The 56801-nt window shown below is 71.3% G+C and carries 51 protein-coding genes, 3 tRNA genes and 2 pseudogenes (2 of these 56 only partly in view); 32 read left to right on the forward strand and 24 right to left on the reverse strand.

The genetic code is table 11. The annotated features are described in order from the left end of the window. On the reverse strand, nt 1-984 hold the 5' portion of the coding sequence (locus QFZ58_RS24820; protein ID WP_307127100.1) for an MFS transporter. It extends 375 nt beyond the left edge of the window; the window shows 984 of its 1359 coding nt (coding positions 1-984); it begins with the start codon at nt 982-984; its stop codon lies off the left edge, out of view. A 390-nt stretch (nt 985-1374) separates the two neighbouring features. Here QFZ58_RS24820 and QFZ58_RS24825 point away from each other — a divergent pair, with 390 nt between their 5' ends. The 7 genes from QFZ58_RS24825 to era all read left to right on the forward strand — a co-directional run bounded on the left by QFZ58_RS24825 (nt 1375) and on the right by era (nt 7387). Next, nucleotides 1375-2490 (forward strand): carbohydrate kinase family protein, encoded by a 1116-nt coding sequence (locus QFZ58_RS24825; RefSeq protein WP_307127101.1) that lies wholly within the window; start codon nt 1375-1377, stop codon nt 2488-2490. 138 nt (nt 2491-2628) lie between these two features. Further along, nucleotides 2629-3651 (forward strand): PhoH family protein, encoded by a 1023-nt coding sequence (locus QFZ58_RS24830; protein ID WP_307127102.1) that lies wholly within the window; start codon nt 2629-2631, stop codon nt 3649-3651. Between the two features lie 12 nt (nt 3652-3663). Next, nucleotides 3664-4161 carry an rRNA maturation RNase YbeY gene (gene ybeY / locus QFZ58_RS24835; RefSeq protein ID WP_307127103.1) on the forward strand — a complete coding sequence of 166 codons (498 nt, stop codon included), beginning with the start codon at nt 3664-3666 and terminating at the stop codon, nt 4159-4161. Next, entirely contained in the window at nt 4158-5441 is a 1284-nt protein-coding gene (locus QFZ58_RS24840; protein ID WP_307127104.1) for a hemolysin family protein, read from the forward strand. The genes ybeY and QFZ58_RS24840 overlap by 4 nt, the downstream gene beginning before the upstream one ends. Continuing rightward, complete coding sequence (locus tag QFZ58_RS24845; protein WP_307127105.1) at nt 5438-5791, forward strand: MmcQ/YjbR family DNA-binding protein; 354 nt, start codon at nt 5438-5440, stop codon at nt 5789-5791. Before QFZ58_RS24840 ends, QFZ58_RS24845 begins: the two co-directional genes overlap by 4 nt. 114 nt (nt 5792-5905) lie before the next feature. Further along, the gene (locus QFZ58_RS24850; RefSeq protein ID WP_307127106.1) at nt 5906-6259 is read left to right on the forward strand and encodes a cytidine deaminase; all 354 of its coding nucleotides are present in this window, start codon (nt 5906-5908) and stop codon (nt 6257-6259) included. Nucleotides 6260-6412: 153 nt separating this feature from the next. Next, a complete protein-coding gene (era, locus tag QFZ58_RS24855; protein WP_307127107.1) occupies nt 6413-7387 on the forward strand; it encodes a GTPase Era in 975 nt (324 codons plus the stop codon). 79 nt (nt 7388-7466) lie between these two features. On the opposite strand, the gene QFZ58_RS24860 is transcribed toward era, so the two are convergent. After that, complete coding sequence (locus QFZ58_RS24860) at nt 7467-7733, reverse strand: protealysin inhibitor emfourin (protein WP_307127108.1); 267 nt, start codon at nt 7731-7733, stop codon at nt 7467-7469. 60 nt (nt 7734-7793) lie between these two features. Next, complete coding sequence (locus tag QFZ58_RS24865) at nt 7794-8870, reverse strand: M4 family metallopeptidase (protein ID WP_307127109.1); 1077 nt, start codon at nt 8868-8870, stop codon at nt 7794-7796. A 291-nt stretch (nt 8871-9161) separates the two neighbouring features. On the opposite strand from QFZ58_RS24865, the gene leuA reads away from it, so the two are divergent. The 5 genes from leuA to QFZ58_RS24890 all read left to right on the forward strand — a co-directional run bounded on the left by leuA (nt 9162) and on the right by QFZ58_RS24890 (nt 14312). Next, nucleotides 9162-10970, forward strand: coding sequence for a 2-isopropylmalate synthase (leuA, locus tag QFZ58_RS24870; RefSeq protein WP_307127110.1), 1809 nt, complete (start codon nt 9162-9164; stop codon nt 10968-10970). A gap of 259 nt (nt 10971-11229) precedes the next feature. Then, a complete protein-coding gene (locus QFZ58_RS24875) occupies nt 11230-11904 on the forward strand; it encodes a TerB family tellurite resistance protein (RefSeq protein WP_307127111.1) in 675 nt (224 codons plus the stop codon). 235 nt (nt 11905-12139) lie between these two features. Next, entirely contained in the window at nt 12140-12886 is a 747-nt protein-coding gene (gene recO, locus QFZ58_RS24880; protein ID WP_307127112.1) for a DNA repair protein RecO, read from the forward strand. Between the two features lie 22 nt (nt 12887-12908). Continuing rightward, nucleotides 12909-13736, forward strand: a complete 828-nt coding sequence (locus QFZ58_RS24885) for an isoprenyl transferase (RefSeq protein ID WP_307127113.1) — start codon at nt 12909-12911, stop codon at nt 13734-13736. A gap of 42 nt (nt 13737-13778) precedes the next feature. Next, nucleotides 13779-14312 carry a hypothetical protein gene (locus QFZ58_RS24890; RefSeq protein WP_307127114.1) on the forward strand — a complete coding sequence of 178 codons (534 nt, stop codon included), beginning with the start codon at nt 13779-13781 and terminating at the stop codon, nt 14310-14312. Nucleotides 14313-14333: 21 nt separating this feature from the next. Here the strand turns inward: QFZ58_RS24890 and QFZ58_RS24895 are convergent, their stop codons facing one another. The 4 genes from QFZ58_RS24895 to QFZ58_RS24910 all read right to left on the reverse strand — a co-directional run bounded on the left by QFZ58_RS24895 (nt 14334) and on the right by QFZ58_RS24910 (nt 17522). Further along, the gene (locus tag QFZ58_RS24895) at nt 14334-14783 is read right to left on the reverse strand and encodes a Fur family transcriptional regulator (protein WP_307127115.1); all 450 of its coding nucleotides are present in this window, start codon (nt 14781-14783) and stop codon (nt 14334-14336) included. A 65-nt stretch (nt 14784-14848) separates the two neighbouring features. Then, complete coding sequence (locus QFZ58_RS24900; protein ID WP_307127116.1) at nt 14849-15742, reverse strand: metal ABC transporter permease; 894 nt, start codon at nt 15740-15742, stop codon at nt 14849-14851. 2 nt (nt 15743-15744) lie between these two features. Continuing rightward, entirely contained in the window at nt 15745-16521 is a 777-nt protein-coding gene (locus QFZ58_RS24905) for a metal ABC transporter ATP-binding protein (RefSeq protein ID WP_373428585.1), read from the reverse strand. Nucleotides 16522-16556: 35 nt separating this feature from the next. Continuing rightward, nucleotides 16557-17522: a metal ABC transporter substrate-binding protein gene (locus QFZ58_RS24910; RefSeq protein ID WP_307127117.1), complete on the reverse strand. Its 966-nt coding sequence runs from the start codon at nt 17520-17522 to the stop codon at nt 16557-16559. 278 nt (nt 17523-17800) lie between these two features. On the opposite strand from QFZ58_RS24910, the gene QFZ58_RS24915 reads away from it, so the two are divergent. From QFZ58_RS24915 to QFZ58_RS24925, 3 genes are all read left to right on the forward strand, one after another. Beyond that, on the forward strand, nt 17801-19183 hold the full coding sequence (locus QFZ58_RS24915; protein ID WP_307127118.1) for a glycine--tRNA ligase: 1383 nt from the start codon (nt 17801-17803) through the stop codon (nt 19181-19183). A 90-nt stretch (nt 19184-19273) separates the two neighbouring features. Continuing rightward, nucleotides 19274-19477 carry a hypothetical protein gene (locus QFZ58_RS24920; RefSeq protein ID WP_307127119.1) on the forward strand — a complete coding sequence of 68 codons (204 nt, stop codon included), beginning with the start codon at nt 19274-19276 and terminating at the stop codon, nt 19475-19477. 197 nt (nt 19478-19674) lie between these two features. Beyond that, nucleotides 19675-19878 carry a DUF6243 family protein gene (locus QFZ58_RS24925; RefSeq protein WP_307127120.1) on the forward strand — a complete coding sequence of 68 codons (204 nt, stop codon included), beginning with the start codon at nt 19675-19677 and terminating at the stop codon, nt 19876-19878. Nucleotides 19879-19941: 63 nt separating this feature from the next. Here the strand turns inward: QFZ58_RS24925 and QFZ58_RS24930 are convergent, their stop codons facing one another. After that, the gene (locus QFZ58_RS24930; RefSeq protein ID WP_373428586.1) at nt 19942-21411 is read right to left on the reverse strand and encodes an MFS transporter; all 1470 of its coding nucleotides are present in this window, start codon (nt 21409-21411) and stop codon (nt 19942-19944) included. Between the two features lie 101 nt (nt 21412-21512). On the opposite strand from QFZ58_RS24930, the gene QFZ58_RS24935 reads away from it, so the two are divergent. The 5 genes and pseudogenes from QFZ58_RS24935 to QFZ58_RS24955 all read left to right on the forward strand — a co-directional run bounded on the left by QFZ58_RS24935 (nt 21513) and on the right by QFZ58_RS24955 (nt 28949). Further along, nucleotides 21513-22373 carry a helix-turn-helix transcriptional regulator gene (locus QFZ58_RS24935; protein ID WP_307127122.1) on the forward strand — a complete coding sequence of 287 codons (861 nt, stop codon included), beginning with the start codon at nt 21513-21515 and terminating at the stop codon, nt 22371-22373. Nucleotides 22374-22407: 34 nt separating this feature from the next. Then, a pseudogene (gene dusB / locus QFZ58_RS24940) lies at nt 22408-23557 on the forward strand (tRNA dihydrouridine synthase DusB). A gap of 554 nt (nt 23558-24111) precedes the next feature. Continuing rightward, complete coding sequence (ppdK, locus tag QFZ58_RS24945; RefSeq protein WP_307127123.1) at nt 24112-26823, forward strand: pyruvate, phosphate dikinase; 2712 nt, start codon at nt 24112-24114, stop codon at nt 26821-26823. A 482-nt stretch (nt 26824-27305) separates the two neighbouring features. Further along, entirely contained in the window at nt 27306-28322 is a 1017-nt protein-coding gene (locus QFZ58_RS24950; RefSeq protein WP_307127124.1) for a helix-turn-helix transcriptional regulator, read from the forward strand. Between the two features lie 210 nt (nt 28323-28532). Beyond that, the gene (locus QFZ58_RS24955; protein ID WP_307127125.1) at nt 28533-28949 is read left to right on the forward strand and encodes a VOC family protein; all 417 of its coding nucleotides are present in this window, start codon (nt 28533-28535) and stop codon (nt 28947-28949) included. Nucleotides 28950-29013: 64 nt separating this feature from the next. Here the strand turns inward: QFZ58_RS24955 and QFZ58_RS24960 are convergent, their stop codons facing one another. From QFZ58_RS24960 to QFZ58_RS24975, 4 genes are all read right to left on the reverse strand, one after another. Then, nucleotides 29014-30180, reverse strand: a complete 1167-nt coding sequence (locus tag QFZ58_RS24960; protein ID WP_307127126.1) for an alkaline phosphatase PhoX — start codon at nt 30178-30180, stop codon at nt 29014-29016. Nucleotides 30181-30295: 115 nt separating this feature from the next. Continuing rightward, the gene (gene nirD, locus QFZ58_RS24965) at nt 30296-30655 is read right to left on the reverse strand and encodes a nitrite reductase small subunit NirD (RefSeq protein ID WP_307127127.1); all 360 of its coding nucleotides are present in this window, start codon (nt 30653-30655) and stop codon (nt 30296-30298) included. Then, nucleotides 30655-33240 (reverse strand): nitrite reductase large subunit NirB, encoded by a 2586-nt coding sequence (gene nirB / locus QFZ58_RS24970; protein ID WP_307127128.1) that lies wholly within the window; start codon nt 33238-33240, stop codon nt 30655-30657. The genes nirD and nirB overlap by 1 nt, the downstream gene beginning before the upstream one ends. Continuing rightward, a complete protein-coding gene (locus QFZ58_RS24975; protein ID WP_307127129.1) occupies nt 33240-34478 on the reverse strand; it encodes an NAD(P)/FAD-dependent oxidoreductase in 1239 nt (412 codons plus the stop codon). Before QFZ58_RS24975 ends, nirB begins: the two co-directional genes overlap by 1 nt. 139 nt (nt 34479-34617) lie before the next feature. Here QFZ58_RS24975 and QFZ58_RS24980 point away from each other — a divergent pair, with 139 nt between their 5' ends. Beyond that, a complete protein-coding gene (locus QFZ58_RS24980; protein WP_307127130.1) occupies nt 34618-35409 on the forward strand; it encodes a TSUP family transporter in 792 nt (263 codons plus the stop codon). On the opposite strand, the gene QFZ58_RS24985 is transcribed toward QFZ58_RS24980, so the two are convergent. The 4 genes from QFZ58_RS24985 to QFZ58_RS25000 all read right to left on the reverse strand — a co-directional run bounded on the left by QFZ58_RS24985 (nt 35410) and on the right by QFZ58_RS25000 (nt 38463). Beyond that, on the reverse strand, nt 35410-36060 hold the full coding sequence (locus tag QFZ58_RS24985) for a class F sortase (RefSeq protein WP_307127131.1): 651 nt from the start codon (nt 36058-36060) through the stop codon (nt 35410-35412). A gap of 22 nt (nt 36061-36082) precedes the next feature. Then, nucleotides 36083-36841, reverse strand: a complete 759-nt coding sequence (locus QFZ58_RS24990) for a hypothetical protein (protein ID WP_307127132.1) — start codon at nt 36839-36841, stop codon at nt 36083-36085. 337 nt (nt 36842-37178) lie between these two features. Next, a complete protein-coding gene (locus QFZ58_RS24995) occupies nt 37179-37640 on the reverse strand; it encodes a DUF5990 family protein (protein WP_307127133.1) in 462 nt (153 codons plus the stop codon). Nucleotides 37641-37668: 28 nt separating this feature from the next. Then, nucleotides 37669-38463, reverse strand: a complete 795-nt coding sequence (locus tag QFZ58_RS25000) for an aminotransferase class IV (RefSeq protein ID WP_307127134.1) — start codon at nt 38461-38463, stop codon at nt 37669-37671. A gap of 82 nt (nt 38464-38545) precedes the next feature. Between QFZ58_RS25000 and QFZ58_RS25005 the strand changes: the two genes are divergently transcribed. Beyond that, nucleotides 38546-39103, forward strand: coding sequence for an NADPH-dependent FMN reductase (locus QFZ58_RS25005; protein ID WP_307127135.1), 558 nt, complete (start codon nt 38546-38548; stop codon nt 39101-39103). A 65-nt stretch (nt 39104-39168) separates the two neighbouring features. Then, nucleotides 39169-39507 carry a divalent-cation tolerance protein CutA gene (gene cutA / locus QFZ58_RS25010; protein ID WP_307127136.1) on the forward strand — a complete coding sequence of 113 codons (339 nt, stop codon included), beginning with the start codon at nt 39169-39171 and terminating at the stop codon, nt 39505-39507. Here the strand turns inward: cutA and QFZ58_RS25015 are convergent. From QFZ58_RS25015 to QFZ58_RS25025, 3 genes are all read right to left on the reverse strand, one after another. Next, a complete protein-coding gene (locus tag QFZ58_RS25015; protein WP_307127137.1) occupies nt 39480-39683 on the reverse strand; it encodes a hypothetical protein in 204 nt (67 codons plus the stop codon). The genes cutA and QFZ58_RS25015 overlap by 28 nt on opposite strands. Nucleotides 39684-39923: 240 nt before the next feature. After that, nucleotides 39924-42002 carry a molybdopterin oxidoreductase family protein gene (locus QFZ58_RS25020; protein ID WP_307127138.1) on the reverse strand — a complete coding sequence of 693 codons (2079 nt, stop codon included), beginning with the start codon at nt 42000-42002 and terminating at the stop codon, nt 39924-39926. Nucleotides 42003-42069: 67 nt separating this feature from the next. Further along, nucleotides 42070-42810 carry a vancomycin high temperature exclusion protein gene (locus tag QFZ58_RS25025; protein WP_307127139.1) on the reverse strand — a complete coding sequence of 247 codons (741 nt, stop codon included), beginning with the start codon at nt 42808-42810 and terminating at the stop codon, nt 42070-42072. Between the two features lie 181 nt (nt 42811-42991). On the opposite strand from QFZ58_RS25025, the gene QFZ58_RS25030 reads away from it, so the two are divergent. From QFZ58_RS25030 to QFZ58_RS25050, 5 genes are all read left to right on the forward strand, one after another. Beyond that, the gene (locus QFZ58_RS25030) at nt 42992-43795 is read left to right on the forward strand and encodes a sirohydrochlorin chelatase (RefSeq protein ID WP_307127140.1); all 804 of its coding nucleotides are present in this window, start codon (nt 42992-42994) and stop codon (nt 43793-43795) included. Between the two features lie 61 nt (nt 43796-43856). After that, entirely contained in the window at nt 43857-45185 is a 1329-nt protein-coding gene (locus QFZ58_RS25035) for a deoxyguanosinetriphosphate triphosphohydrolase (protein ID WP_307127141.1), read from the forward strand. A 119-nt stretch (nt 45186-45304) separates the two neighbouring features. Continuing rightward, the gene (locus tag QFZ58_RS25040; protein WP_307127142.1) at nt 45305-46564 is read left to right on the forward strand and encodes an NAD(P)/FAD-dependent oxidoreductase; all 1260 of its coding nucleotides are present in this window, start codon (nt 45305-45307) and stop codon (nt 46562-46564) included. Nucleotides 46565-46713: 149 nt separating this feature from the next. After that, nucleotides 46714-48621: a DNA primase gene (dnaG, locus tag QFZ58_RS25045; protein WP_307127143.1), complete on the forward strand. Its 1908-nt coding sequence runs from the start codon at nt 46714-46716 to the stop codon at nt 48619-48621. A 217-nt stretch (nt 48622-48838) separates the two neighbouring features. Continuing rightward, nucleotides 48839-49912: an RNA polymerase sigma factor gene (locus QFZ58_RS25050; RefSeq protein ID WP_307128983.1), complete on the forward strand. Its 1074-nt coding sequence runs from the start codon at nt 48839-48841 to the stop codon at nt 49910-49912. 45 nt (nt 49913-49957) lie between these two features. On the opposite strand, the gene QFZ58_RS25055 is transcribed toward QFZ58_RS25050, so the two are convergent. The 4 genes from QFZ58_RS25055 to QFZ58_RS25070 all read right to left on the reverse strand — a co-directional run bounded on the left by QFZ58_RS25055 (nt 49958) and on the right by QFZ58_RS25070 (nt 55584). Further along, a complete protein-coding gene (locus QFZ58_RS25055; RefSeq protein ID WP_307127144.1) occupies nt 49958-51883 on the reverse strand; it encodes an ABC transporter ATP-binding protein in 1926 nt (641 codons plus the stop codon). Then, entirely contained in the window at nt 51883-53616 is a 1734-nt protein-coding gene (locus QFZ58_RS25060; RefSeq protein ID WP_307127145.1) for an ABC transporter ATP-binding protein, read from the reverse strand. The genes QFZ58_RS25055 and QFZ58_RS25060 overlap by 1 nt, the downstream gene beginning before the upstream one ends. A 117-nt stretch (nt 53617-53733) precedes the next feature. Next, nucleotides 53734-55176 (reverse strand): FGGY family carbohydrate kinase, encoded by a 1443-nt coding sequence (locus tag QFZ58_RS25065; protein ID WP_307127146.1) that lies wholly within the window; start codon nt 55174-55176, stop codon nt 53734-53736. Nucleotides 55177-55281: 105 nt separating this feature from the next. Further along, nucleotides 55282-55584, reverse strand: a complete 303-nt coding sequence (locus QFZ58_RS25070) for a YtxH domain-containing protein (protein WP_307128984.1) — start codon at nt 55582-55584, stop codon at nt 55282-55284. Between the two features lie 181 nt (nt 55585-55765). Between QFZ58_RS25070 and QFZ58_RS25075 the strand changes: the two genes are divergently transcribed. The 4 genes and pseudogenes from QFZ58_RS25075 to QFZ58_RS25090 form a co-directional block, all read left to right on the forward strand. Next, nucleotides 55766-55838, forward strand: a tRNA-Asn gene (locus QFZ58_RS25075). A 5-nt stretch (nt 55839-55843) separates the two neighbouring features. Next, nucleotides 55844-55916 (forward strand) — tRNA-Asn (locus QFZ58_RS25080). 222 nt (nt 55917-56138) lie between these two features. After that, nucleotides 56139-56215, forward strand: a tRNA-Ile gene (locus QFZ58_RS25085). A gap of 322 nt (nt 56216-56537) precedes the next feature. Beyond that, a pseudogene (locus QFZ58_RS25090) lies at nt 56538-56728 on the forward strand (IS5/IS1182 family transposase); the annotation flags it as partial. A gap of 52 nt (nt 56729-56780) precedes the next feature. On the opposite strand, the gene QFZ58_RS25095 reads toward QFZ58_RS25090, so the two are convergent. Beyond that, nucleotides 56781-56801, reverse strand: the end of a protein-coding gene (locus tag QFZ58_RS25095) for a Dps family protein (protein WP_210992647.1). 558 nt of this gene lie beyond the right edge of the window; the window shows 21 of its 579 coding nt (coding positions 559-579); the start codon falls outside the window, past its right edge; it ends in the stop codon at nt 56781-56783.

Consider the following 56801-nt stretch of genomic DNA (forward strand, 5'->3'; position numbering starts at 1 on the left):
GACGGACGCCGCCGAGCCCGCGAGGACCGCCCAGCGGCCACGCACGTCCAGCGAGGCGGCCAGGCCGATCAGGTAGGACAGGACCACCGGGTAGAAGGTGTTCCACACGATCTCGCCGGTCGCGAACGAGTCGATGTCCTGGGCCGACGAGCTGAGCACGATGCTCGCCGCGATGATCATCGTCCCGACGCCGATCGGCACCGCCCGTCCGAGCCGCGCACCCAGCATGCCGGCGCCCATGACACCGAGCAGGCCGGCCCCGAGCGCCGCGGCGAACACCGCGCCGACCGTCACCTCGGAGAGCCCCACCTGCGCGACACCGATGCGGCTGCTCACCCCCCACAGGGCGTTCTGTGCCATGGACCAGACGAGCATCCCGCCCGCGAGCACCAGTCCCGAGCGCCGGTGCGGCAGCCGTCCCCCGCCGGACGTGGCCGCGCCCGCGGGCAGGGAGCCGCCCAGCCGTGAGGTGGCCGGCCAGACGAGGAGGGCGACCAGGGCGATCGAGGCGAAGGGCAGCCGGTGGCCGCCGCCCAGGTGAGGGACCGTCAGGTAGAGGGCGCCCGCCGTCGCCGAGACGCTCAGCAGCCCCAGCGACGAGGTCCGGTGCGGATCGCGCTGCGTGGCGATGCCGGCCGCCGCGACCGCGGTCGCCGTACCCGAGCCGAGCCCGCCGATCACCACGCCGGCGACCACCAGCGGCACCGAGCCGGTCAGCGCCGCACAGCCGTATCCCAGCACCGCCAGCACCAGCCCGGCGCGCGCGAGTCTGCGCGAGCCGTACCGCTCGACGCGTCCCGCCAGGGCGAAACCGGCCGATGCGGAACTCAGCAGGAGGGCACTGCCGACCAGGCCGGCCTGGGCGGAACTCAGCCCCAGGTGGACGCCGAGACGGCCGACGATGGTGGGGAGCAGATAGGCGGCGAGGTAACCGGCGGTGAACACGGCGACCAGGGGCCACGCGGCGCGCGGGCGCGAGGACATTGGGCGTTCCTGAGGACATGCCAGAAGAGGCGGAAGAAGGCAGGGGGGAGTGGAGCGAAAAGAAATGAGGCAGGGGAGGGTGAAGCGGGGGGAAAACGAGGCAGGGGAGGGTGAAGCGAGGAAAAGCGGGAGACGCGGCACTTGTCGTCACTGTCCCGAACGGTGCTCGCGGGCCAATTTGTATCAAGCGCGCACAGCGGACGGAAAGCTGCCCTGATGTGATCTGGGTCACTTCCGGGTTTACGCACTTTGCGTCCGGGTAACAGCGGATGTTTACGCAGGTCGGAGCGAGAATGCCCGAGGCGGTGCGGACCCGCCGAACACCCCCGGTCTTCCGGCACACTGGCCGGGTCTCGCACTGTCCAGATCGACCACGGCCGGGAGCGCACGGTGAGCACAGACGACGCACGCATCGACCAGCTGCTCGACCCCCTGCTCGGGCTGCGGGCTCCGCAGGACCCCGCCTGCGACGTCTTCCTGACGGGCACGGTCTTCCTGGACATCATCTTCACCGGTCTGGACAGCGCACCAGTCCGCGGCACCGAGTCGTGGGCCCGGGGCATGGGCTCCAGCCCCGGAGGCGTCGCCAACATGGCCACCGCGCTCGCCCGGCTCGGACTCCACACGTCGCTGGCCGCGGCGTTCGGCGAGGACCACTACGGGGAGTACTGCTGGGACGCCCTCGAACAGGGCGAGGGCATCGACCTCTCGATGTCGCGCACGGTTCCCGGATGGCACTCGCCGGTCACCGTCTCCATGGCGTACGAGGGCGAGCGCACCATGGTCTCGCACGGCCACGAGGCGCCCGCCCCCGCCGGCTCCGCCGTGCCCGGCCGGAGCTTCCCGCACTGCCCGCCGCGTGCCCGTGCCGCCATCGCCTCGCTGACCCCCGGCCGCAGGGAGCCGTGGGTGGCCGGCGCGGCCCGCAACGGCGCTCTCGTCTTCGCCGACGTCGGCTGGGACGAGACCGGCCGCTGGGACCTGGACGCGCTGCCCGACCTCGAACACTGCCAGGCCTTCCTCCCCAACGCCGAGGAGGCGATGCGTTACACCCGCACCGACTGCCCCCGCGCGGCGGCCCACGCCCTGGCCGAGCGGGTGCCGCTCGCCGTCGTCACCCTGGGTGCGCAGGGCGCGTACGCGGTGGACCGGGAGGCCGGGACCGCCGCCGAGGTGCCCGCCATCGAGGTGGAGGCCCTGGACCCCACCGGAGCGGGCGACGTCTTCGTCGCCGGGTTCGTCACCGGCACCCTGGCCGGCTGGCCGCTCGCCGACCGCCTCGCCTTCGCCGGACTCACCGCGGCCCTCTCGGTGCAGGAATTCGGCGGATCGCTGTCCGCCCCCGGCTGGGCGGAGGTCGCCGCCTGGTGGCAGCGCGTGCGCACCTGCGCCGGCCAGGACCCGGCGGCACTGGAGCGGTACGCGTTCCTCGACGAACTGCTGCCGGCCGCGAGCCGGGGGTGGCCGCTGCGCCGGGCCGTACCCACGATCGGCTTCCGGCAGTGACGCGGGGACGACCGGCGGACGATCACTCGGTAAAACCCCTCGGTGTTGTCGGTGGGGAGTCGTACGCTTGTAGTCCAGAGGCCGTCGACCGGCGACTGCCCTGCATAGGGAGGTATGCGCAGGCCTGAGGGCCGGCCCATGACTCAGTCACCCACACAGCCGCAGGCGCGTGCCCAGATCACGATCCCGGCCGCACACCCCATGGTGATGCTCCTGGGATCGGGCGACTCCCTGCTTCGCGTGATCGAAACGGCGTTCCCGGCCGTCGATATCCATGTCCGGGGCAATGAGATCAGTGCGACTGGAAGCGCGGCGGACGTCGCTCTCATCCAGCGCCTGTTCGACGAGATGGTGCTGGTGCTCCGCACGGGGCTGCCGATGACGGAGGACGCTGTGGAACGCTCGATCGCCATGCTCAGGGCGAGCGGCAATGGCGACGGGGACGGCGACGAGACCCCCGCGGAGGTGCTGACCCAGAACATCCTCTCCAACCGCGGCCGCACGATCCGCCCCAAGACGCTCAACCAGAAGCGCTACGTCGACGCCATCGACAAGCACACCATTGTCTTCGGTATCGGCCCCGCGGGCACCGGCAAGACCTACCTCGCGATGGCCAAGGCGGTCCAGGCCCTGCAGTCCAAGCAGGTCAGCCGGATCATCCTGACCAGGCCCGCCGTCGAGGCGGGGGAGCGGCTCGGCTTTCTGCCCGGCACGCTCTTCGACAAGATCGACCCGTATCTGCGCCCGCTCTACGACGCGCTGCACGACATGCTCGACCCCGACTCCATCCCCCGGCTCATGGCCGCGGGCACGATAGAGGTCGCGCCACTGGCGTACATGCGGGGCCGCACGCTGAACGACGCCTTCATCATCCTCGACGAGGCGCAGAACACCAGCGCCGAGCAGATGAAGATGTTCCTCACCCGGCTCGGCTTCGACTCGAAGATCGTCATCACCGGTGACGTCACCCAGGTCGACCTGCCGAGCGGCACGAAGAGCGGCCTGCGCCAGGTCCAGGAGATCCTGGAAGGCCTGGACGACGTGCACTTCTCCCGGCTCACCTCCCAGGATGTCGTCCGGCACAAGCTGGTCGGCCGTATCGTCGACGCGTACGAGAAGTACGACAACGCAGAGGGCCGTGACGGCCGCAACGGGAAGTAGTCGCAGCGCACCATGTCGATCGACGTCAACAACGAATCCGGGACCGAGGTCGACGAGCAGGCGATCCTCGACATCGCCCGCTACGCCCTCGCCCGGATGCGGATCCACCCGCTGTCCGAACTCTCGGTGATCGTGGTGGACACCGCGGCCATGGAGCAGCTCCACATCCAGTGGATGGACCTCCCTGGCCCGACGGACGTCATGTCCTTCCCGATGGACGAGCTGCGCCCGCCGTCCAAGGACGACGAGGAGCCCCCGCAGGGGCTCCTCGGCGACATCGTGCTCTGCCCGGAGGTCGCGAAGAAGCAGGGCGAGGAGGCGGAGACCCGGCACTCGATGGACGAGGAGCTCCAGCTGCTCACCGTGCACGGTGTGCTGCACCTTCTCGGATACGACCACGAGGAGCCGGACGAGAAGGCCGAGATGTTCGGGCTCCAGGCGGCGATCGTCGACGGCTGGCGCGGTGAGCACGGGCTGACCGGGCCGTCCCCGGCCCCCACCGTCTCGTGAGCGTTCCCCTCGTCACGGGCGCCGTACTGCTGATCGTCGTCGGCTGGCTGGCGGCGTGCGCCGAGGCCGGTATCGCCCGCACGTCCAGTTTCCGGGCGGCGGAGGCGGTCCGCGTCGGGCGGCGGGGCAGCGCCAAGCTGGAGCAGGTGGCCGCCGACCCCACCCGCTACCTCAACGTGGCGCTGCTCGTCCGGGTCGCCTGCGAGATGTCGGCCGGAGTGCTCGTCGCCTACGCCTGCCTGCAGGAGTTCGCCCAGACGTGGGAGGCGCTGGCCGTCGCCATGGGAGTGATGGTCCTCGTCAGCTACGTCGCCATCGGGGTCTCGCCGCGCACCATCGGCCGTCAGCACCCGCTGAACACGGCGACGGCGGCGGCGTACGTCCTGCTGCCGCTGGCAAGGATCATGGGCCCCGTCCCGCAGCTCCTGATCCTCCTGGGCAACGCCCTGACCCCCGGCAAGGGCTTCCGCAAGGGCCCCTTCGCCAGTGAGGCCGAACTGCGGGCGATGGTCGACCTCGCGGAGCAGGAGTCGCTCATCGAGGACGAGGAACGCCGCATGGTGCACTCCGTCTTCGAGCTGGGTGACACGCTCGTGCGCGAGGTGATGGTGCCCCGCACCGACCTGGTCGCCATCGAGCGCTACAAGACGGTCCGCCAGGCGCTCACCCTCGCCCTGCGCTCCGGCTTCTCCCGGATCCCCGTCACCGGGGAGAACGAGGACGACATCGTCGGGATCGTGTACCTCAAGGACCTGGTCCGCAAGACGCACATCAACAGGGAGGCGGAGGCCGACCTGGTCTCCACGGCGATGCGCCCCGCGGCGTTCGTGCCCGACACGAAGAACGCCGGTGACCTGCTGCGCGAGATGCAGCAGGAGCGCAGCCACGTCGCCGTCGTCATCGACGAGTACGGCGGCACCGCGGGAATCGTCACCATCGAGGACATCCTCGAGGAGATCGTCGGGGAGATCACCGACGAGTACGACCGTGAACTACCGCCGGTCCAGGAGCTGGAGAACGGCTGCTACCGAGTGACGGCGCGACTCGACATCGGCGACCTCGGTGAGCTGTTCGGTCTCGACGAGTACGACGACGAGGACGTGGAGACGGTCGGCGGCCTGCTGGCCAAGGCGCTCGGGCGGGTCCCGATCGCCGGCGCCTCGTCGGTGGTCGACCTTCCCGACGGGCGGAAGATCCGCCTGACCGCCGAGTCCCCGGCCGGGCGCAGGAACAAGATCGTGACGGTGCTCGTGGAACCGGACGGGACGGAAGCGGAATGACACCACAGGAACTGCGCGCGTTCTGCCTGGACTTCGACGCGGGTACGGAGGAGTTCCCGTTCGGGCCCGAGACCTCGGTGTTCAAGGTGCTCGGGAAGATGTTCGCCCTCAGTGCCCTGGACGCGAGACCGCTCACGGTCAACCTCAAGTGCGACCCGGACGAGGCGCTGCGACTCCGCGAGGAGCACGACGCGATCGTGCCCGGCTGGCACATGAACAAGCGGCACTGGAACACGGTGACGGTCTCCGGACTCCCGGACCGGATGGTCCGGGAACTGGTGGAGGACAGCTACGACCTGGTGGTGGCCGGCCTTCCGAAAGCGGAACGGCTGCGCCTGGACCGGCCGTAGGGCCTCCCGCCCGGATCACGCCCCGGCGGAGCCCCGCGCGGAGCGAGGGACCCGGGCCCGGCATGGGCGACCCCGTTGCCGGGAGGGGGAGCGCCGCCTTCGTATGCTCAGCACATGACCGACAGCATCGACCTCGGCCCCGAGGACCTCAAGATCGTCACGCTGGCACGCAGCGTCCGTGCCCGCAACGGAGTGCCGGAGGGCGCGGCGGTCCGGGACGAGACAGGACGTACGTACGCCGCGGGCACCGTGGAGCTGGAGTCGCTGAAGCTCAGCGCACTGCAGACCGCCGTCGCCATGGCGGTGGCCGGCGGTGCCACGTCCCTGGAGGCGGCGGCCGTCGTCTCCCAGGCCACGACCCCCTCGGACGCGGACCGCGCGGCCGTGCGGGACCTCGGCGGCCCGGAGACGCCCGTGCTGCTCGCCGGGCCCGACGGGACGCCTCGCGTGCAGGTGACCGCGGGCTGAGACGGGGTGTCCGTCCCTCCGCGCGGGAGCCGTCCGGGAGTCCTCGGGGGGAGCCTTCCCGGGGCCCTCGGGGAGTCCTGCGGGAGATTTCCGGGAGATCTCCGGGAGGACGAAGCGCCCTGCTGTGCATCGGCGCCGCCGGGATCGGGGAGAATGGGCGCCATGAGCGCTCGACCGAACACAGAAGCTGCTGCGGAGCAGGCGGAGAACAACGCCCCCCACCGGGCCGGCTTCGCCTGCTTCGTGGGCCGCCCCAACGCGGGCAAGTCCACCCTCACGAACGCTCTGGTCGGTCAGAAGGTGGCGATCACCTCCAACCGCCCCCAGACCACCAGGCACACCGTTCGGGGCATCGTGCACCGTCCGGACGCACAGCTGATCCTGGTGGACACACCTGGTCTCCACAAGCCGCGCACGCTGCTCGGAGAGCGGCTGAACGACGTCGTGCGGACCACCTGGGCCGAGGTCGACGTCATCGGCTTCTGCCTGCCCGCCGACCAGAAGCTCGGCCCCGGCGACACGTTCATCATCAAGGAACTCGCCGGGATCAAGAAGACCCCGAAGATCGCGATCGTCACCAAGACCGACCTGGTCGACTCCAAGGCGCTCGCCGAGCAGTTGCTGGCCGTCTCCCGCCTCGGCGAGGAGCTCGGCTTCGAGTGGGCGGAGATCGTCCCGGTCTCGGCGGTCAAGGATCAGCAGGTCGGTCTCCTGGCCGATCTGATCGCCCCGCTGCTCCCCGAGAGCCCGCCGCTCTACCCGGAGGGCGACCTCACCGACGAGCCCGAGATGGTCATGGTCGCGGAGCTGATCCGCGAGGCCGCCCTGGAAGGCGTACGGGACGAGCTGCCGCACTCCATCGCGGTCGTCGTCGAGGAGATGCTGCCCCGCGAGGACCGCCCGGCGGACAAGCCGCTGCTGGACATCCACGCGAACGTCTACATCGAGCGGCCGAGCCAGAAGGGCATCATCATCGGCCCGAAGGGCAAGCGGCTGAAGGACGTGGGCACGAAGTCGCGCAAGCACATCGAGGCGCTGCTGGGCACGCCCGTCTTCCTGGACCTGCACGTGAAGGTCGCCAAGGACTGGCAACGCGACCCGAAGCAGCTGCGCAAGCTGGGGTTCTAGGGATACGGAATCCCGGGCGCGGGCCGGGATTCCGTGCACGTCCCCCATGCGGCGGCCTGTGCGTCCGGGCGCCCGGACGCTAGGCACCCTCTTTCAGGACCCGTGAGATCAGCGTCCGCTGGGCGTCCGTCAGGCGGGGGTCCGCGCAGTGCACCGTCCGGTCACCCACCGTGATCCGGTAGCGGAAGCCGTCCGGCACCCCCGCGGGCGGGCCGTCCCGGCCGGCGGCGAGCGCCGCATCGGCCAGGGACTCCCACTCCGCGGCGTCGGGCCGTTCCGAGGTGTCGACCTCGCCGTGTCGTGCGATGCCCGCGAATCCACCGGTCCGGCTCACCTGAATGCGCATGCGTAGCGGCTCCTGCCCTACCTGTCCGGACGATCCCGGTCCGTATCCGTATCTACCCGTTCACCTCGTCGGCACGCCCACCTCCGACCAGGCCTTCAGGACCGCCTCCGCCTCGTCACCCTCCCCGAACCGGCTCCGGGCCGCGGCGACGGTGCGCTTGGCGAAGTCCGCGAACGACGCGTCCTGGGCCAGTTCGCCCCCCGTCAGCACGTCGAACCAGATCCGGCCGGCCCGCTCCCAGGCGTTGCCGCCGAGGGCGGTGGCGAGCAGGTAGAAGGCGCGGTTGGGGATGCCGGAGTTGAGGTGCACCCCGCCGTTGTCCTCCTCCGTCTCGATGTAGTCGTCCATCGAGGCGGGCTGCGGGTCCTTGCCGAGCACGTCGTCGTCGTACGCGGTGCCCGGGGCCTTCATCGAGCGCAGCGCGACCCCGCTGACCCGCGGCGCCAGCAGCCCCGCGCCGATCAGCCAGTCGCCCTGTTCCGCGCTCTGGCCGAGCGAGTACTGCTTGACCAGGGAGCCGAAGACGTCGGACATCGATTCGTTGAGCGCGCCCGGCTGGCCCTGGTAGGTCAGGTTGGCCGTGTACTGGGTCAGTCCGTGCGTCAGTTCGTGGGCGATGACGTCGATGGCGACGGTGAAGTCGAGGAAGATCTCCCCGTCCCCGTCCCCGAAGACCATCTGCTCGCCGTCGAAGAACGCGTTGTTGTACTTCTCGTCATAGTGCACGGAGCCGATGAGCGGCAGCCCCCTGCCGTCGATCGAACTGCGGCCGTACTCCGAGAGCAGCAGTTCGAAGGTGGCGCCGAGTCCGGCGTACGCGCGGTTGACGCCGGCGTCCTGGGTGGGCTCGTCGCCCTCGTCGCGGACCTTGCGGCCGGGCAGGTCCGTGCCGTGGCGGCAGTCGTACAGGGTGCGGTGGGGCTTCGTCGGGACCGGATCGGCGGTGCGTGGGGCGAAGGGCGTCCGGGCCAGGGCGGTCACACGCCGGTGGTGGCGCCGGGCCCCGTCGGCCTCCAGGGTGCGGCGTGCGGGACCGGCCAGGGCCGGGTCGTCGGCCTGCGACAGTTTGTCGAGGAGATGGGGCGGCACGATGGTGCAGAAGACGGGCCTGAACCCGTTGTTCGGTCGAGGCTGCATGCATGCGACTGTGGCACTCCGTCACCGCACTGTCACCGCTTGCGACCGTGATTGACGAAATAGAGTGATGAGTCACCGTTTTGCCCCCATGAGTACCCGATCCCGCATACTGATACGGGCCGACGCGGCAGGAACCTCTCGGTTAGTCTCGTCGCATCATGCGTTTCGGGCTGCTCCTCCTTAGCTGCCGCGGCGAGGGCCTGTAGTCGTAGGCCGACTCCCTCCCCGCGGAGTTCGCTGGTGCAGCGACCCAGTCGGCCGCCCTGCTGGACCTCAGAGGAGCCGTACGCCATGACTGCCGTAAACCCCGCCCCGAACGCCGTGGACGCCGAGAGCGCCGCCCCCGTCGGCGGACCCACCCCGGTCACCAACGCGACGCAGCTCCAGAAGCCGTCGGGGATGCCCGTCCACAAGTACCGCGGGTACGAGGCCGTGGACATCGCCGACCGCACGTGGCCGGACAACCGCATCACCCGGGCGCCCCGCTGGCTCTCCACGGATCTGCGTGACGGCAATCAGGCGCTGATCGACCCGATGTCCCCCGCCCGTAAGCGCGAGATGTTCGACCTGCTCGTACGCATGGGCTACAAGGAGATCGAGGTCGGCTTCCCGTCCTCCGGCGAGACCGACTTCGCGTTCGTGCGCTCCATCATCGAAGAGGGCGCGATCCCCGAGGACGTGACGATCTCCGTCCTGACGCAGGCGCGTGAGGAGCTGATCGAGCGCACTGTCGAATCGCTGGTCGGCGCCCGGCGCGCCACCGTCCACCTGTACAACGCCACCGCACCCACCTTCCGCCGCGTGGTCTTCCGCGGATCGAAGGAGGAGGTCAAGCAGATCGCCGTGGACGGCACCCGGCTGGTCATGGAGTACGCGGACAAGATCCTGGGTGACGAGACGATCTTCGGCTACCAGTACAGCCCGGAGATCTTCACCGACACCGAACTGGACTTCGCCCTGGAGGTCTGCGAAGCCGTCTGCGACGTATGGCAGCCCGAGGAGGGCCGCGAGATCATCCTGAACCTGCCCGCCACCGTGGAGCGTTCGACGCCGTCCACGCACGCGGACCGGTTCGAGTGGATGTCCCGTCACCTGACCCGCCGCGAGCACGTCTGCCTGTCGGTGCACCCGCACAACGACCGCGGCACCGCCGTCGCCGCCGCCGAGCTGGCCATCATGGCGGGGGCCGACCGCATCGAGGGCTGCCTGTTCGGGCAGGGCGAGCGCACCGGCAACGTCGACCTGGTCACCCTGGGCATGAACCTCTTCTCGCAGGGCGTCGACCCGCAGATCGACTTCTCCCAGATCGACGAGATCCGCCGCACCAGCGAGTACTGCAACCAGATGGAGATCCACCCCCGCCACCCCTACGCGGGCGACCTGGTCTACACCGCCTTCTCCGGCTCCCACCAGGACGCCATCAAGAAGGGCTTCGACGCCATGGAGGCCGACGCCGCCTCCCAGGGGAAGACCGTCGACGAGATCGAGTGGGCGGTCCCGTACCTGCCGATCGACCCGAAGGACGTCGGCCGCTCCTACGAGGCCGTCATCCGGGTCAACTCGCAGTCCGGGAAGGGCGGAATCGCCTACGTCCTCAAGAACGACCACAAGCTGGACCTGCCGCGCCGGATGCAGATCGAGTTCTCCCGGATCATTCAGGCCAAGACCGACGCCGAGGGCGGCGAGGTCACGCCGTCGCAGATCTGGTCGACCTTCCGGGACGAGTACCTGCCCAGCCCGGAGAACACCGCGGGTCGATGGGGACGCGTGCAGATCCGCTCGGGCCAGACGACGACCGGCTCCGACGGCCAGGACACGATCACCGTCGAGGCGACCGTCGACGGCGCGGACACGGTACTGACCGGCACGGGCAACGGCCCGATCTCCGCGTTCTTCGAAGCGCTGCAGGCCATCGGCATCGACGCCCGTCTGCTGGATTACACCGAGCACACGATGAGCGAGGGAGCGAGCGCCCAGGCGGCCTCCTACATCGAGTGCGCCATCGACGGCAAGGTGCTGTGGGGCATCGGCATCGACGCCAACACCACGCGCGCCTCGCTCAAGGCCGTGGTCTCCGCGGTCAACCGCGCGACCCGCTGACGTCCTCCGCCCGCCGGGGGACAAACGTCCGACAGGGCGCGGATCCCTCCGGTCCACGAGCCCCGGCCACCCGTCATGGGGGGCCGGGGTTCGGCCATGTCCGGGTGTTGTGACATCCGGGATGCTGACGTCGCCACACACATGTGGCTAACATCACGTCCAACGCGGCAATGTTGCCTGTGGGTACCTCCCGTGCCCGAAGGGCTACGGGGGAGTTACGGAGGTGTACGACGTGCGGTCGGCCAAAGGACAACGCGCCATGAGACTGCGCGTGTACGGCATCCGTACCGTGTGGGACACCGTCGGTGACGGGGAATTCTTCTGCCCGGGCTGCGGTGGCGACCGCAACTACCGGCGGCTCAGCGGGCGCCGGCGCTTCACCGTGCTCGGTCTTCCGCTCCGTGCGCGCGGGAGCGCGGGGCCCGTCGTCGAATGCGCCGCCTGCCGGGCGCACTTCCCGGTCGGCACCCTCGACCACCCCACCACCACACGCTTCTCCACCATGCTGCGCGAGGCTGTGCACACCGTCACCCTCGCCGTGCTCGCGGCGGGCGGCACCACCTCCCGTACGGTCCTGGAGGCGGCGGCGGCCACCGTCCGCGACGCCGGACTCGACGAGTGCACCCAGGAGCAGCTCTTCACGATCGTCGAGGTGCTCGCCGCGGACACCGGACCGGAGGGCGCAGACTCCGCGGCCGAGGCCTGCGGCGCCGCCTTCGCCATCGAGCTGCACGAGGTGCTGGGCCCGCTCGCCCCGCATCTGGCCGCGGCCGGCCGGGAGTCGGTGCTGCTGCAGGGCGCCAGGATCGCGCTCGCCGACGGCCCGTACGGCCAGGCGGAGCTCGAGGTGCTGAGCACGGTGGGCAGCGCCCTGCAGATCGGTCCCGACGACACGGCGAGGCTGCTCGCCGCCGCGGCGCGTACGCCCTCGTAGGACCACCCGCCCACCGCGCCCGGCCGGCGCGGGCGGCTCAGCAGGGCGGCTGCGGGCCCGCGACGCGGACCCGGGGCCCGGGGGGCGCGCCGGTGGTCCGGGCGGGCACACCGGCCGTGGGGCCCCTTCCCGGGCCGGTTTCCGAGGCCGCGCGCGGTCCTTAGACCCTGTCCGGACGCCAGGTGGTCGTGGGGACCGACGACGGGCGGCCCTCCCGGTGGGCGACAATGGGCGCATGAGCTTGTTCCGGGACGACGGCGTCGTGCTGCGTACGCAGAAGCTGGGCGAGGCCGACCGGATCATCACGATCCTGACCCGCGGCCACGGCCGGGTGCGCGCCGTCGCGCGCGGTGTGCGCCGTACCAAGTCCAAGTTCGGGGCGCGACTCGAGCCCTTCTCCCACGTGGACGTGCAGTTCTTCGCACGCGGCAGCGAACTGATCGGCCGCGGGCTGCCCCTGTGCACGCAGAGCGAGACGATCGCCCCGTACGGCGGCGGCATCGTCTCCGACTACGGGCGCTACACCGCGGGCACGGCGATGCTCGAGACCGCCGAACGGTTCACCGACCACGAGGGCGAGCCCGCGGTCCAGCAGTACCTGCTGCTCGTCGGCGGCCTGCGCACCCTCGCACGCGCCGAGCACGCGCCGAACCTCATCCTGGACGCGTTCCTGCTGCGTTCCCTCGCCGTCAACGGTTACGCCCCGAGCTTCGACGACTGCGCCAGGTGCGGAATGCCCGGACCGAACCGGTTCTTCTCCGTCGCCGCGGGCGGCGTCATATGCGGGGACTGCCGGGTGCCCGGCAGCGTCGTACCCTCGGCGGAGGCCGTCGAGCTGCTGAGCGCACTGCTCACCGGTGACTGGGAGACGGCGGACGCGTCCGAGGCGCGTCATGTCAGGGAGGGGAGCGGGCTCGTGTCCGCCTATCTGCACTGGCATCTGGAGCGCGGCCTGCGCTCGCTGCGGTACGTAGAGAAGTGACACAGGGAGACGAGAGAAGCTCATGGCAGTACGCGGGATGCTCGGCGGCCGTAGCCGGCGTGAGTACAAGACCCCCGAGCCGCACCCCTCCGGCGCCACCCCGCCGAGGATCCCCGGCGAGCTCGTGCCCAAGCACGTCGCCGTCGTGATGGACGGCAACGGTCGCTGGGCCAAGGAGCGGGGCCTCCCGCGCACCGAGGGCCACAAGGTCGGCGAGGGCGTCGTCATGGACGTCCTCAAGGGCTGCATCGAGATGGGCGTCAAGAACCTCTCGCTGTACGCGTTCTCCACCGAGAACTGGAAGCGTTCGCCGGACGAGGTGAAGTTCCTGATGAACTTCAACCGGGACGTCATCCGCCGCCGGCGTGACGAGATGGACGAGCTCGGCATCCGCATCCGCTGGGTCGGCCGCATGCCGAAGCTGTGGAAGTCCGTCGTCCAGGAGCTCCAGGTCGCCCAGGAGCAGACCAAGGACAACGACAGGATGACGCTGTACTTCTGCGTCAACTACGGCGGCCGGGCCGAGATCGCCGACGCGGCGCAGCGCATCGCGCAGGACGTGGCGGCCGGGAAGCTCGACCCCGCGAAGGTCAACGAGAAGACCTTCGCGAAGTACATCTACTACCCGGACATGCCGGACGTGGACCTCTTCGTGCGCCCCAGCGGTGAGCAGCGCACGTCCAACTACCTGATCTGGCAGAGCGCGTACGCCGAGATGGTCTTCCAGGACGTCCTGTGGCCGGACTTCGACCGCCGCGACCTGTGGAGCGCCTGCCTGGAATTCGCCCGGCGCGACCGGCGCTTCGGCGGTGCCGAGGAAGCGGCACTGGGGCAGGGCCCGGCTGTCTGACCCCACCGGTACGATCATGGTCCGTCAGCCAGGGGAGGGGCCGTGTCACAGGAACCGGACGTGCACGAACGGGAGGCGGTCGAGCTCAAATTCCGGCCGACCTCCCAGGACTGTACGGGCGCGCTGCGGGCGCGCGCCCGGGTCAGCGCGGAGAGCAGGCGCCATCGGCTTCTCGGCTGTCTCCTGCTGGCGGCGGAGGCGGCGCTTGCGGGTGCTGAGCTGGGGCTCGACGTCGACTTCCCGGTGATCCTGTACGCGCTGGGGTGCGTCGTAGGCCCGCTGATGTTCCTGACCCCGTGGCTCACGGGCCGCCAGATGTGGGGATACGTCAAGCGGCAGGGCGAGTTCCGGGTGCGGGTGGACGAGGACGGCCTGACCGTCGCCATGGACCACTCCAGCGGGACGGTCACCTGGGCCGCGCAGCCCCGTTACGTCGAGACCGGCGAGCTGTTCGTCCTGCTCAGTGACGACCGCAACGCCACCGGGATCACCGTGCTGGCCAAGCGCGGCGCCGCCGGCCCGGCCGATGTCGATCGCCTGCGCGCGATGTTCGACCGCCACCTGACACGGGTCTGAGCGCCCCGGAGGCCACCCGGACTACTTCCGGGTGGCCTCCGGAGCGCCGGACGCGCAGTCCGCGCACGTCCCGAAGATCTCCACCGTGTGGGCCACGTTCACGTAGCCGTGCTGCGAGGCGATGGTCTCGGCCCACTGCTCCACGGCCGGGCCCTCGACCTCGACCGCCTTGCCGCAGACCCGGCAGACCAGGTGGTGGTGGTGCTCACCCGTCGAGCAGCGCCGGTAGACCGCCTCGCCGTCCGTGGTGCGCAGCACGTCGACCTCGCCCGCGTCGGCGAGGGACTGGAGCGTGCGGTAGACGGTGGTCAGCCCGACCGAGTCCCCCCGGTGCTTGAGCACGTCGTGGAGGTCCTGGGCGCTGCGGAACTCGTCCACCTCGTCGAGCGCCGCCGCGACCGCCGCCCGCTGCCGCGTGGACCGGCCGCGCACCGGAGCCGCGTTCGTGCCACTGATGGGCGCCGTCGCCACAGCTGCCTCCTCGTGTCGCCCGTACGTGTGTCGGGCCATTGTGCCAGCCCGGCCCGGTGACACGGTCACACCCGCACGTCGTCCGCGGGCGGGCGCGCCGCCGGTACCTCCAGGGTGCACTGCCCCGGGTCCTCCTCGTGCGCACGGGCCCGCCTGCGGGCCAGCGGCGTGGCGAGCGCGGTCAGCGCGATGAACGTGGCGATGGCGAGCAGCACGATCGTCGCGCCGGGGGGCACGTCCCGGTAGTACGAGGTCACGGTGCCGGCCAGGGTCACGGCCGTGCCGATGACGACGGACAGGACGAACGTCACCTTGAAGGACTTCGCGATCTGCTGGGCGGCGGCGACCGGGACCACCATCAGCGCGCTGACCAGCAGCAGGCCGACGACCCGCATCGCCACGGTGACCGTGACCGCCGCCGTCACGGCGACGAGCAGGTTGAGCGCGCGCACCGGCAGCCCGGTGACCCGGGCGAACTCCTCGTCCTGGCTGACCGCGAACAGTTGCCGCCGCAGCCCCACGGTCACCAGCACCACGAGGGCGGCCAGCACGACGATCGCGGTGACGTCCTCCTCGGAGACCGTCGACAGGGAGCCGAAGAGGAACGAGGTGAGGTTGGCGTTGGAGCCGGTGTCGGAGAGGTTGATCAGCATCACACCGCCCGCCATGCCGCCGTAGAAGAGCATGGCCAGGGCGATGTCGCCGCGGGTGCGTCCGTACCAGCGGATCAGTTCCATGACGACGGAGCCCGCCACGGCGACGAGGGTGGCCATCCAGACGGGGTTGGTGGAGAGCAGGAAGCCGAGACCGACACCGGTCATGGCGATGTGCCCGATGCCGTCGCCCATGAGGGCCTGGCGGCGCTGGACCAGGTAGACGCCGATGGCGGGGGCGGTGATCCCGACCAGGACGGCCGCGATCAGGGCCCGCTGCATGAAGGGGGGTGTGAGGAATTCCATGATCAGGTCAGCAGTCCCGTCCGGAGCGGCTCGGAGTCCGCGTGGGGATGTACGTGGTCGTGGCCGGGCAGGGCGTGCTGACCCACGGCCTCGGGGGGTGGTCCGTCGTGCGTCACGCAGCCGTCGCGCAGCACGATCGCCCGGTCGATGAGAGGTTCCAGCGGACCGAGCTCGTGCAGGACGAGCAGCACCGTCGTACCGGCGGCGACCTGCTCGCGCAGGGTCGCCGCGAGGATCTCCTGGCTGGCCAGGTCGACGCCGGCCATCGGCTCGTCCATGATCAGGAGCTCGGGCTCGGCGGCGAGGGCCCGCGCGATCAGCACGCGCTGGTGCTGACCGCCGGAGAGGGCGTTCACGGAGTCCCCGGCCCGGTCGGTGAGGCCGACGAGATCGATGGCGCGGTCGACGGCCGCCCGGTCCGCCCTGCCCGGGATCCTGAGCTTCGTACGGGACAGCCGGCCGGAGGCGACGATCTCGCGGATCGTGGCGGGGACGCCGCCGGCGGCGGTGGTGCGCTGCGGGACGTACCCGACGCGGGCCCACTGGCGAAAACGCCGCAGCGGGGTGCCGAAGAGCTCGACGGTGCCGCCGGTGAGGGGCACCTGGCCGATGACGGAGCGGACGGCGGTGGACTTGCCGGATCCGTTGGCGCCGAGCAGCGCCGCGACCTCACCGGCGTGGACGGTGAGGTCGACGCCGCGCAGCACGGGGCGCGCGCCGAGCGCCGCCGTGGCTCCGCGCATGCTGATCACGGGTTCGGGCGTACAGGGCTCGGGCACGATCGCCTCCGGTGCGGGTACGGGTGATGCGTGGGTCACTTCGCGCCGAGGGCCTTCTGCAGCGCGGCCAGGTTGGACGTCATGACCTCGATGTAGTCATCGCCCTTGGACGTGTCCGTGATTCCCTCCAGGGGATCCAGGACGCCGGTCTTCAGGCCGAGGTCCTTCGCCAGCGTCTTGGCGGTCCTGTCGCTGGCGAGCGTCTCGAAGAACACGGTGGTGGCCTTGTTCTTCTCGGCGACCGCGTGGATCTCGCTGATCCGGGCGGGGCTGGGCTCGGTCTCGGGGTCGAGGCCGGCGATGCCCTCCTGGGTGAGACCGTAGCGCTCGGCGAGGTACCCGAAGGCGGAGTGCGTCGTGACGAAGGTCCGGGTCGCCGTGCTCTTCAGTCCGCTCTCGTACGCCGTGTCCAGCGCGTCGAGCCTGCCGACCAGGGTGTCGGTGTTCTTGCGGTAGTCCGCGGCGTGCTCGGGGTCGGCCTTCGCCAAGGACTTCCCGACGCCCTCGGCGACCTCGGCGTACTTGACCGGGTCCAGCCAGATGTGGGGGTCGAGCCCGGCCTCCTCGCCCTCGTGCTCCGCGCCCTCCTCGTGGCCGTGGTCGTGGCTGTCGACCTCGGTGCCGTGGTTCTCGAGCGTGGTGAGCTTCGCGGCGTCCACGGTGTTCTTCACCCCGGCCTGGCCCACGGCGTCGTCGACGGCGGGCTGGATGCCCTTGAGGAAGAGGATGTAGTCGGCGTCGCCCAGTCCGCCGATCTGCCTCGGCGTGAGCTCCAGGTCGTGCGGTTCCACACCGGGCTTCGTCAGCGTGGTGACGGAGACGTGCGATCCGCCGATCTCCTCGGCGAGGAACTGCATCGGATAGAAGGACGCCACCACATCCAGCTTGTCGCCGCTCGCGGGGCCGCCCGTGTCGGAGGAGGAACAGGCGGAGAGCGCGGTGAGGCCGAGGGCGACTGCTCCGGCGACGGCGGCGGTGGGTATGAGGCGACGTACGTTCATGACAGTCATTTTCAACAAAAGTGGAAACGATTGTCAACAAGGCGTATGAGATGCCTGGGTCACAGACCCGGGAGCGCGATAGCGCCCCACCGATTTGATCCAGGGGGTGCGCCCGCCGGTAATCTGAGGCCTTCGCGCGCCCGTCCCCCGACCGCAACCCCCCACCGAGGCGCTCCGCACCACCCTTGCCGATATCGCCGTCTCCTGATCACCACCCCCCACCGAGGCGCTCCGCGCCGTCCCCTGTCCCATTTCGCCGTCGTAATGAAGAGAGCACCGTGGCCGCCGACAAGATCGACACCATCGTCAGCCTGAGCAAGCGCCGTGGCTTCGTCTATCCCTGCAGTGAGATCTACGGTGGCCAGAAGGCCGCCTGGGACTACGGGCCGCTGGGCGTCGAGCTGAAGGAGAACCTCAAGCGCCAGTGGTGGCGCTACATGGTCACCTCGCGCGAGGACGTGGTCGGTCTCGACTCGTCGGTCATCCTTGCCCCCGAGGTCTGGGTCGCCTCCGGCCACGTGGCCACGTTCTCCGACCCGCTCACCGAGTGCACCTCCTGTCACAAGCGCTACCGCGCCGACCACCTGGAGGAGGCGTACGAGGAGAAGCACGGCAAGCCGCCCGTGAACGGGCTGGCCGACCTCAACTGCCCCAACTGCGGCAACAAGGGCACGTTCACCGAGCCCAAGCAGTTCTCGGGGCTCCTCTCCACCCACCTCGGCCCGACCCAGGACTCCGGCTCCGTCGCCTACCTGCGCCCCGAGACCGCCCAGGGCATCTTCACCAACTTCGGCCAGGTGCAGCAGACCTCGCGCAAGAAGCCGCCGTTCGGCATCGCGCAGATGGGCAAGTCCTTCCGGAACGAGATCACTCCGGGCAACTTCATCTTCCGCACGCGCGAGTTCGAGCAGATGGAGATGGAGTTCTTCGTCAAGCCGGGCGAGGACGAGCAGTGGCAGGAGTACTGGATGGAGCAGCGCTGGAACTGGTACACCGGCCTGGGCCTCCGCGAGGAGAACATGCGGTGGTTCGAGCACCCGCAGGAGAAGCTCTCCCACTACTCCAAGCGCACCGCTGACATCGAGTACCGCTTCCGCTTCGGCGGCAGCGAGTGGGGCGAGCTGGAGGGCGTCGCCAACCGCACGGACTACGACCTCAACGCGCACTCCAAGGCGTCCGGCACGGACCTCTCCTACTTCGACCAGGAGAAGGGCGAGCGCTACACGCCGTACGTCATCGAGCCCGCCGCCGGTGTCGGCCGCTCGCTGCTGGCCTTCCTCCTGGATGCCTACAACGAGGACGAGGCGCCCAACGCCAAGGGCGTCATGGAGAAGCGCGCCGTGATGCGCCTCGACCCGCGTCTCGCGCCGGTCAAGGTCGCCGTCCTGCCGCTGTCCCGCAACCCGCAGCTGTCGCCGAAGGCCAAGGGCCTCGCCGCCGACCTGCGGCAGAACTGGAACATCGAGTTCGACGACGCGGGCGCCATCGGCCGCCGCTACCGCCGTCAGGACGAGATCGGCACGCCGTTCTGCGTCACCGTCGACTTCGACACCCTGGACGACAACGCCGTGACCGTGCGCGAGCGCGACTCCATGAAGCAGGAGCGGGTCTCCCTGGACCAGATCCAGGCCTACCTCGGCTCCCGTCTGCTGGGTTGCTGACCGCACCCGACCGCGAACGAGGCCCCCGTTTCCCCACCGGGAAGCGGGGGCCTCGGGCACACTGGGCGCACCCGTCCACAGGAGGCCAGGATGCCGTCCATGACCACGAGCACGGTCAGGAGATGGGACCAGCACGGACGTGAACACGTCGTGCACGTACGGAAGTCGGGTCCGCGCCGGCAACTGTCCTGCGAAACCTGCGGATGGCGCAGAGGAGCGCAGTTCCTACCCTGGCTGAAGGCCGAGGAGCACCTGACCGAGGCCCACCAGGCCACGGTCGACCCGACCGCCTGAGCCGGGGAGCGGGGCCGGGCCGTGAAAAAGCGGATGAGGGGCCCCGTCCGGCCGGGGTACCTTTTCGGTATGTATTCGTTCTTCCAGATCTACGAGTGAGCCGGCGGTGGGCCCGATCGCCCGTCGCCCATCGATTCGACCCCTGAGCTCTCCGATCACCTCGGATCTCATTTCTCACCACGAATGGGAGAACCCCCGTGGCCAAGAGCCGCAACAACCTCCTCGGTGTGGGCGGACAGCGCAAGAAGCTGTCCCGCGCCGAACAGCAGGGCGCGGGCTCCGCGCGCAACGACGACCGCAAGGTGGCCGAGGACAAGAAGCAGGAGCTGGTGCGCAAGATGCGTGAGCGCGCCGCCGCCGCCGAGGCCGCACCGGAGCAGGACGCGCCGGCCGGGAGCTGACCTCCTCGCACCCGTACGACCGTGGGCCCGGATCAGTGTTCCGATCCGGGCCCACGCCGTCGCTCAGCCGACCACGCGCGGCAGCCGGAGGCTGAGCAGGGTCGTCAGCACGACGGCTGCCAGCTGCACCAGCAGCGTCACGATCAGTGCGTCCCGCATCCCCTGTGCCGACGCCAGGGAGAGGAACAGGGTCCCGAGCGTCGCGACGCCCAGCGCCAGGGCCGCCTGCTGCGTCGTCGTCATGACCCCGCCGCCCACCCCGGCGCGCTCGGCCGGTACGTCGGACAGCACGATGCGGAACAGGACGGGCAGTTGCAGCCCCTGCCCCAGGCCGGCGATCGCCACGCCCGGCAGCAGTCCCAGCAGGCCGAGGTCCGGCCAGCCGAGCCACACGGTCAGCGCCAGCACCGTGACGCCCACGCCCTGGATCAGCCCGCCTGCCGTCACGACCCGGCTGCCGAAGCGCCGTACGAGCCGCGGACCGGCCAGGGAGGCCGCGAAGAAGGCGGCGGCCATCGGCGCCAGCGACAGCCCCGCCGCGGCCGGGCCCATCTCCAGGCCCTGCTGGAGGGCGACCGCGATCACGAACATGAAGCCACCGAAGCCGATCGAGAAGGGCACCACCAGCGCCAGACCGCGCCGCAGCGAAACGAGCCGCAACAGGCTCGGCGGTACCAGCGGGGTCCGCCCCCGCGCGTCGGCCCGCCGCTCCACCCGGTAGAAGGCGACCGCCACGAAGGGGAAGGCGCCCAGCGACACCCACGTCCACAGCGGCCAGCCCGCCGCGCGTCCCTCCGTCAGCGGGGCGAGCAGCGTCACGAGGGAGGCGGCCAGCAGCAGCGTGCCCGGTACGTCGACGGGAGCCGGCCGCTCCGAGCGGGTCTCCGGCACGGAACGGACGGCGAGGACGAGCCCGAGAACCGCGACAGGAACGTTCACCAGGAACACCGACCGCCAGCCCGCGCTCTCGCCGAACACGGAGGACAGCGGGGCCGCGGAGACCAGGACGCCGCCCAGGATCTGGCCGGCGACCATGGAGAGACCTGCCGTCGCCCCGTACAGGCTCATGGCCCGGGCGCGGCGTTGTCCCGCCGTGGCCGACTGGATGGTGGCGAGCACCTGCGGCAGCATCAGTGCCGCGGCGGCGCCCTGCGCCACCCGCGCCCCCACGAGGGTCCAGGCGTCCGGGGCGAGCCCGCAGGCGAGCGAGGTGAGGCCGAAGGTCGCCATGCCGACGAGGAAGAGTCTGCGCCGCCCGGCCATGTCACCGAGTCGCCCGCCGAGGACGAGCAGGACGGCGTAGGAGAGGCCGTACCCCGCGACGACCAGTTCGAGCAGGGCGGGGCCCGCGGCCAGGTCGTGGTCGATGGTGGGCAGGGCGACGTTCACGATGAAGAAGTCGATGAGCGGCAGCGCAGCGCCGAGCAGCACGGTGAACAGCCCGAGTCCGCCGAGCACGGGTGCCGGATGGTCGAACCGCGGTCCCCGGGTGCGGGCGGTGGGTTCGTTCGTCAGTACGGATGATTCACTCACGTCAACGACGATGGACCGTAGCTCAGCCTGGTACCAGAGTCTCCTCATCCTGGTACCGGCAGCACCTGGCAACGGGCCGGGATCTCCGGCACGCTGGGAGCATGACGACGGTGACGCGGGTTCCCGAGACCGACATCAGGCGGCACGAGCTCGCCGGTTTCCTGCGCAGCCGCCGTGAGCGGATCACCCCGGAGCAGGTCGGCCTGCCGCGGGGGCGCCGGAGGCGGACCCCCGGGCTGCGCCGCGAGGAGGTCGCGCAGCTCTCGGCCGTCGGCGTCACCTGGTACACGTGGCTGGAGCAGGCGCGCGACATCCACGTCTCGCCGCAGGTCCTGGACTCGCTGGCCCGTGCCCTGCTGCTGGACCGGAGCGAGCGCACCCACCTCTTCGCCCTTGCCGGGGCCGCCGTCCCCGCGCCGGGATCCGACTGCACCGGCGTCACCCCGGCCCTCCGGAGGCTGCTCACCCAGCTGGAGCCCTTCCCCGCGTGTGTCCAGAACAGCCGGTACGACATCCTCGCCTACAACCGCACCTACGGCCGGCTGCTGTGCGACCTGGACGCCGTGGCCCCGCAGGACCGCAACTGCATGCTTCTCGCGTACACCGACGAGGACTGGCAGGCCGCCGCCGTCGATCTGCCGGACGTACGCCGGGTGATGGCCGCCAAACTCCGCGGCGCGATGGCGGAACACCTGGCCGAGCCCGCCTGGAAGTCGCTCCTGGCACGTCTGCAGGCGGCATCGCCGGAGTTCGGCGAGATCTGGGCCCGGCACGAGGTCGTGGGCGCCTCCAACCGGACCAAGCTCTTCCGTAACGCCGAGGTGGGGCTGCTCCGCCTCGAGCACACCGACCTGTGGCTGGGTCCGTCGGCGGGTCCGCGCCTGGTGTCGTACGCCCCCGCCGACGAGGAGTCCCGCAGAGGGCTCGAGCTCCTGCTGGAGTCGGCCCTCGCCCGCGCCTGAACGGGTCCCGGCCGGTGTACGCGACAATGGGGGAATGACCACGCTCGCCCCCGCCCTCCCGCTGCTCGAGATCGGCCCGCACACCGTGCGGCCGCCGGTCGTGCTCGCCCCCATGGCCGGCATCACCAACGCCCCGTTCCGCACCCTGTGCCGCGAGTTCTCGGGCGGCAAGGGACTGTTCGTCAGCGAGATGATCACCACGCGGGCACTGGTCGAGCGCAACGAGAAGACCATGCAGCTCATCCACTTCGACGCGAGCGAGACCCCGCGCTCCATCCAGCTGTACGGAGTGGACCCGGTCACCGTCGGCAAGGCGGTCCGCATGATCGTCGAGGAGGACCTCGCCGACCACATCGACCTGAACTTCGGCTGCCCGGTCCCCAAGGTGACCCGCAAGGGCGGCGGCTCCGCGCTCCCGTACAAGCGGCCCCTGCTGCGCGCGATCCTCCGCGAGGCCGTGGCCCAGGCGGGCGACCTCCCGGTCACCATCAAGATGCGCAAGGGCATCGACGACGACCACACGACCTACCTCGACGCCGGCCGCATCGCCGTCGAGGAGGGCATCACGGCCGTCGCGCTGCACGGCAGGACCACCGCCCAGCACTACGGCGGCACCGCGGACTGGAGAGGCCATCGCCCGCCTCAAGGAGCACGTCCCCGAGATCCCGGTGCTCGGGAACGGCGACATCTGGTGCGCGGACGACGCCCTGCGCATGATGCGGGAGACGGGCTGCGACGGAGTGGTCGTCGGCCGTGGCTGCCTGGGGCGGCCCTGGCTCTTCGCCGACCTGGTCAGCGCGTTCGAGGGGACGGGGGTCAGGCAGGCCCCCACCCTGCGGGAGGTCGCGGACGTCATGGTGCGGCACGCGACGCTGCTGGGGGAGTGGATCGGTGACGAGAGCCGGGGCGTGATCGACTTCCGCAAGCACGTGGCCTGGTACCTCAAGGGCTTCGCGGTCGGTTCCGAGATGCGCAGGAAGCTCGCGGTCACCTCCTCGCTGGAGGAACTGGACGGGCAGCTGCGGGAGCTGGACCTCGGCCAGCCGTGGCCCGAGGGCGCGGACGGCCCGCGTGGGCGCACCTCCGGGAACAACCGTGTGGCCCTGCCGGACGGCTGGCTCAAGGATCCCTACGACTGCGCGGGTGTGGGCGCCGATGCCGAGCTGGACACCTCCGGCGGCTGAGGTGTGACGGGCACCCGGTGCCGTTATTTCCGCCGCTCATACGAGCGGGCCTTTGTGTGCGTCTCCCCGCATGATGCGGACCCATCCGGGGTGGAACAGTCGCACACAGGGCCCGCCGGTCACGCTCCGCACGGCCCCGGTGACCCTCAGGTGACCACCGCGTGCGCCCCCGGCGTCCGGATCGTGACATCTGAGCGCCCGTCGCGGCGTGATTCTCGCCACCCCTGAGGGCGGGGAAGCTCAGATGAGCGCTTTTGTGGTTGCTGTACTTCTCAAATGATGGCACTCGGTGCCAGGCGCTTCCATTTTGATCGATCGACGCAATCGGAGCTCTCCGTATGCACATGCGGCCGATAGTGTGCACACTCGGTAATGATCCGTTCGAGAAGTGAACGATCATGTCCGGTGCGTCTGATCCCCTCGTCACTTTCGATCTGCTGGCGGACGGGTGGTTGAGACCTCATGACGCGCAAGTGGGCGTACCCAGACACCTTTGATCTGGGTATGTTCCTCGCCGTCAGGGCAGCCACCGCGTCCTCGAGGAGTCGAGACCCGTGTCGGAAAACAAAGATCCCCAGAAGTTCGTCTACGACTTCACCGAGGGCAACAAGGATCTGAAAGATCTTCTGGGTGGCAAGGGCGCCAACCTCGCAGAGATGACCAACCTCGGTCTGCCGGTCCCGCCCGGCTTCACCATCACCACCGAGGCGTGCAAGGTCTACCTCGACAGCGGTGACGAACCGTCCGCCCTGCGCGACGAGGTGAGTACGCACCTCTCGGCGCTCGAGAAGCGGATGGGCAAGAACCTCGGCCAGGCGGACGACCCGCTGCTGGTCTCGGTCCGCTCCGGCGCCAAGTTCTCGATGCCCGGCATGATGGACACGGTCCTCAACATCGGCCTCTCCGACGAGTCGGTCGTCGGGCTCGCGACCCAGGCCGGCGACGAGCGCTTCGCCTGGGACTCCTACCGCCGCCTCATCCAGATGTTCGGCAAGACCGTCCTCGGGGTCGACGGCGACCTCTTCGAGGAGGCGCTGGAGGCGGCGAAGGAGGCCAAGGGCGTCACCGTCGACGTGGATCTCGACGCGGCCGACCTGAAGAAGCTCGTCAAGCAGTTCAAGAAGATCGTCAGCCGGGACGCCGGGCGGGACTTCCCGCAGGACCCGCGCGAGCAGATGGACCTGGCCATAAAGGCGGTCTTCGACTCGTGGAACACCGACCGGGCCAAGCTCTACCGCCGCCAGGAGCGCATCCCCGGCGACCTCGGCACGGCCGTCAACGTGTGCTCGATGGTCTTCGGCAACCTCGGGCCCGACTCGGGAACCGGCGTCGCCTTCACCCGTGACCCGGCCAGCGGCCACCAGGGCGTCTACGGCGACTACCTGCAGAACGCGCAGGGCGAGGACGTCGTCGCGGGCATCCGCAACACCGTGGCGCTCGCCGAGCTGGAGTCGATCGACAAGGCGTCGTACGACCAGCTGATGAAGATCATGGAGACGCTGGAGACCCACTACAAGGATCTCTGCGACATCGAGTTCACCATCGAGCGCGGTCACCTCTGGATGCTGCAGACCCGGGTCGGCAAGCGCACCGCGGGTGCCGCCTTCCGGATCGCCACCCAGCTCGTCGACCAGGGCCTCATCGACGAGGCCGAGGCGCTCCAGCGGGTCAACGGGGCACAGCTCGCGCAGCTGATGTTCCCGCGCTTCGACGACAAGGCCACCACCGTCCTGCTGGGACGCGGCATCGCCGCGTCGCCGGGCGCGGCCGTCGGCAAGGCCGTCTTCGACTCGTACACCGCAGTCAAGTGGTCGCGGTCCGGCGAGAAGGTCATCCTCATCCGCCGGGAGACCAACCCCGACGACCTGGACGGCATGATCGCCGCCGAGGGCATCCTCACCTCACGCGGCGGCAAGACCTCGCACGCCGCCGTCGTCGCCCGAGGCATGGGCAAGACCTGCGTCTGCGGCGCCGAGGAGATCGAGGTCGACACCAAGCGCCGCCGGCTGACCGTGGGCACCACCGTCGTGGAGGAGGGCGACCTGGTCTCCGTCGACGGCTCCACCGGCAAGGTGTACCTCGGTGAGGTCCCCGTCGTACCGTCCCCGGTCGTCGAGTACTTCGAGGGCCGCATGCACGCCGGCGCCGACGACGCCGACGAACTGGTCGCCGCCGTGCACCGGATCATGGCGTACGCGGACCGGGTGCGCCGGCTGCGGGTGCGGGCCAACGCGGACAACGCCGAGGACGCCCTGCGGGCCCGCCGCTTCGGCGCCCAGGGCATCGGCCTGTGCCGCACCGAGCACATGTTCCTCGGCGAGCGCCGCGAGATGGTCGAGAAGCTGATCCTGGCGGACACCGACGACGAGCGCGAGGCGGCGCTCGAAGCGCTGCTGCCGCTCCAGAAGGCCGACTTCATCGAGCTGTTCGAGTCGATGGACGGGCTCCCCGTCACCGTACGGCTGCTTGACCCGCCGCTGCACGAGTTCCTGCCCGACATCACGGAGCTCTCCGTACGGGTCGCGCTCGCCGAGTCCCGCAAGGACGCCAACGAGAACGACCTGCGCCTCCTGCAGGCCGTGCACAAGCTGCACGAGCAGAACCCGATGCTCGGCCTGCGCGGAGTGCGCCTCGGCCTGGTCATCCCGGGTCTGTTCGCGATGCAGGTCCGGGCGATCGCGGAGGCGGCGGCCGAGCGCAAGAACGCCAAGGGCGACCCGCGCGCCGAGATCATGATCCCGCTCGTCGGCACGGTCCAGGAGCTGGAGATCGTCCGTGAGGAGGCCGACGGCGTCATCGCGGAGGTCGAGGCGGCCACCGGTACGGAGCTGAAGCTGAGCATCGGCACGATGATCGAGCTGCCCCGTGCCGCGCTGACCGCCGGGCAGATCGCCGAGGCGGCGGAGTTCTTCTCCTTCGGCACGAACGACCTCACCCAGACGGTCTGGGGCTTCTCCCGCGACGACGTGGAGGCCTCGTTCTTCACCGCGTACCTGGAGAAGGGCATCTTCGGGGTGTCACCGTTCGAGACGATCGACAAGGACGGCGTCGGCGCGCTCGTGCGCAGCGCCGTGGAGGCGGGCCGGGCCACCCGCCCGGACCTCAAGCTCGGCGTCTGCGGCGAGCACGGCGGGGACCCGGAATCGGTGCACTTCTTCCACGAGGTGGGCCTGGACTACGTCTCCTGCTCGCCGTTCCGCATTCCGGTCGCGCGGCTCGAAGCCGGCCGGGCGGCCGCCGAATCGAAGGGCAGCGACAGCCGCTGAGAACGCGGCCGGACGCGGCCACACGACTCCGGGGCCGTCGGCGGATCACGCCCACCCTCACCGATCCGACGGCGGAGCCGGACCACCCGGAAGCGGCGGCACCCTGTGCGGGGGTGCCGCCGCTTCGTCAATTGAATTGCGAACCGTTCAATGTTGCTTCTTTTCGTCGTTCGGTGCGCAAATACGGAGCCGAACGGACCGGGGTGCGGTCCATGGATCCCCACCCATGAACCGCACCCGGCTTACCCCCGCCGGGTGCGGAGCCGCACCGGTCACCACCGCCGCCGAACAGGCAAGGCCCCCCACGGCCCTCACCCGCTCTTTCGGTGGTGCCGGATTCGCACCCGACGTCGTACAGCTTTTCGGCTGGCGCGGATGTGGGCGAGACGTTTCAACTGTGGCCGAAACCCCGTGGTGACCTCTTGTGATCGTGTGCATACCCTTTGATGGGGGCGATTGCTGTTGCAACAGGTGGGGGTTCGGTGCTGCGTATCCATGTGTCCGGGGTGGACCTATCCAGAGTGCGGATGGCCACGAGGCCGGACGCAATGTGGGAAACCATTCTCAGTTTTCACCGGCTGAGGGACCGGCGGGGTTCCACGGTGTTCGGGAAATGGCGGGCGGAATCCCGCACCCGGTTGAATGGTGAAGCACGTCTGCTGTCCGCGCTGGTGCCCCTCCGCGGATATTTTCCCGACTTCCTGACGCCTTCTCAGCAAGGCGCCGAGCCATTGGGTCTCGACGCCGGAATGGAGGCGCTGCGCGACACCCCCGCGGACCGCCTCCACGGCGAGGTGTCACTGCTGGCCGGTAACCGGCCCTCGATGCACCGGTCGCCGGACGGCGGACGCTCGGCCGCCGCCCTGCTGGACGCGCTCGCAGAGGGCCGTACGGAGCCGCTGGGCCGCCTCATTACCACCCTGCGCGGCTACCACCGCGCCGCTGTCGAACCGTACTGGCCGCACATCCAGGCGAGCGTCGAAGCGGATCGGGCCCTGCGGGGCCGGGCCCTGCTGGACGGCGGGGCGGACGAACTGCTGGCCAGCCTCCCGTCCATGATCCGCTGGCGCGCACCCGTGCTGGAGGCGGACTACCCGGTCGACCGCGATCTGCACCTGGACGGCCGGGGGCTGCTCCTGCAGCCCTCGTTCTTCTGCCGCGGCACCCCGGTCGTCTACCGCGACCCCAGCCTGACGCCCGTCCTCGTCTACCCGGTCACCCACCCCGGTGCCCCGGCGTTCGCGGCACCGGGCCCCTGGCTCGGACGCCTGGTGGGCCACACCCGCTCCGCCGTCCTGAAGGCCATCGGCAACGGCTGCACCACGAGCGAACTGGCCCGCAGGGCCGGGGTCTCGCTGGCCTCCGCCAGTCAGCACGCCTGTGTGCTGCGCGAGGCCGGCCTCGTGCTGACCCTCCGCCACGGCAGCTCGGTCCTGCACACGCTCACCCCGCTGGGGGCGTCACTGCTCAGGGGCGGCGCACCGCTCGCGTCCGCCTGACCGGGGGACCGGGCCGGGGCACCCGAGGAGCGTGCCGGTGCGGGCAGGAGCGGGCCGGCCCGGCGGGAGGCCGAAGGCAGGACGCAGGCCGGAAATCGTGTGTCCCGCCCGCGATGAGTTCCGCCGGGCCCAGCCGTCTACCTTTCGGACGCCCTCGGACACGGCGCCACGAAACGCGTGAAAGCGCGCCCGGACGGAAGAGTGGGAACCATGCCTCAGATGATCTTCGTGAACCTGCCGGTCAAGGACCTGGAGACGGCGAAGAACTTCTTCGGGAAGCTCGGCTTCGGCTTCAATCCGCAGTTCAGTGACGAGACGACGGCCTGTCTGGTCATCAGCGACACGATCTTCGCCATGCTCATCAGCGAATCGCGTTTCAAGGACTTCACCAAGAAGGAGATCGCCGACGCCGGGACCGCGACCGAGGTGATCCTCGCCCTGAGCGCGGACAGCCGCGCCGGGGTCGACGAGATGGCCGACGCCGCGCTCGCCGCGGGCGGGTTCCCCGCCAACGACCCCATGGACGAGGGCTTCATGTACGGACGGTCCTTCCAGGACCCGGACCACCACATCTGGGAGGTCGTCTGGATGGACCCGGCGGCCGTCGAGGGCGGCGGACAGGCCTGACGGCCGGGCCGGGTGGGCAGCGGCGCACCGCCGCTGCCCCGGCGCCCGCCCGCCGTGGGGACGGTCAGCGGCGGAACGGCCCGGTGACCTCGTAGGTGATGCCGCCGGACGAACTTCCGCTCGTCCCGCGCTGGGAGGAGAAGTAGAGCCGCTGCCCGTCCGGCGAGAAGGCGGGCCCGGTGATCTCCGAACCGGACTGGCCGCTGATCCGCAGGAACGGTGCGACGGTGTCGTCGGGCGTGATCAGGCAGATCTCCATGTTCCCGCCGTCCTCGGCCACGTACAGGTCGCCCGAGGCGGACCTGGTGACGTTGTCGACACCGGTGAGCGGAGCGCCGCCGCCGGTGACCAGCGAGTCGTCGTACACGAGCGAGAGGGAGGACGCGTTCGCGTCGTACGCCCACACCCGGTTGTCGCCCTTGGTGGTGAACCAGCATGTGCCCGCCGCGTAGAAGCATCCCTCGCCGCCGTTGAACACCTTGGCGCCGGAGACCTGGTAGCGGGTCTGGGTGGGCGAGCCGTCCGGGTCGGGAACCGTCGTCCAGGTGACAGGGCCCGAGGTGCCGGTGCCCGCCACCAGCACCTGGAGCGTGCCGGAGGAGAGATTGCCCCACGTGGTGGGGCGGAAGCGGTAGAAGCGGCCGTCCGTCTCGTCCTCGGTCAGGTAGACGTAACCGTGGTCGGGGTCCGCGGCCGCCGCCTCGTGCTTGAACCGGCCGAGTGCCGGGCGCTGCACGGCGGCGTTCACACCCCAGGGATCGGTCTCGTACACGAAGCCGCGGGTGACCTCCTCGCAGGACAGCCAGGTGTTCCACGGGGTCCGCCCGCCCGCGCAGTTGTTGTTCGTGCCGGACAGGATCCGGTAGGCCGACGTGGCGGTACCGGAGGCGTCGAAGCGCACCGCGCTCGCCCCGCCACCGCTGCCGGAGGACACTTCGGCGTTGGAGACGTAGATCCAGCCGCTGCCGTCGCCGAACGTCGCGCCGCCGTCAGGTGCGCTGTGCCAGGTGTACGAGGTGCCGGGCACGGTCTGTCCCGAGCGGGCGACGATTCTGCTGGAGAAGCCGCTCGGCAGCAGGATGCCGTTGCTGTTGGCCGCCTGCAGCGCACCGTAGGGCCCGGTGGCCGGCTGGGCGGGGCCGGCGAAGGCGGCACCCCGCCACAGGGTGCCGCCGAAGGCCGTCGCCGAGGTCCCGATCACCGCTGTGCGCAAGAAGGTCCGACGTTCCACGATCACTCCACGGGTGTCGCGTGGCCCGCCGGTCCGGTCGGCCCGGCGGGTCGAACGACAGGACAGTAGAGGCGCGTAGTTGACGGAGCGTCAATGGCCGGTGAACGGAGCGGGATCAGTCCGCGCGGACCGCGAAGACCGGGACGGTGACCTCGTCGTCGTCCAGGCAGGCGCCCGTCTCCAGGTCGAAACGCTGCTTCAGCAGCGGCGAGGCGACGAACGGCCTGCCGTCCGCGGAGCCGACCAGGCCGCGTGAGAGGACGTAGGCGCCCGTGAACGGGTCGCGGTTGTCGATGGCGTAGGCCCGCCCCGCCCGGTCCACGAAGAGCGCGACCTGCCGGCCGTCCGGGAGGAGGGCCGCCACACCCCGGCCCGGGGTGAGGAGGGCACGGTCGCAGACCGTGAGCCAGTCCGCCCCGTCCGCCAGCTGGATCGTCCGGGTCTCCCGCGCCGTTTCCATCGTCTGTGTCGTCATCAGGAAGAGGTCCCTTCAAGAGTACGGATGGCAAGCACCGGCCCGGCGAGGAGGTCCAGGTCGGGCTTGACCTGGTCGCGCTCCGGGACGAACTTGACCGAGGGGTCGGGGGCGTCGGGGGCGTTGACGAAGGTGACGAAGCGGCGCAGCCGCTCCGGGTCGTTGATGGTCTCGGCCCACTCGTCGCGGTAGCCGGCGACGTGGTCCCTCATCAGCCGCTCCAGCTCGTCGCAGATCCCCAGCGAGTCGTGGACGACGACGTCCCGGACGTGGTCCAGGCCGCCCTCGATCCTGTCCAGCCAGGTCGAGGTGCGCTCCAGCCGGTCCGCCGTGCGGATGTAGAACATGAGGAACCGGTCGATGAGCCGGACGAGTTCGGCGTCGGAGAGGTCCTGGGCGAGCAGGTCGGCGTGGCGCGGTGTCGCGCCGCCGTTGCCGCCGACGTAGAGATTCCATCCCTGCGCCGTGGCGATGATCCCGAAGTCCTTGCCGCGCGCCTCCGCGCACTCGCGGGCGCAGCCCGAGACCGCCGACTTCAGCTTGTGCGGGGAGCGCAGGCCCCGGTAGCGCAGCTCCAGGTCGATGGCCATCTTGACCGAGTCCTGCACGCCGTAGCGGCACCAGGTCTGTCCCACGCAGGACTTGACCGTGCGCAGCGACTTGCCGTACGCGTGCCCCGACTCGAAGCCCGCGTCCACGAGCCGCGTCCAGATCAGCGGCAGCTGGTCGACGCGGGCGCCGAAGAGGTCGATCCGCTGGCCGCCGGTGATCTTCGTGTAGAGGCCGAAGTCCCGGGCCACCTCACCGATGACGATCAGCTTCTCCGGGGTGATCTCACCGCCCGGGATGCGCGGCACGATCGAGTAGGAGCCGTTGCGCTGGAGGTTGGCCAGGAAGTGGTCGTTGGTGTCCTGCAAGGCCGCCTGCTCGCCGTCCAGGACATAGCCGCTCGCGCCGACCGTCGGCGCCAGCGAGGCGATGATCGAGCCGACCGTCGGCTTGCAGACCTCGCAGCCGTCCCCGCCGCGGGCCGCCTCGCGGCCGTGCGAGTCCAGGAGGTCGGCGTACGTCGTGACACCGAGGGTGCGCACGATCTCGTACAGCTCGCTGCGGGTGTACTCGAAGCAGCCGCACAGCCCCTGGTCCTCGGGCTGCGGCAGGAGCTGCCCGATGACCTTGACGCAACTGCCGCAGCCCGTGCCCGCCTTCGTGCACTTCTTCACCTCGGGCAGCGTGGTGTGCTCGCAGATCGCGCCCTTGGTGACGTTGTGGCAGGAGCAGATGACGGCCTCGTCGGGCAGCGAGGACGGGCCGAGGGTGACCGGGCCGCCCGCGCCGGCCGGCAGCACCAGCTGCTCCGGCGCGACCGGCAGGACCGTCCCGGTCATCGGCCGCAGCGTGCCGTACTGGTCGGCGTCGCCCACCAGGACCCCGCCGAGGAGCGTGCCGTCCTGGCCGATCACCAGCTTCTTGTAGACACCCGAGCGGGAGTCGGAGTACACCACGTCGAGACAACCCTCGGTCGCGCCGTGCGCGTCACCGAAGGAGGCCACGTCGACACCGAGCAGCTTCAGCTTCGTGGAGAGGTCGGCGCCGGTGAAGGAGGCCGCACTGCCCGCGATCACCTCGGCGACCGCCAGCGCCATCTCGTAACCCGGCGCCACCAGCCCGTACACCCGGCCGTCCGAGGCCAGCGCGCACTCACCGATCGCGAAGACGTCGCTGTCGGAGGTGCGGCACTCCTCGTCGACGATGATGCCGCCTCGCGGGCCGACCGCCAGGCCGCAGTCGCGGGCCAGCTGGTCCCGGGGGCGTACTCCCGCGGAGAAGACGACGAGGTCGGTCTCGAGCGAGGAGCCGTCCGACAGCGACATGCCGTTCACCCGGCCGTCCTCGCCCGCGGTGACCTCCTGGGTGCCGACGCCCGTGTGGACGGAGAGCCCCATGTTCTCGATGGTGCGCAGCAGCGCCGCGCCGCCTCCCTCGTCGACCTGGACCGGCATCAGCCGGGGGGCGAACTCCACGACGTGCGTGTCGAGTCCGAGGCCCTTCAGCGCGCCCGCGGCCTCCAGGCCGAGCAGCCCGCCACCGACGACCGCGCCGGTCGTCGCGCTCTTCGCGTACTCCTCGATCGCGAGGAGGTCCTCGATGGTGCGGTAGACGAAGCAGCCCTCGGCGTCCTTGCCGGGGACGGGCGGAACGAAGGGGTACGAGCCGGTGGCCAGCACCAGCGTGTCGTAGGAGAAGCTCTGCCCGGAGCGCGCGGTGACGGTGCGCGCCTCACGGTCGATGCTCTCCGCCGGGTCGCCGACGTGCAGCTCGATGCCGTGGCGGGCCATGAAGTCCGGCTCGACGAGCGAGAGGTCCTCCGGCGTCTTCCCGGAGAAGTACGAGGTCAGCTGGACGCGGTCGTAGGCGGGGCGGGGCTCCTCGCAGAGCACCACGACCCGGGCCGTGCCCTGCGCGGCGGTCAGTCCGCGGTCGGCGAGCGCCTCCAGGAACCGCTGGCCGACCATGCCGTGCCCGACGACCACGATCGTCGGCACGCCTGCGGTGGGGGCGGTCGGGGGAGTGGACACCGGCATCAGAAGCCTCCGTCGTTGGTGAGCAGGTGGAGCAGGGACATGTCGGCGGGGAGGGGGTCGTCGTCCTGCCAGGTCCGGGCGAGGGTGCCGACCGCGGCGAGGTCGCCGAACAGCACCCCGCCCGCCAGCCGGTCTCCCCGGACGACGACCGTGCGGTACGCGCCCCGGGTGGCATCAGCCAGCCGGATCACGTCGTCGCCGGGCAACGGGCGGGAGTCGCCGAAGGCGGCCAGGTCGAGAGCGCCGGGAGTGCCGGCGGTCACAGGAGCGGCGGCGGGGGAGCGCAGCGTCAGGCGGGTCAGGGCCCGGGTGCCCCCGTACCGTGCGGGGCGTCCGGCCAGCACCTCGGCCAGCACGTCCGCCTGTTCGAGCGCCGCGCCCGCGAGCCCGTACACGGTGCCCCGGTGCTCGGCGCAGTCACCGACCGCGTGGATGTACGGGTCCGAGGTGCGCAGCTCGTCGTCGACGACGACGCCCTTGCGGACGTCGAGACCGGCGGCCTGCGCCAGCCCGGTCCTGGGGCGGACCCCGCAGGCCAGCACCGTGATCTCGGCCTCCAGCTCGTAGCCGTCGGCCAGCTCCACGGCCCGCACCGCGGGTGTGTCCCCGTCGGTGCAGCGCAGCCCGCGCACCCGGCACTCCGTGTGCACCTCGACCCCCAGGGCCTCCAGGTGGCTCCGCAGCATCCCGGCCGCCTCGGCGTCCAGCTGGCGCTCCATGAGGTGCTCGCCCTGCTGGGCCAGCACCACCTGGGCACCGCACTCCGCCAGTGCCCGCGCCGCCGAGACCCCCAGGAGCCCGCCGCCGATGACGACGGCGCGCACGCCGGGGCGTACGGCCGCGCGCAGCGCCAGGCAGTCGTCGAGGGTCCGGAAGGGGTGCACCCCGTCCGGCAGCGTGTGGCCGAGACCCCGCAGCGGTGGCAGCACCGGGTTGGAGCCGGTGGCCAGGACGAGGTGCCCGTATCCGATGACGCTGCCGTCGTCGCAGTGCACCAGCCGGTCGGCCCGGTCGATGCGGACGGCCCGCACCCCGCGCCGCACCTCGGCGGGCGGGAGCGCGATGACGTCCGGCTCGTACCGGCCGGCGAGTACCTCGGCCAGGAGCACCCTGTTGTACGGTGCGTGCTCCTCCTCGCCGATGACGGTGACACCGGGGACCCGGCCGGCGAGCCGTGCGCCCGCCATCCCGGCGCCGATCACCACCACGCGCCCCGCGTTCCCGCTCTGTGTACTCATGGAAAAGAGACTGCGGGGCCGGTGTTACCCGACCGCATCCCTCCTGTTTCCCTGGAGGAACCTTGCGCTCAGCGCGCGCACCTGCCTCCTGTGAGGGCCGGGCGGACCGGCGGGACCGGAGCCGGTTAGGGTCGCGGTCATGCCCGAGACGACGCTGACCACCCTTGTCCTCCTGTGCCTGGCCGCAGCCGCGGCCGGCTGGATCGACGCGGTGGTGGGCGGTGGCGGGCTCCTCCTGCTGCCCGCGCTGCTCCTGGGCCTGCCCCACGTGCCGGCCGCCCAGGTCCTCGGCACCAACAAGGCGGTCGCCATCGTCGGCACCACGGGCGCCGCCGTCACCTACGTGCGCAGGGCGCCGGTCCAGGTGGGCACCGCCGTGCGGATCGGGCTGACGGCGCTGGCCGGATCGATGACCGGTGCCTTCTTCGCCGCCGGGATCAGCAGCGACGTGCTGCGCCCGGTGATCATGGTGGTGCTCCTCGGCGTGGCGGCCTTCGTGATGCTGCGGCCGTCGTTCGGCACGGCGGCGGCCGGTGACGGGGAGGGCCGGAAGGTGACCCGGGCCCGTACGGTCACCGCCGTCGTGCTGGTCGGCGGCGGCATCGGCTTCTACGACGGGCTGTTCGGCCCTGGTACCGGCACCTTCCTGGTGCTGGCGCTGACCGCGGTGCTCCACCTCGACCTGGTCACCGCGTCCGCCAACGCCAAGATCGTGAACGTGTGCACCAACGCCGGTGCGCTGGCGATGTTCGCCTACCAGGGCACCGTGCTGTGGCAGCTCGCCGCGCTCATGGCCGTGTTCAACCTGGCGGGCGGCATGGCGGGGGCGCACATGGCCCTCAGGAAGGGCAGCGACTTCGTCCGCGGGGTGCTGCTGGTCGTGGTGTTCTCGCTCGTCGCCAAGCTCGGCTTCGACCAGTGGACCGGCTGATCACCGCACTTCGGTGAGGTGGGCGTACACCACCACGTTGCCCAGGTATCCGGTCTTCCGGCTGTAACCCCCACCGCAGGTGATGAGCCGCAGCGAGGCGTGCGACGAGGGACCGTAGACCCGCTGGTCGGGGAAGTCGTCGTTCCGGTACACCTCGACCGCGTCGACGGCGAAGACGGCGGTCCGGCCGTCCGCGCGGTCGATCTCGACGGGGTTGCCCTTCCTCAGGGAACCGAGGGAGTAGAAGACGGACGGCCCCTCGGCTCCGTCGACATGACCGGCGACGATCGCGGTGCCCTTCGCGCCCGGTGGAGTGCCCTCGGCGAACCAGCCCGCGACGTTGCGGTCGCGGGCGGGCGGTACGTCGAGGCTGCCGTCCGCGCCCAGTCCCAGCCGCATCATGGGCGCGTCCACACCGATGCCCGGGATGCGGATGCGGACCGGCTCGGCGGGCAGGAGGGGTCGGGCCCGGTGTGCCCCCGGCCGTGGCCCGGGGGCGGCGGCGAACGCCTCGGCCGTGGCCGGCTGCGGCGGGACGATCCGGTGGGTCACACCGTTCTGGATCAGCCAGAGGCCACAGATCACGGCGATGCCCACCAGCCAGGCCCTGGCCCGCAGGGCCGTCGGGTCCGTCGTGGTCGTCTCGTTCACGGTGCCGTCCCGACCGCTCCGCTCAGCCGGCCTGGGTCCCGTGCGCACGGCGGCGGATCCCGTGCGCACGACGGCGTACGAGCAGGACCCCGGCGAGCGTTGCCGCTCCCAGGACCCCGGCGCCCGCGGCGATGCGGGTGGTGTCGGGGCCGACGCTCCCGCCGACACCCGTCCTGACGTGCCCGGAGGGCCGGTCCGGCCACGCACCGGACGGAGTCGCGGGCTCGGGCCGGACCTCCGGTCCGGAATCCGGCACGGTGCCGGTCCCGGCCCCGGGTGTCGTCCCCGGCTCCGGCCGGGTCCACGGCTCCGCCGAGGTGCCCGGTTCCGGCTCGGTCTCCGCCTCCGGCCCGGTGCCCGGCTTCGGCCGGGCGGAGGAACCCGTGGGAGAGACCGCTGGGGAGCTACCTGCGGAGGCCGCCGTCACCTCGAGATCACCGGTCGCCTCCTTGCCGTCGTCGCAGAAGACACCGACGGCGTACGAACCCGGCTCGGCCTCCTGCGGGACGGTGAACCTGCCGGTAGCCGCCTCCCCGGAGGTGCCGGGCCCCAGCTCGAACTCCCCGGCCTCCAGCTCCGCCGCGTCACCGAAGCCCGCCCCGGCGGCACCGCAGGCGGTGGTGGTCACGGTGACCGCGGCACCCGGCGCGGCTGTCGCCGGGGCGAACCCGAGCCGGCCGGGGTCGTCCGCGTGGGCGGACGGGGCGGCGGCGAGGCCGAGCACGGCGGCGGTGAGGGCCGCGGCGGCGGTACCGGTCACGAGACGGGCAGGGCTGCGCATGGGAATCCTCCGGGCAGACGGATGTGTCCTGCCTCCGAGACAACGGGTGGTCTCCGGCCGCCGCCTGCTGACACTGAATCAGCTTTCACCCGTTCGGCCGCCGGTACGGCCCCGGAACGCGCGCTCCCGCGCAGGTCGCGGCGGTGACTCGGCCGGTTCGGGCCGCCCGGTGCCGATCGGGTGACGGCGTCTCACCGCACTGTGACGTGTATCACATGCATGTCGTTGCGGTTCCCGGGCACACGTTTGTCACTCCCCCACGGGAACGGCGAGTCCCTCGCCGCCCCCACGGCTACCGCCCTCACCGCCCTCCCCCCCGGGCGCAGTGAGGGCGGTGTCATGTCCCGTCCGTGGCGGACCACGTGATGTCCGGCGGGCGCACGCGGGCGCACCGCGGCAGCCCCTTGCCGTCGGTCAGACGCAACCGCGCGGTGAGGTGGCCGGTCAGCGCGGCGGCCTGGAGGACGGCCGGGTCGATGTCGCCGATCATCAGCTTGGCGCGCCGGAACATGGTGAACGTTCCGGCCTCGTCCACGGTGCCCCAGGACAGGTAGACGAAGTGCCCGCCCAGCCGGTGCTGGATGTAGGGGCCGGCGACCTCGATGCCGTCCGGGCCGGGCGTCGTCGTGCAGTCCAGGGTCCAGGAGGCGCGGGGAGCGTCCCCCGGATGCGGGTCGAGCAGCTCGCCCGGACGGTCCTTGCGCTGTACGCCCACGTGGATGTTGCCGAAGCCGGCGAAGTCGGTCCCGGGCCCGCAGGCGCGCCCGGGGAGGTCTGAACCTTCGATGTGGATCTGCATGCGCCCATGCTCCTGCACGCGAGGAGGTTCAGACGGCCTCCGCGGGAGTCTCCTCGTACACCCGCCCGAGGAACCGCATCAGCTCCTCGTCCACCTCGAAGACCGCGTCGTCGATCCGGTGGACGGGTGCGATCCCCTGGGAGTTGGTGACGAACGCGGCCCGGTACGCGCCCAGGCCGTCCAGTGTCACCGGCCGCCGGGCCGACGGCTGGTCCGTCCCGGCGAGGCCGCGTTCGAGGAGCGCCATGGTGATGCCGGTCAGCGCCGGGGCGTCGGGCCAGACCACCGAAGCGCCCATGAGGAAGCCGACGTTGGTGATCGCACCCTCGGTCACCACCCCGCCGGGCAGGGTCAGCAGCGCCTCGTCGAAGCCCGACCTCGCCGCCGACCGGCCGTAATAGGTCTGGCCGAACTCGCCGGGACGTTTGATGTGCGGCACGGCGCGGGCGTACGGCACGGACATCAGGCCCTTGGGCGCGGTGGACATCCGCGCGGGCTCCCGCACGGTCACCATGAGCGTCGTGGCCGTGGCGCCCGGCGGCATGAAGCCGTGCACGCGGACCGACGCGTCCCGCGTCCCGGCGCCGTCGAGAGCGTGCGCGATCGACGCGCGCACCCGGTCCGCGTCCATCGGCAGGCCGAACAACTCCCGGTTCGCGGAGTCCAGCCGGTCCAGGTGCAGTCCGAGGCCGCGCACCGCACGGTCCCTGACCTGCATGGCCGTGAAGTGGCCGTAGCCGGCGAACGCCGGGATGCGCAGATCCCCGGCGGTCGCCGGGCGGCCGTCGAATTCCACGTACGGCTCCGGTGCGGCAGGTGTCATGTGCTCCACGCTAAGGGCTCCCGTCCGGCTGCAGGACGGCGGGCTTGACCTCAACCATGGTTGAGACGTGAGTGTGTGACGCATGGACACCACCACGCCCGCTCCCGCCACATCCACCGGCCCGCTCAAGGTGGCCGCCATCCTCGGCAGCAACCGCGAGGGCCGATTCGGTCCCGTGATCGCCGACTGGTTCCTCGACCGGGCGGCCGGCCACCCCGGCATCGACATCGAACTGATCGACGTGGCCCGGCCCGGATCCGCCTCCGCCCTGCTGGCCCGGGCCGACGCCTTCGTCGTAGTGACCCCCGAGTACAACCACTCGTTCCCGGCCCCGCTGAAGCACCTCATCGACGCGCACTTCACCGAATGGCAGGCGAAGCCCGTCGCCTTCGTCTCGTACGGCGGTGTCTCGGGCGGCCTGCGGGCGGTCGAGCACCTGCGCCTCGTCTTCAGCGAGCTGCACGCCGTCCCCGTACGCGACACCGTCTCCTTCCACCACGCGGGCGCCCTCTTCGACGACCGGGGCCGGCCGAAGGACCCGGCGCCCTGCGACGCCGCGGCCAAGACGATGCTCGACCAGCTCGTGTGGTGGGGCCGGTCCCTGCGCGAGGCGAGGGAGCGGCACCCGTACGGCGGCTGACCCGGTCCGGGGCCGACAATCGGGGAGCACGTGAGCTCGTACGCCGAGAGGACCGAGGAGACGGGATGACCGAGCCGGCATGGCTGACCGTACTGACCACGACGGACAGCGAGGAGAAGGCCCACACATTGGCCCAGGGCGCGGTGGAGGCACGCCTCGCCGCCTGCGCCCAGATTTCCGCGCCCGTCCGCTCGGTCTACCGGTGGCAGAACGCCATCGAGACGACCGAGGAGTGGCAGGTGCTGTTCAAGACGACGGCACAGCGCTACGACGAACTGGAGGCCCACCTCGTCGCGGCGCACGACTACGACACCCCGGAGATCATCGCGACACCCGTCGTACGCGGCAGCGCCCGCTACCTCGCCTGGGTGACGGCTCAGACCGCACCCCCGGCGGCGCTGTGACCGACGCGGAGCTGCCGTTCCTCGTCCACGGCACGCCGCTGCCCGGCGAGCGCGACCACGACCGCTTCCTCCGGGACCGCTTCCTCCGGGAGCGCACGGCCGGCGGCCGGCCGGCCGCGCTCCCCGGCGCCCTCCTTCACGCAGGGCCCGGCTCCCCGTAGGCCGTCGACGGCCACGGTTCGGTCCGCGGCGCGTTCGTCACCGCCGTGCCGCACGCGTACGGAGAACTGCTGGGCTCCTCGACGACGTGGCAGAAGACCTGGACCCGGCCCATCCGCCGCACTCCGTGCGAGCGGGTGGGCCGGCGGGTACCCCCCGGCTCCACCCCGGGCGGGCCCGTCCGGGGCCTGCGTCCACCTCGCCGTCACCCGCGCCCTGCGCACCGGCCACGCCCCACCGCCCGGGGGAGAGCCGGCTCACCCGGCCGCTTCCACCCGCACCGCGCACACCTTGAACTCGGGCATCCGCGAGGTCGGGTCCAGGGCCGGATTCGTCAGGGAGTTGGCCCGCCCCTCACCCGGCCAGTGGAACGGCATGAAGACGGTGTCCTGCCGGATCGCCACCGTGATCCGGGCCGGTGCCTGAGCGCGCCCGCGCCGCGAGGTGACCGCGACCTGGTCACCCTCGGCCACCCCGATCCGCTCGGCGAGCCGCGGATGCAACTCGACGAACGGCCCCGGCGCGGCGGCGTTCAGCTCGGCCACCCTGCGGGTCTGCGCCCCCGACTGGTACTGGGACACCACCCGACCCGTGGTCAGCACCACCGGGTACTCGGCATCCGTCTCCTCCGCCGCGGGCCGGTGGGTCACCGCGACGAACCGCGCCCGTCCGTCGTCCGTGGCGAACCGGTCCAGGAACAGCCGTGGCGTCCCCGGGTGCTCCTCGTCCGGGCAGGGCCAGAACACCCCGTCCTCCGCCGCGATCCTGCCGTAGGTGATGCCCGCGTAGTCGGCGGGGCCGCCCGCCGAGGCCCGCCGCAACTCGTCGAAGACCTCCTCCGGATCGGCCGGGAACCCCTTCCCGTGCCCCAGCAGCCCCGCCAGGGCGTTCAGCACCTCCAGGTCGCTGCGCACCCCCTCGGGCGCGGTGACCGCCCGCTGCCGCAGCAGCACCCGGCCCTCCAGACTGGTCGTGGTCCCGCTCTCCTCGGCCCACTGCGTCACCGGCAGGACCACGTCGGCCAGCGCCGCCGTCTCCGACAGCACGACGTCGGCGACGGCCAGGAAGTCCAACGACCGCAGCCGCTCCTCGACATGACCCGCGTTCGGCGCGGACACCACCGGGTTGGACCCCATCACCAGCAGCGCCCGCACGTCCTGCCCCAACGCGTCCAGCAGCTCGTACGCGCTGCGCCCCGGCCCCGGCAGCGTGTCGGGGTCGACGCCCCAGACGCCCGCCACGTGGCGGCGCGCCGCAGGGTCCGTGAGCTTGCGGTAGCCCGGGAGCTGGTCGGCCTTCTGGCCGTGCTCCCGGCCGCCCTGGCCGTTGCCCTGACCGGTCAGACAGCCGTACCCGGACAGCGGGCGCCCCGCCCGGCCGGTGGCCAGCGCGAAGTTGATCCAGGCCCCGACGGTGTCCGTGCCCTTCGACTGCTGTTCGGGACCGCGCGCCGTGAGCACCATCCCGCTCCCGGCCCCGCAGAACATGTCGACGGCCTCGCGCAGCTGCGGTACGGGCACCCCGGTGATGCGCTCCACCAGCTCCGGCCAGTGCGCCATCGCGCCCGCCCGGGCCTCGTCCCAGCCGCTCGTGCGGGTGCGGACGAACTCCTCGTCCACCCGCCCGTCCGCCACCACGAGGTGCAGCATGCCGAGCGCCAGGGCGAGATCCGTGCCCGGCCGGGGCGCCAGGTGCAGGTCCGCCTGCTCGGCGGTCCTCGTCCGGCGCGGGTCGATGACGACGAGACGGCCGCCGTTCTCGCGCAGCTCGGTCAGATAGCGCAGGGCAGGCGGCATCGTCTCCGCGAGGTTCGAGCCGACCAGGATCACGCACCCGGTCCGGGGGATGTCCTCCAGCGGGAACGGCAGCCCCCGGTCGAGCCCGAACGCCCGCTGGTGCGCGGCGGCGGCGGAGGACATGCAGAAGCGGCCGTTGTAGTCGATCTGCGAGGTACCGAGCACCACCCGGGCGAACTTCCCGAGCGCGTACGCCTTCTCGTTCGTGAGCCCGCCCCCGCCGAACACGCCCACGGCGTCCGCCCCGTGCCCGGCCCGCGTCCCGCGCAGCCCGTCGGCGATCCGTCCCAGCGCCTCGTCCCAGCCGGCCGGCTCCAGTTCACCGCTCACCGCGCCGCGCACGAGGGGCGAGGTCAGCCGCACACCGGCTGCCAGCACGGCGGGCGCGGTGCGGCCCTTGCCGCACAGCGCGCCCCGGTTGACGGGGAAATCGGTGCGCTCCACGACCTCGACCACCGTGCCGTCGGTGACCGGTCGCAGTTTCATCCCGCACTGAAGAGCGCAGTAGGGGCAGTGGGTGGGCGTCTCGGTGCGGGCCATGCGTCCAGCGTGCGAGCCGGGTATTACGGGCGCCGGTGCCTCCGGTTACGCCCCCGGTACGCACCCCTCAGCCCGGGTCACCCGGCGCGGTGAGGTCGGCCGCCAGCGCCTGGGTCACCCCGGTCTCGCGCGGCCCGAGGAAGTGCGGATCCGGTCGCAGGACCGTGTCCATGAGCGCCTTGCCCGCCGCCAGCACCTCCCGGGCCCCGCCGTAGTACCAGGTCACATCGTGTACGGCGTCGACGCCCACCCCGTACGCGTCGATGCCGGCGGACCGGCACAGGGCTATCGCCCGCCGGATGTGGAAGCCCTGGCTCACCAGCACCGCCCGGTCGACGCCGAATATCCTCTTGGCCCGGACGCAGGAGTCCCAGGTGTCGAAGCCCGCGTAGTCGCTGACGATCCGGTCGTCCGGCACCCCGTGCCCCGTGAGGTAGGCGCGCATGGCGTCCGGCTCGTCGTACTCCTCGCGGCTGTTGTCCCCGGTGACCAGGACGACCCTCACCTTGCCGGTCCGGTACAGCTCGGCCGCCGCGTCCAGCCGGTGGGCGAGGTACGGCGACGGTCTGCCCTGCCACAGCCCCGCCCCGAACACCACGGCGACCTGCTGCGCCGGGACGTCACCCGCCGTCCGCACCCGGGCGTCGGCCGTGCCGTACAGCCAGGCGGCCGGCGCCAGGGCGGCCACACAGGCCGCCATCAGCCCCTGCACCAGCCGCCGCTGCCCCCGCCGGGTGCGCGGCAGCCGTGGTCGCAGCGCCCCTGCCCGGGCGCGCCACCGCGGCCACCTCGGCGTCTTCGGCCCCATCGGGTCTCCTCCTGTCGCTGCCGGTCCGTCTGCGGAACAGGACGAACGCGCGGGGGAAAAGGTTCGCCGCCCACCGCGACCGCTCCTCCTGACACCGGGGGGCCGCACTCCGTGAGGCAGCGGAAAACACCCGTGACCGCCGCGAAACGGCCCGGCAACGTGCGCCCGGCACCATCACTCCATGACCGGAACCCGCAGGCCCACGCACCGCACCCGGAACGCCGCCCGGCCGTCCGCCCCCACCCTGGTCGCCGTCGCGCACGGCAGCCGGGACCCACAGGCCCTGCGTACCGTCCTGGAGCTCCTGGAGCTCGTACGGGAGCTGCGTCCCGGTCTCGACGTCCGGCTCGGGCACATCGAGCTGAACGAGCCCCTGCTGCCGGCGACGCTGGCCGGTATCGGCGCCGGCGACGCTGTACTCGTACCGCTGCTGCTCGGCCGCGGCCACCACGTCCGGTACGACCTGCCCCGCGCGGCCGCCGGGGCGGGCGCCCTGCGGACCCGCCTCGCCGCACCGCTCGGGCCGCACCCCCTGCTCGTCGAGGCCCTGTACGAGCGGCTCGTCGAGGCCGGCTGGCGGGCCGAGGACGGTACGAGCCGCAGCTCGGCCGTCGTGCTCGCCGCCGCCGGATCACGCGACCCCGACTCGGCCGTCGACGCCCGCCGCACCGCCCGCATGCTCAGCGACCGGCTCGGCGGCGTGCCCGTCGTCCCCGCCTACGCCTCGGCTGCCACGCCCACCGTGCCCGTCGCCCTGCGCGCCCTAGCGGCACGGGGGCGCCACCGGGTCGCCGTCGCCTCGTACTTCGCCGCGCCAGGCCGCTTCGCGACGGCCGCGGCCGCCGCCGCCCCGGGGGTCGCCGCGGCACCGCTCGGCGCGCACCCCGCGATGGCACGGCTCCTGCTGCACCGCTACGACCAGGCGGCCGGCGCGGCCTCCTCCCGCGAGGACCTCGCCCGGCCCCTCCTCATGGCCACCGCCTGACCCTTCCCGTCGGCCCGGCCGCTGACGGCCTGCCCGTGGGCAGGCCGTTACTGTCGGGGCCATGGACGGTACGCACGCCCCCCGGGACACACAGGAGTACGGCCCCACCCCCTACGGCACGGGGGACACCGAGCGCTGGGACACCGAGCAGGACAAGCGGCCCGGGCGCACCGCCTTCCAGCGCGACCGGGCGCGCGTGCTGCACTCCGCCGCCCTGCGCAGGCTCGCGGGGAAGACCCAGGTCGTCACGCCCGGCACCCGCAGCCTGGCCTGGGACGCCAGCCCCCGGACGCGGCTCACGCACTCCCTGGAGTGCGCCCAGGTCGGCCGGGAACTCGGTGCCGCGCTCGGCTGCGACCCCGACCTCGTCGAGACGGCGTGCCTCGCCCACGACATGGGCCACCCGCCCTTCGGGCACAACGGCGAACAGGCGCTCAACGACTTCGCGTCGGACTGCGGCGGCTTCGAGGGCAACGCCCAGTCGCTGCGCCTGCTGACCCGGCTGGAACCCAAGCGCTTCGTCCGCGACCCGCGCAGCGGCGAGCTCGTCAGCGTCGGGCTCAACCTCACCCGCGCCGCCCTGGACGCGGCCACCAAGTACCCCTGGCCCCGTGGCGCCCACCCGACCGACCCGGGGTCACCGAAATTCGGGGTGTACGAGGACGACCTGCCGGTCTTCGACTGGGTCCGCACCGGCGCGCCCCGGGACCGCAAGTGTTTCGAGGCCCAGGTCATGGACTGGTCCGACGACGTCGCCTACTCCGTGCACGACTTCGAGGACGGGCTGCACGCCGGGCACATCGACCCGAACTGCCTCTTCGCCGAACCCGAGCGCAGGGAGATCTGGGAGGTCGCCATCGGGCGGTACGTCCCGGTGGACACCGATCCGCAGGAGCTCGCGGACGCCCTCGACCGGCTCGTCGCCCAGGAGTGGTGGCCGCACGGTTACGACGGCTCCGCGGTCGCCCAGGCACGGCTCAAGGACGCGACGAGCCAGCTCATCGGCCGGTTCTGCCTCGCCGCGGAGACCGCCACCCACGCGGTGCACGGCCCTGGGCGGCTCGGCAGGTACGGCGCCGAACTCGTCGTCCCGGCCGAGGTCCGCAACGAGTGCGCCGTACTCAAGGCCGTCGCCGACCGCTACGTCATGCAGCGCGCCGAGCAGGCGGCCATCCGCGCCGACCAGCGCATCGTCATCGCCGAGCTCGCCGCCGCGCTCACGGCCCGCGCGCCCGAGGGCCTGGAGCCCCAGTTCCGCGCGCTGTACGAGGCGGCGCCCGACGACCGCGCCCGCAAGAGGGTCCTCGTCGACCAGATCGCCGCGCTGACCGACGCATCGGCACGTTCCCTGCACCGAACGCTCACCGGGGTTCGGCACACTGGGCCATGACCGGGCCGCACGACCACCGGGTGTGACCCGGCCGGGGAACACCCTCTTTCGCCATCACGCTGCGTGCGGGACGCTCGCAGGTGGCGGCGCCGCGCAGCACAGCACCGAGGAGGCATCAAGTGGTCGACGCACATCGCACGTTCGTCATCGTCGGCGGGGGACTGGCCGGAGCGAAGGCGGCCGAGACACTCCGGGCGGAGGGTTTCAGCGGCCGGGTGATCCTGATCGGTGACGAGCGCGACCATCCGTACGAACGGCCTCCCCTGTCCAAGGGGTACCTGGCGGGCAAGGACGAACGGGACAGCGTCTTCGTCCACGGGGCGGCGTGGTACGCCGGGGCCGACATCGAGCTGCACCTCGGCCAGGTCGTCACGTCCATCGACCGGGCCGGCCGGTCCGTGCAGCTCGGCGACAACACCGTCGTCCACTACGACAAGCTGCTGCTCGCCACCGGCTCCGAGCCGCGCCGCCTCGACATCCCCGGCACCGACCTGGTCGGTGTCCACCACCTGCGCCGCCTCGCCCACGCCGACCGGCTGCGCAACGTGCTGACGTCCCTCGGCCGTGACAACGGCCATCTGGTGATCGCCGGAGGCGGCTGGATCGGCCTGGAGGTCGCCGCCGCGGCCCGCGGCTACGGCGCCGAGGTGACGGTCGTCGAACCCTCCGCCACCCCGCTGTACCACGTCATCGGCCCGGAGCTCGGCCAGATCTTCACCGATCTGCACAGCGAGCACGGTGTCCGCTTCCACTTCGGCGCCCGTCTCACCGAGATCGCCGGGCAGGACGGTCTGGTCCTCGCCGCCCGCACCGACGACGGTGAGGAGCACCCGGCCCACGACGTGCTCGCCGCGATCGGCGCGGCACCGCGCACCGCCCTCGCCGAGGCCGCCGGGCTGGAGACGGCCGACCGCGCGCACGGCGGAGGCGTCGCCGTCGACGCCTCCCTGCGCACCTCCGACCCGCACATCTTCGCCGCCGGGGACATCGCGGCCGTCGACCATCCGCTGTTCGGGACCCGGCTGCGCGTGGAGCACTGGGCGAACGCCCTGAACACCGGCCCGGCGGCCGCGCGGGCCATGCTCGGCCTGGACGTGTCCTACGACCGGGTGCCGTACTTCTTCTCCGACCAGTACGACCTGGGCCTGGAGTACTCCGGCTGGGCGCCGCCCGGCTCGTACGACCAGGTCGTCATCCGCGGGGACGCCGGCAAGCGGGAGTTCATCGCGTTCTGGCTGAAGGACCGCCGGGTGCTCGCCGGCATGAACGTCAATGTGTGGGACGTCACCGACACCATCCAAGGGCTGGTCCGGGCCGGCCGGCCGGTCGACCCGGACGTGCTGGGGGACCCGTCGGTGCCGCTGGAATCCCTGCTCTGACCCGGCCGCGCGGCCTCTCCGCGGCCCCGCACGGTGGTTCCCGCGGCTCTCCGGCTTCCCCCGGCCGCCCCCCGGACCGGCCGGCACCGTGGCCCCCCGCCCGCGGCCGGCCGGTCCTGGACCTCCGGCCCCACCCGTAGACTTCACTCGTGGCAGGCAGGATCAATGACGACGACGTGAAGGCGGTCCGGGACGCGGTCCCGATCGACGCCGTCGTGTCCGAGTACCTCCAACTGCGCAACGCCGGCGGCGGAAACCTCAAGGGCCTGTGCCCCTTCCACGACGAGAAGTCCCCCTCCTTCCAGGTGAGCCCGAGCAAGGGCCTCTTCCACTGCTTCGGCTGCCAGGAGGGCGGCGACACGATCGCCTTCGTGATGAAGATCGACCACCTCACCTTCTCCGAGACGGTCGAGCGCCTCGCCGCCAAGGCGGGCATCACCCTGCGGTACGAGGAGGGCGGCTACAACCCCTCCCACCAGCGCGGCGAGCGCATCCGCCTGATCGAGGCGCACCAGGCCGCCGCCGACTTCTACCGTGAGCAGCTGATCGGCCCCGAAGCGGAGATCGGCCGCAGGTTTCTCGCGGAGCGCGGTTTCGACCAGGACGCGGCGGCGCACTTCGGCGTCGGTTACAGCCCCGCCGGCTGGGACCACCTCACCCGTTACCTGCGCGGCAAGGGCTTCAGCGACAAGGAGCTCATCACCTCCGGCCTCTCCCAGGACGGCCGCCGCGGTCCCATCGACCGCTTCCGCGGCCGGCTGATGTGGCCGATCAGCGACACCTCCGGGGAGATCGTCGGGTTCGGTGCCCGCAAGCTCCGCGACGACGACAACGGCCCGAAGTACCTGAACACCCCCGAGACCTCGATCTACAAGAAGTCCCAGGTGCTGTACGGCATCGACCTGGCCAAGAAGGACATCGCCAAGGCCAGCCGGGCCGTCGTCGTCGAGGGCTACACCGACGTCATGGCCTGCCACCTCGCCGGGGTCACCACGGCCATCGCCACCTGCGGCACCGCGTTCGGCAACGACCACATCAAGATCCTCCGACGGCTGCTGATGGACAACGGCAGTGCCCGCGTGATCTTCACCTTCGACGGGGACGCGGCCGGCCAGAAGGCCGCCCTGCGCGCCTTCGAGGACGACCAGAAGTTCGCCGCCGAGACCTACATCGCCATCGCCCCGGACAACATGGACCCGTGCGACCTGCGCCTCGCCAAGGGCGACGACGCCGTCCGTGACCTGGTCGAACCCCGCACGCCCCTCTTCGAGTTCGCGCTCCGCCAGATCGTCGGCCGGTACGACCTGGAGACCCCTGCGGGCCGGGCCGCGGCGCTGGACGAGGCGGCGCCCGTCGTCGCCCGTATCAAGAACAGCTCCTCGCAGCACGAGGTCGCCGTCCAGCTGGCCGGCATGCTGGGCATCCTCGACACCCAGTTCGTCGTCAAGCGGGTCGGCCAGCTCGCCCGCTGGGCCCGCGACCGGGGTGATCGCGGACCCGCGCAGGGCGGCCCCTCGCGCGGCGGCCCCCCGCAGCACCAGGTCCAGGCCCCGAAGGCGCCGTCCGGCCCGGCGCTCAACCTCCGCAGCCCCGCCCACCGCACCGAGCGCGAGCTGCTCAAGCTCGCCCTGCAGAAGCCCGCCCTGGTCTCCCCGGCCTTCGACGCCTACGGCGTCGACGAGTTCACCGCCCCGCCGTACGCGGCGGTGCGCCAGTGCATCGCGGACGCCGGCGGCGCCGAGCAGGGCATGGCCGAGACCCGTGACTACCTGGCGCGTGTGCTGGACGCGGCACCCCACGACACCGTGCGCAACCTCGTCACGGAGCTCGCCGTCGAGGTGTTCCACGGCAAGTCCATCGACGAGACGTACGCGGGCATGCAGCTCGTCCAGGTCCGGCTGCGCGCCGTCGACCGCAGGATCGACGACGTCCAGGGCAGCCTCGCCCGCCTCGGGAGCAACGTGGCCCCCGAACACCTGGCCGCCGCGCAGAACGAGGTCTGGGTCCTCCAGCAGTACGCGCAGTCGCTCCGGAGTCACGGCACCGACGCGCTCTGAGCGCGACCCCCCCCGCTCCGGCGTACGTCCCTCCTCCGCCCACCGCGCGTCAGCACGCCGTTACGCACCGGGCGCAAAAAGTCACCGCACGCCCCTCGTGGCGGCGATGTGTCGTACCCCACACTGGATGCCGGTGCCTGACTCATCGGAGCGCGGCCGGTCCATCCCGGGCCTCCATCCCCCGCGATCCGGCAGCGATCACCTGGAGGTCGCCCCCGTGCAGACCCGGACCGTGACGACCACGACCGAGCATGTCCCGGCGATTCCCGCGCAGAACCGGGTCACGCGCCACCCGGAGACGGCGGACCCGTCCGAAGCGGTGCTGGAGGAACCCGTGGAGGCCCCCGGGCCGTCCGGGCCGAGCCGCCCGGAGGCCGGCGGCCCGTCGTCCGACCTCTTCCGGCAGTACCTGCGGGAGATCGGCCGCATCCCGCTGCTCAGCGCAGCCGAGGAGGTGGACCTCGCCCGCCGCGTCGAAGCGGGGCTGTTCGCCGAGGAACGCCTCGCGGGCACCCCCGACCCGGACTCCCGGCTCGCGTTCGACCTGGACCGGCTCGTCGTGATGGGCCGGATGGCCAAGCGCCGCCTCATCGAGGCCAACCTCCGCCTCGTCGTCTCCGTCGCCAAGCGGTACGTGGGCCGTGGCCTGACCATGCTCGACCTCGTCCAGGAGGGCAACCTCGGACTGATCAGGGCGGTCGAGAAGTTCGACTACGCCCGTGGCTACAAGTTCTCCACGTACGCGACCTGGTGGATCCGCCAGGCCATGTCCCGCGCCCTCGCCGACCAGGCGCGGACCATAAGGGTGCCCGTCCACGTGGTCGAGCTGATCAACCGCGTCGTCCGCGCCCAGCGCCGCATGCTGCAGGAACGCGGTTACGAACCGACCGCCGAAGAGGTCGCCGCGCAGCTCGACCTGACGCCCGAACGCGTCGGCGAGATCCGGCGCCTCGCCCAGGAGCCCGTCTCCCTGCACGCCCCCGTCGGTGAGGAGGACGACGTCGCCTTCGGCGACCTCATCGAGGACGGCGACGCCGCCTCGCCCGTCGAGTCCGCGGCCTTCCTCCTGCTGCGTGAGCACCTGGAGGTGGTGCTCTCGACCCTCGGCGAGCGGGAGAGGAAGGTGGTCCAGCTGCGCTACGGGCTGGACGACGGGCGGCCCCGCACCCTCGAGGAGATCGGCCGGATCTTCGGTGTGACACGGGAGCGCATCCGCCAGATCGAGTCCAAGACCCTCAGCAAACTGCGGGACCACGCCTTCGCCGACCAGCTCCGCGGCTACCTGGACTGACCGGCCGGCAGGCGGCGGCGAACCGCGACTGCCGGCCGGGCCGCGTCAGTCGACCTCTGCCAGCGCCTGCGCGAACTGCGCCGCGTACAGCCGGGCGTAGGCGCCCTTCGCCGCCAGCAGCTCGTCGTGCGTGCCCTGTTCGACGATCGAGCCGTTCTCCATCACCAGGATCACGTCGGCGTCCCGGATCGTGGAGAGCCGGTGCGCGATCACGAAGCTCGTACGGCCGTGCGCCAGGCGTGCCATCGCCTTCTGGATGAGCACCTCCGTACGGGTGTCGACCGAGCTGGTGGCCTCGTCGAGCACGAGGATCACCGGGTCGGACAGGAACGCCCGAGCGATGGTGATCAGCTGCTTCTCGCCCGCGCTGACCCCCGACCCCTCGTCGTCGATCACCGTGTCGTAGCCGTCGGGCAGGGTGCGGACGAAGCGGTCGGCGTGGGCCGCCCGCGCCGCCTCCTCGATCTCCTCCCGGGTGACCTCGCGCGAGGCGCCGTAGGCGATGTTCTCGGCGATCGTGCCGCCGAAGAGCCAGGTGTCCTGCAGCACCATCCCTATGCAGGACCGCAGTTCGTCGCGGGTCATCCTCGCCACGTCGACACCGTCCAGGGTGATCCGGCCGCCCGTCACCTCGTAGAACCGCATCAGCAGATTGACCAGGGTGGTCTTGCCCGCTCCGGTCGGACCGACGATCGCGACCGTGTGACCCGGCTCCACGCTCAGCGACAGGTCCTCGATGAGCGGCTTCTCCGGGTCGTACCGGAAGGCCACCTTCTCCAGCGCCACGCTGCCGCGCAGCTCCTTCGGCCGCTCGGCGGACTCCGGGTCGGGCGCCTGCTCCTCGGCGTCCAGGAGCTCGAATATCCGCTCGGCCGACGCCACGCCCGACTGCAGCAGGTTCGCCATCGAGGCCACCTGCGTCAGCGGCATCGAGAACTGCCGCGAGTACTGGATGAACGCCTGCACGTCACCGATCGACAGTGCGCCCGAGGCCACGCGCAGACCGCCGACGACGGCGACCAGCACGTAGTTCAGGTTCGACACGAAGAACATCAGCGGCTGCATGATCCCGCTGTTGAACTGGGCCCGGAAACCGGCCTCGTACAACGCGTCGTTCTGCTCGGCGAAGTCCCTCGCGGACTCCTCCTGCCGTCCGAAGACCTTCACCAGGGTGTGACCGGTGTACATCTCCTCGATGTGGGCGTTGAGCTTGCCCGTCACCTTCCACTGCGCCACGAACTGCGGCTGGGACCGCTTGCCGACCCGCGCGGCGACGAGCACCGACAGCGGGATCGTGACGAGCGCCACGAGGGCGAGCAGCGGCGAGATCCAGAACATCATGATCAGTACGCCGACGATGGTCAGCAGCGAGTTGATGAGCTGGCCCATCGTCTGCTGCATCGTCTGCGCGATGTTGTCGATGTCGTTCGTCGCCCGGCTCAGCACCTCGCCGCGCTTCTGCCGGTCGAAGTAGGACAGCGGCAGCCGCGACAGCTTCGTCTGGAGGTCCTCACGCAGCTGGAAGACGACCCGGTTGATCACCCGGATCGACAGCCGGGTCGACACGAGCATCAGCAGCCCCGCGCCGACGTAGACCACCAGCGCCGCCAGCAGGACGTTGCCCACCGCACCGAAGTCGATGCCCTCGCCGGGAGTGAAGTCCACCCCGGAGAGCATGTCGGCGAGCCCGCCGTCGCCCTGGTCCCGCAGGCCGTCGACGGCCTGCTCCTTCGTCGTCCCGTCCGGCATCTGCCGTCCGACGACCCCCGCGAAGATCAGGTCCGTCGCCCCGCCGAGGATCTTCGGCCCGACCACCGACAGCGCCACACTCAGCGTTCCGGCGCCCAGCATCAGATACAGCCCGGACTTCTCCGTGCTGAACCGCCGCAGCAGCCGCTTCCCCGACCCCTTGAAGTCCGCGGACCGCTCGACGGGTCCTCCGGCCATCATCCGTCCGCCCGGCCCTGCCATCAGGCGGCCTCCGCTTCCGTCAGCTGGGAGAGCACGATCTCCCGGTAGGTTTCGTTGCCGTCCATCAGCTCGTGGTGGCTGCCCTCGCCGACGACCCGGCCCTCGTCCAGCACCAGGATCCGGTCGGCGTCACGGATCGTGGACACACGCTGCGCCACGATCACCACGGTCGCCCCCGCGGTCTCCCGCGTCAGGGCTCCCCGCAGTGCGGCGTCCGTCGCGTAGTCCAGGGCCGAGAACGAGTCGTCGAAGAGATAGATCTCCGGCCGCTGCACCAGCGTCCTCGCGATCGCGAGCCGCTGCCGCTGCCCGCCCGAGACGTTCGTTCCGCCCTGCGCGATCGGCGCGTTCAGACCGTGCTCCAGCCGTTCGACGAAGTCCTTGGCCTGGGCCACCTCGAGGGCGTGCCAGAGCTCCTCGTCGGTGGCGTCGGGATTCCCGTAGCGCAGGTTCGTCGCGACCGTCCCGGAGAACAGGTACGGCTTCTGCGGGACCAGGCTCACGGTCCTCGCCAGCAGGACCGGATCCAGGGTCCGTACGTCCGTGCCGTCGACCAGCACCTCGCCGTCCGTCACGTCGAACAGCCGGGGCACGAGTCCGAGCAGTGTCGACTTCCCGCTGCCCGTCGATCCGATGATCGCGGTCGTCTCCCCGGGCCGCGCCACCAGGTCGACCGACCGCAGCACCGGCTCCTCGGCGCCCGGGTAGCGGAATTCGGCGCCCCGTATCTCCAGATGACCGTGCTTGAGCAGCTCGGTCACGGGGGAGACCGGCGGCACCACGCTCGAGTCGGTCTCCAGGACCTCCTGGATGCGCTCGGCACAGACCTCGGCGCGCGGCACCATCATGAACATGAAGGTGGCCATCATCACCGACATGACGATCTGCATCAGATAGGCGAGGAACGCGGTCAGCGCGCCGATCTGCATCCCGCCGCTGTCGATGCGGTGCGCGCCGAACCAGACCACCGCGATGGAGGACAGGTTCACCACCGTCATCACGGTGGGGAACATCAGCGCCATCAGCCGGCCCGTCGACACGGCGACGTCCGTCAAATCCGTGTTGGCCCCGCGGAAGCGCTTCTTCTCGTAGTCGTCCCGGACGAAGGCGCGGATGACGCGGTTGCCGGTGATCTGCTCGCGCAGCACCCGGTTCACCGTGTCGAGCCGCGTCTGCATCGTGCGGAACAAGGGCCTCATCCGGCGCACGATGAGACTCACGGCGATCCCGAGGACCGGGACCACGGCCAGCAGCACCGCCGACAGCGGGACGTCCTGGCCGAGCGCCATGACGACGCCGCCGACACACATGATGGGCGCCGAGACCATCAGCGTGAACGTCATCAGGACGAGCATCTGGACCTGCTGGACGTCGTTGGTCGTACGGGTGATCAGCGAAGGGGCGCCGAACCGTCCGAGCTCACGCGCCGAGAACGACTGCACCCGGTCGAAGACCGACGCCCGCACATCGCGTCCGAGCGCCGAGGCGGTGCGGGCGCCGTAGTAGACGGCGCCGACGTTGCAGATGACCTGGGCGACGCTGACGGCGATCATCACGCCGCCGAACTCCAGGATGTAGCCCGTGTCACCCTTGATGACACCGTTGTCGATGATGTCCGCGTTGAGGCTGGGCAGATAGAGAGTGGCGCAGGTCTGCAGGAGCTGCAGCAGCACCAGCAGCACGATGGGTTTTCTGTACGGACCCAGATAGGTCCGCAGGATTTTTATGAGCACGCGTGTCTCTCGGAGTCGGCGTAGGGCAGAGGCCGGTCCATCCTGCGGTACTCCGCACCGTGGCGGCCAACGCTTTTCACCAAGCCCAGGTCAAAACAGGGGCGGTGCCCCCGCCCCTCAGACCGCGCCGAACGCACCCGGGTGGACCTGGTCCCGGGTGGCCCCGTACTGCTGTCGCACGGCCTGCCCCACCGCCATCTCCCCGCCCGGCTCCAGCACCTGCGTCGCGGCACCCTGCCAGGCCGGAGGGGTCCGCGGGTCGAGCGCCCCCTGGGAGACCCCGAGCGCCCACGCGGCCTGCCGGGCGGCACCCTGCGCCGCGTACTGCGCGGGCTGCGGCACGACGACCTGGGTGCCGAACACCGGGGGAGCCATGGCCTGCACGGCCGGCAGCTCGGCCGCCGCGCCCAGCAGGAACACCCGCCGCACCTCCACGCCGCGGCCGCGCAGCACGTCCAGGGCGTCGGCCAGCGAGCACAGCATGCCCTCGAACGCCGCCCGGGCCAGGTGTTCGGGCTTCATCGACTCGCGCCGCAGCCCGCTCAGGGTTCCCGCCGCGTGCGGCAGGTGCGGGGTGCGCTCGCCCTCGAGGTACGGCAGCAGCACGAGTCCCGAGGCTCCCGGGGACGACTTGAGCGCCAGGGCGGAGAGTTCGTCCAGATCGTCCAGGCCCAGCATCTCGGCCGTACCGCGCAGCGCGCGTACGGCGTTCGAGGTGTGGACCACCGGCAGGTGCATCCCGGTCGCGTCGGCGAACGACGTGATCATCCCGGTCGGGTCGGCCAGCGCCTCGTGGTGCACGGCCATCACGGAACCCGAGGCCCCCAGTGACACCACGGCGTCACCGACGGCTACCCCCAGCCCGAAGGCCGCGGCCATCGTCTCGCCGGTCCCGGCCGAGATCAGGAGCCCCTCCGGCGTCGTGCCCGCCGCGTCGGACGGGCCGAGCACCTCCGGCAGCGCGGCCTGGTGGCCGAGCGCGAGCTCCACGAGATCGGGGCGGTAGGAGCCGGAGCGCGCCGACCAGTACCCCGTCCCGGACGCGGCACCGCGGTCGGTGGTCCGGCGGGCCGGCCGGCCGAGCAGCTGCCACACCAGCCAGTCGTGCGGCTGCATGACGGCAGCCACACGCTGCGCGTTCTCCGGTTCGTTACGGGCCAGCCAGCGCATCTTCGCCACGGGCTGCGCGGCCTGAGGCACGGCGCCGACGGCCTCGGCCCAGGGCTGCCGCCCGCCGAGCCCGTCGATCAGGTCGACCGCGGCGACCTGCGCACGCCGGTCGTTGCCGAGGAGCGCGGGACGTACGAGATTGCCCTGGTGGTCCAGCGGCACCAGGCCGTGCTGCTGGGCGGACACCCCGATGGCCTGCACGCCTTCGAGCAGGCCGCCGGAGGCCGCCTCACCGAGTGAGAGCAGCCACGCCTGCGGATCCACCTCGAAGGCCTTGGCCTCGACGGGGTGCGCGGCATACCCCTGCCGCAGCACCGCACCGGTGTCCGTGTCGCAGACGACGATGTGCGTGTAGGCGGAAGAACTGTCCAAGCCGGCGACTATGCCCATACCCAAGATTCTGCCGCACGGCCGGACCGTTTCGCGCCGGGCCTTTCCCGTACCGGGGCGCCGGGCCTTTCCCGTACCGGGCGCCGCCCGGTACGGGGAGGACCGTCAGGTGTTGGTCGTGCCCCAGTCGTCGCTGCCGGTGTGGCCGTTGCGCTCACGCAGCGAGCGCACCCGGTCGGAGACGGACACGGGAACCTTGTCCCCGACCTTCTCGCTCACCGAGTGGTAGGCCTTGCCCGCGAAGTCCCGGCCGTTGTGCGCCGCGGACTCCGCCGCGTTGCGTACGGCGGGATTCTCCGAGAACCGTTGTGCGGCCTTCTTCAGCTGCTCGTAACGCTCGCGCCCTGCTCGTGTGCCGAGCACGTAGCCGAGGGCCACTCCGGCGATGAACGTGAGCCGGTACTGCATGGCTGCCACCCTTCCTTCGCTCTGTGCGACGTGTGCTGCCCGCCTACCCGCAGGCACCCGAGATCACCCCGGCAGATACCGATTGGCGGAGCACCCCCCTGCTTGCGCTAATGTATGTGTCGCAGCGAACGCGCGCCGCCCGGCAGCCGCCAGGCAGGTACGATTCGAGGCACCGCAGCAATCCCCTGTAGCTCAATTGGCAGAGCAGCCGGCTGTTAACCGGCAGGTTACTGGTTCGAGTCCAGTCGGGGGAGCGCGATCCCCTGTAGCTCAATTGGCAGAGCATTCGGCTGTTAACCGGAGGGTTACTGGTTCGAGTCCAGTCGGGGGAGCGATGCGGAAAAGGGCCCTTCGGGGTCCTTTTTCGTGTGTCCGCGCGGGCCCCGCGGACGGCTCCGGCCACTCTTTCCGGGACGATTGCCGACGGGCCGGAACCGGGCAGCGGGCAGCACTGTCTTCATGGTCACGCGAAGGCGACCAGCCGCAGCAGGAGATCGTATGACCGGCTATGCTGCGGCAGACGGCGCGCACACGTGTACGCGCCACGCCGAGACGGGGCGGTAGCTCAGCCGGTTAGAGCAGCGGACTCATAATCCGTCGGCCGTGGGTTCGAGTCCCACCCGCCCCACCAGTTTCACCTTGCGGAAACGTTCTGACCTGCGGAAACATGTTTTTCGCGGCTGCTTTCCGTGCGGTACTGGCCGCGCGTCGTGCGGTACTGAACCGGTCGGACGCGCTCCAGACGCGTCCGACCTGGCCATTTGTGGCGAGCGCATGCTGAGTGCGTTGTGATCGCTCCCACGCCTCCGGTCGAGCCGCAAGACGCGTCCGGGCACGAGTACGAACACGTCTTCAGCAATCAGTGGGCCTCTTCAGCGTGGCCACCGATGGGGAGATGACCTTGGTGCCCGCAGCGGATAGGGCTCCCGTGCCGCTGGGTCAACCGTGACGCTCTCGCGCAGATCGCCGCCGGGCTGGGCATCTCCGGAGGAGCCGCCCATGGATATACCGCCGCCGTCGTGCAGCTCCTCGCCGAGCGGGCACCGAGTTTGCTCAAGTCCCTGCGCGAGCACGACCCGCACGTGCTCCCCAGGGCACCCTCAGCGAGTGCGACCGCCTGGGCGACAGACGCGCCGATTACGCCCGGTCGCCGTGTACGCGGTCCACGGAGGCGCGTCCCGAGTACAGAAGAATCCTTAGGCGCGGACGAGTGGGGT

This window comes from Streptomyces sp. B1I3, assembly GCF_030816615.1.
Classification (GTDB): domain Bacteria; phylum Actinomycetota; class Actinomycetes; order Streptomycetales; family Streptomycetaceae; genus Streptomyces.

Bases quoted from the DNA above. Each gene is read 5' to 3' on its own strand.
- QFZ58_RS25025 (WP_307127139.1), bottom strand. From the start codon at position 42,810: ATGGGGCCGAAGACGCCGAGGTGGCCGCGGTGGCGCGCCCGGGCAGGG.
- QFZ58_RS24980 (WP_307127130.1), top strand. From the start codon at position 34,618: ATGCCCGAGACGACGCTGACCACCCTTGTCCTCCTGTGCCTGGCCGCA.
- QFZ58_RS25065 (WP_307127146.1), bottom strand. From the start codon at position 55,176: ATGGGCATAGTCGCCGGCTTGGACAGTTCTTCCGCCTACACGCACATC.
- QFZ58_RS25005 (WP_307127135.1), top strand. From the start codon at position 38,546: ATGGACACCACCACGCCCGCTCCCGCCACATCCACCGGCCCGCTCAAG.
- QFZ58_RS25035 (WP_307127141.1), top strand. From the start codon at position 43,857: ATGGACGGTACGCACGCCCCCCGGGACACACAGGAGTACGGCCCCACC.
- QFZ58_RS24860 (WP_307127108.1), bottom strand. From the start codon at position 7,733: ATGCGCATTCAGGTGAGCCGGACCGGTGGATTCGCGGGCATCGCACGA.
- QFZ58_RS24910 (WP_307127117.1), bottom strand. From the start codon at position 17,522: ATGAACGTACGTCGCCTCATACCCACCGCCGCCGTCGCCGGAGCAGTC.
- QFZ58_RS24935 (WP_307127122.1), top strand. From the start codon at position 21,513: ATGACGACGGTGACGCGGGTTCCCGAGACCGACATCAGGCGGCACGAG.
- recO (WP_307127112.1), top strand. From the start codon at position 12,140: ATGAGCTTGTTCCGGGACGACGGCGTCGTGCTGCGTACGCAGAAGCTG.
- nirD (WP_307127127.1), bottom strand. From the start codon at position 30,655: ATGACGACACAGACGATGGAAACGGCGCGGGAGACCCGGACGATCCAG.
- QFZ58_RS25055 (WP_307127144.1), bottom strand. From the start codon at position 51,883: ATGGCAGGGCCGGGCGGACGGATGATGGCCGGAGGACCCGTCGAGCGG.
- nirB (WP_307127128.1), bottom strand. From the start codon at position 33,240: ATGCCGGTGTCCACTCCCCCGACCGCCCCCACCGCAGGCGTGCCGACG.
- QFZ58_RS24955 (WP_307127125.1), top strand. From the start codon at position 28,533: ATGCCTCAGATGATCTTCGTGAACCTGCCGGTCAAGGACCTGGAGACG.
- leuA (WP_307127110.1), top strand. From the start codon at position 9,162: ATGACTGCCGTAAACCCCGCCCCGAACGCCGTGGACGCCGAGAGCGCC.
- QFZ58_RS24830 (WP_307127102.1), top strand. From the start codon at position 2,629: ATGACTCAGTCACCCACACAGCCGCAGGCGCGTGCCCAGATCACGATC.
- era (WP_307127107.1), top strand. From the start codon at position 6,413: ATGGGCGCCATGAGCGCTCGACCGAACACAGAAGCTGCTGCGGAGCAG.
- QFZ58_RS24900 (WP_307127116.1), bottom strand. From the start codon at position 15,742: ATGGAATTCCTCACACCCCCCTTCATGCAGCGGGCCCTGATCGCGGCC.
- cutA (WP_307127136.1), top strand. From the start codon at position 39,169: ATGACCGAGCCGGCATGGCTGACCGTACTGACCACGACGGACAGCGAG.
- QFZ58_RS24975 (WP_307127129.1), bottom strand. From the start codon at position 34,478: ATGAGTACACAGAGCGGGAACGCGGGGCGCGTGGTGGTGATCGGCGCC.
- QFZ58_RS24920 (WP_307127119.1), top strand. From the start codon at position 19,274: ATGCCGTCCATGACCACGAGCACGGTCAGGAGATGGGACCAGCACGGA.
- QFZ58_RS24845 (WP_307127105.1), top strand. From the start codon at position 5,438: ATGACACCACAGGAACTGCGCGCGTTCTGCCTGGACTTCGACGCGGGT.
- ybeY (WP_307127103.1), top strand. From the start codon at position 3,664: ATGTCGATCGACGTCAACAACGAATCCGGGACCGAGGTCGACGAGCAG.
- QFZ58_RS24865 (WP_307127109.1), bottom strand. From the start codon at position 8,870: ATGCAGCCTCGACCGAACAACGGGTTCAGGCCCGTCTTCTGCACCATC.
- QFZ58_RS25000 (WP_307127134.1), bottom strand. From the start codon at position 38,463: ATGACACCTGCCGCACCGGAGCCGTACGTGGAATTCGACGGCCGCCCG.
- QFZ58_RS25070 (WP_307128984.1), bottom strand. From the start codon at position 55,584: ATGCAGTACCGGCTCACGTTCATCGCCGGAGTGGCCCTCGGCTACGTG.
- QFZ58_RS24990 (WP_307127132.1), bottom strand. From the start codon at position 36,841: ATGCGCAGCCCTGCCCGTCTCGTGACCGGTACCGCCGCCGCGGCCCTC.
- QFZ58_RS24875 (WP_307127111.1), top strand. From the start codon at position 11,230: ATGAGACTGCGCGTGTACGGCATCCGTACCGTGTGGGACACCGTCGGT.
- QFZ58_RS25020 (WP_307127138.1), bottom strand. From the start codon at position 42,002: ATGGCCCGCACCGAGACGCCCACCCACTGCCCCTACTGCGCTCTTCAG.
- QFZ58_RS24885 (WP_307127113.1), top strand. From the start codon at position 12,909: ATGGCAGTACGCGGGATGCTCGGCGGCCGTAGCCGGCGTGAGTACAAG.
- QFZ58_RS24995 (WP_307127133.1), bottom strand. From the start codon at position 37,640: ATGCAGATCCACATCGAAGGTTCAGACCTCCCCGGGCGCGCCTGCGGG.
- QFZ58_RS25030 (WP_307127140.1), top strand. From the start codon at position 42,992: ATGACCGGAACCCGCAGGCCCACGCACCGCACCCGGAACGCCGCCCGG.
- QFZ58_RS24850 (WP_307127106.1), top strand. From the start codon at position 5,906: ATGACCGACAGCATCGACCTCGGCCCCGAGGACCTCAAGATCGTCACG.